This is a genomic window from Pseudomonas sp. USHLN015, assembly GCF_037153275.1.
Lineage (GTDB): Bacteria > Pseudomonadota > Gammaproteobacteria > Pseudomonadales > Pseudomonadaceae > Metapseudomonas > Metapseudomonas tohonis.
The window spans coordinates 112,793-168,467 of the sequence record NZ_JBBCKP010000005.1 but is presented as its reverse complement, the minus strand read 5'-3'; the positions used below and the strand labels follow the sequence as shown (position 1 = coordinate 168,467).

The following is a 55,675-nucleotide window of genomic DNA, read 5'->3' as shown; positions in this document are numbered from 1 at the left end:
CGACCTGCTGTGCGACTCGCCCCTGGGCAAGCAGCCCGCCCTGCTCGGCCTGATCCTCTTCGTGCTGGTGATCGGCGCGGCCTGGGGCTTCACCCAGGTGTTCAGCGGCCGTGGCGCCTACATCCATGTCGGCGCGCTGATCGGCACCATCATGGTCGGCAACGTGTTCCGCATCATCATGCCGGCACAGCGTGCACTGGTTAAGGCCATCGAAGAGAACCGCACCCCGGACCCGGCGCTGCCGGCCAAGGGCCTGCTGCGCTCGCGCCACAACAACTACTTCACCCTGCCGGTGCTGTTCATCATGATCAGCAACCATTTCCCGAGCACCTACGGCAGCCAGTACAACTGGCTGATCCTGGCCGGGATCGCGGTGATCGCCGTTCTGGTACGCCACTACTTCAACACCCGCCACGACAGCAACAAGTTCGCCTGGACCCTCCCGGCCGGCGCACTGGGCATGATCTGCCTGGCCTTCGTCACCTCGCCGAACTACAAGGCCGCCACCGCGCCCGTCGCCAACGTCGCCCCGGCCACCGCACCGGCCAAGACCGAGGCCGCAGCGCCGGCAGCCACCAGTGAAGGCAGCAAGCCCGCCGAGCAGGCCCAGGCTCCGGCCCAGCCCGCCAACGCCCAGGCCAACGCCGGCGGCGCGGACTTCGACAAGGTCCACAGCGTGATCCAGGAACGTTGCTCCGTCTGCCATTCCGCCAAGCCCACCAGCCCGATGTTCACCGCGGCACCGGGTGGCGTGATGTTCGACACCCCGCAGCAGATCCAGGCCCTCGCACCGAAGATCCAGGCACAGGCCGTCGCCACCCAGATCATGCCGCTGGGCAACATCACCCAGATGACCCAGGCCGAACGCGACCTGATCGGTTCCTGGATCGCCGAAGGCGCCAAGACCAACTGATCTCGACCACGACGGGCCGCATCCCCAAGCTGCGGCCCGTGTTTCAAGCCTGCCCCAGGCAGGCTTTTTTTATCCTCTTCCGGCACGGCGTTCCGGTGCATGTCCCGCACCAGGCCCTGCCCTTTGTTCCGCGTGCCCCATCCACCGCCCACAGCAGGGCCTGGATGGCAGAAACATGAATACCAGGATAGCCGCCGGCCTTTGCCGGCTGCGGCCTAGACGGCTCAACAAAAACAAAAGCGCCAGAGGTGTTGCATGACCAAGCTGACCGAGCCCGAGCTCGCCATTCCGCCCGCCGATCAACGCCTGCCTTTGTTGCAACTCCTGCTCGTGGGCATCCAGCACGTGCTGCTGATGTACGGCGGCGCCGTGGCCGTGCCGCTGATCGTCGGCCAGGCGGCCGGTCTGTCCCGCGAGGAAATCGCCTTCCTGATCAACGCGGACCTGCTGGTGGCCGGTATCGCCACCCTGGTGCAATCGATCGGCATCGGCCCGGTGGGTATCCGCATGCCGGTGATGATGGGCGCGAGCTTCGCCGCCGTCGGCAGCATGGTGGTGATGGCCGGGATGCCCGGCGTGGGCCTGCAAGGCATCTTCGGCGCCACCATCGCCGCCGGCTTCTTCGGCCTGCTGCTGGCCCCCTTCATGGCGCGCATCGTGCGGTTCTTCCCACCGCTGGTCACCGGCACGGTGATCACTTCCATCGGCCTCACCCTGTTCCCCGTGGCCGTGAACTGGGCGGGTGGCGGCAGCAAGGCGGTGCAGTTCGGCGCCCTGGAGTACCTCGCCGTGGCCGCCCTGGTGCTGGGCATCATCCTGTTGGTCAATCGTTTCATGCGCGGCTTCTGGGTCAATGTCTCGGTGCTGATCGGCATGGCGGTCGGCTACGTCGTCGCAGGCGGCATGGGCATGGTCGACCTCACCGGCCTGGAGCAGGCGCACTGGTTCCAGGTGGTCACCCCGCTGCATTTCGGCATGCCCAGGTTCGAGCTGGCGCCGGTGCTGTCGATGTGCCTGGTGGTGGTGATCATCTTCGTCGAGTCCACCGGCATGTTCCTCGCCCTGGGCAAGATCACCGGCCGGGAGGTCTGCCCCAAGGCCCTGCGCCGCGGCCTGCTGTGCGACGCCGGCGCCTCCTTCTTCGCCGGTTTCTTCAACACCTTTACCCACTCCTCCTTCGCCCAGAACATCGGCCTGGTGCAGATGACCGGCGTACGCAGCCGCTACGTCACCGCCGTGGCCGGCCTGTTCCTGATCACCCTGAGCCTGCTGCCCAAGGCCGCCTTCCTGGTCGCCTCCATTCCGCCCGCCGTACTCGGTGGCGCAGGGCTGGCGATGTTCGGCATGGTCGCCGCCACGGGCATCAAGATCCTCCACGAAGCCGACATTACCGACCGCCGCAACCAGTTGCTGGTCGCCGTGAGCATGGGGATGGGCATGGCGCCGGTGGTGCGCCCCGAGTTCTTCGCCCACCTGCCCCACTGGATGGAGCCCATCACCCACAGCGGCATCGCCATGGCCACCGTCAGCGCGCTGGTGCTCAACATCCTGTTCAACATCCTGGGCGAGAAGGAGCGCAGCCGACACTGCGCCGCCCACTGAGCCTTGCTCCCACCTGGATGCACCGACCCGGTGAGGACAGGACTTCCCGCCCGCCTACAAGGCGGGCTTTTTTATGGGCATCCGCTTCCAAACGAGATGGCAAGGCACGTAACCGTAGGTTGGGCCGAGGCACGAAGCCCAACGTAGCCGAGCTCGATTCCGCTCCGTTGGGCCTCGCTGCGCTCGGCGCCAACCTACGGCTTCGTCCAGGGATTACGGGCTTTACAGGTCATCAGGGTAATCGCGTGGCGAGTCGATGGGTCGCAGCCAAAACGCACGATTTTCTGTACACAATTCTGATTTATTTTGTTACTCAGCCTGTAAACAGAATGCTATAGTCGCAAAACCTGACCCGCAGTTCAGTTTCCGAACGCGAGGCGGCCAGCGGGACGGCAGTCACCCGCAAGCCCACGACCTACAAAAACAACAGGCAGGCTTTGAACGATGAACACATCCGCACAGACCGGAACCTACGGCGCCGTCCGCAGCCCGGCGCACCCAATCCCCACTGCCCTGCCCGCCCCGCTCACGACACTCTCCACCGAGGCCTGCCCCCACGCGGCCCGGCGCACATCGCACGACGCAGCCGAACAGCCCAGCGCTGAAGATCGCCCGTCGCCGCCCCGGAATCCGAAGACCGACCGCGTCGTCATGACGAGCTGACGCCAGGACGGCCAACCCGGAATCCCTCCATGCATCCAGCAAGACCGCCCCGCTCCGCCGGGCGGCTCCCTGCCGGCTGCGTAGAGGCCAACCTGAAGCCCTGAAAATAAGGAAAACCGCATGAACCTGAAGCATCTGCCTCACTGCATCGCCCTTACCGCCGGCCTCCTGGCGGGAGGGCAGGCCCTGGCCGACGGCCCGCTGCTGTGGCAGAACAACAGCATCACCTACCTCTACGGCCAGGATTTCAAGGTCAACCCGGAAATCCAGCAGACCTTCACCTTCGAGCACGCCAGTGGCTGGACCTGGGGCGACCTGTTCATCTTCGCCGACCAGATCAACTACAACGGCAAGGCCGATGCCAACGCGGGCAACAACACCTACTACGGCGAGATCCAGCCGCGCCTGTCCTTCGGCAAGCTGCTCGACCAGAAGATCGCCTTCGGCCCGGTGACCGACGTGCTGCTGGCCGCCACCTACGAGCGTGGCGAGAACCGCACCCAGAACTACCTGCTCGGCCCGGGCTTCGACCTGGCCATCCCCGGCTTCGACTACTTCCAGCTGAACTTCTACTACCGCAAGCCCGACGGCATCACCAACAACCCGGCTGGACAGTGGCAGGTCACCCCGGTGTGGTCCTACACCATCCCGGTGGGCAACTCCGACATCCTCATCGACGGCTTCATGGACTGGGTGTGGAACAACAAGGACGGCACCAGCAGCCGTCCGAACGACCTGCACGCCAACCTGCACTTCAACCCGCAGATCAAGTACGACCTGGGCAAGGCCCTTAACCTGGGCGCCAAGCAGCTCTACGTCGGTGTCGAGTACGACTACTGGAGCAACAAGTACGGTATCGACGACGACAGCTTCCTCGGCGACGAGATCCTCGGCGGCACCGACCAGAACACCGCCAGCCTGCTGGTCAAGGTGCACTTCTGATCGCACCTGCTGCATGAAAAAAGGGATGGCGCGAAACGCCATCCCTTTTTCGTTGGCGGCAATGCCGCCGATACCCGCCGTCAGCTGGCGCGGGCCAGGTTGCGCAGGGCCTTGATCTGGTCATGGTTGCGCTGCACGCCGAGCAGTTGTTTCTCGACGATGGAGCGAGCCGGCGGCGGCAGCTCCTTGCCCAGCGCATCCTTGTAGGCCTTCAGCGCGACATCTTCACCGCGCTCGCATTCGTTGAGGATGGCGGCATCGTCCTTGCCGGTCACCAGGGCCTTGAGGTCAACCCAGCGACGGTGCAGGGCGCCGGCCACGCTGGAGGAGGTCTCCGGGTCACCGCCCATGGAACGCACCACCTGCTGCAGCTCGGCAGCGGCGCGGGCGCACTCCTGGGCGCGCTGGGTGAAGGTGGCTTTCAGCTGGGGGTTCTTCACATCCTCGGCGCATTCGAGAAACCCCTTTTCGCCATCCTTGCTGGTTTCGATCAGGTCGTTGAGAACGGAAATAGCCTTGTGGTTATCCATCGTGCTTTCCTCTTTTCCGGTAGGGATTCCAGCCGAGTTCTTCCTCAGCCACTCAGAGAAATGGACCGGGGCGGTTTTCCGATGGTTCAAGGTTTCGGCCACGAGCAATGCCGGAGCGACACCTGCGCGATGCGGTGAAGCGCGAAGAGCGGGCCTCGCAGACAGGAAGACCCGCTCATCGACCAGATGACGTACAGCAGGGGTCAGGGTCTGCCGGACTCACCTTTGCGCTTCTGCCGCTCCAGGTAGTCCACCTTCCACTGCTCCAGCCCCATGTACTCGGTATCGAGGTTGGCCTCGACGCGATAGCGCGCCTTGAGCGCGTCCACTTCGGCCTTGTGCGACACCAGGAAGCGGTCGAAGCGCTGCACCAGCTCCGGGTGCCGGGAGCTGGAGAGGTGGAAAGTGCCACGGGTGTGCGGCAGCGACGGGTCGAACACCAGCGCACCGGGGCGGGCGCGGATGTTGTCCAGGTAATAGGTGGCGACCACCACGTTGAAGTAGGCGCCGTCAGCCTGCTTCTTCAGGGCCTGGCGGATCATCTGCCGCAGGTCGCTGCCCTGCACCGGCTGTACCTTGCCCTCGTCGATCCGCGACTGGTAGCCACGGGGCGTCCAGCCCTGCACCAGGGCCAGGCGCCGCAGGCCGTCGATGCCCTGCCCGACCCGCTTCGGGTCCACCAGCACGCCATCCACGTAGCCCACCACCGGCGCGCTGTAGGCCATGGGCTTGCCGGCCTTGACCTCATCCGCCCATTCGGGGCTATCCGGGTATTTCAGGTCCACCTCGCCCTTGACCAGGCGCCCGGCCAGCTCGGTGACCGGCAGCGCGCGGTAGCTCAGTTCGATGTGCTCGGCCTGCGCGAACAGGTCCAGCACCTCGCGGGCGAAGCCGCGGTATTCACCCTGTTCGTCGACCCAGTAATGCGGCTGGAAGGACAGGCGCTCGACGCCCACGACATAGCTTTCCCCATGGGCCGCGCCCAGGGGCAGCAGGCCGGCCAGCAGCCAGCCCAGATAGCTCGCTCTCAAAGGACTCTCCTCGTCTTCGGGTAGGTGCCGGCCGCGACACGAGCCGCGGCCGGCGCGCCATCACTCGCCCAGCACCAACTGATGAGCGAGGCGGTTGTGGCGCTCGATCACGCGTGGCAGGTCGACGGTCATCAACTGGCCATCCTTCACCACCAGGCGACCGTTGATCACGCTGTGGGAGACCTGGGCCGGGGCGCAGAACACCAGGGCCGCCAGCGGATCGTGGAGGGCGCCGGCGAAGGCGATCTGGTTCAGGTCGAAGGCGACGAAGTCCGCCGCCATGCCCGGGGCCAGGGCACCGATGTCGTCACGGTTGAGCACCTTGGCGCCGCCCAGGGTGGCGATCTCCAGCGCCTCCCGCGCGGTCATGGCATCGGGGCCGAAACCGACGCGCTGCAGCAGCAGGGCCTGGCGCACCTCGCCGATCATGGTGGCGCCATCGTTGGAGGCCGAGCCGTCGACACCCAGGCCGACCGGGACGCCGGCATCGCGCATGCGGCGGATCGGCGCGATGCCCGAGGCCAGGCGCATGTTCGAGCAGGGGCAGTGGGCGACACCGGTGCCGGTGCGGGCGAACAGGTCGATGCCGTGCTGGTCGAGCTGGACGCAGTGGGCATGCCACACGTCATGGCCGACCCAGCCCAGGTCTTCGGCGTATTCGGCGGGGGTCATGCCGAACTTCTCGCGGCTGTAGGCGATGTCGTTGACGTTCTCCGCCAGGTGGGTGTGCAGCGACACGCCATACTGGCGCGCGAGCACCGCCGCCTCGCGCATCAGGTCCTGGCTCACCGAGAAGGGTGAGCACGGCGCCACCACCACCCGCAGCATCGAGCCATGGGACGCGTCGTGGTAGTCCTCGATCAGGCGTTGGGACTCCTTGAGGATGTCCGCCTCCTTCTCCACCACCGAGTCCGGCGGCAGGCCGCCCTGGCTGCGGCCGACGCTCATGCTGCCGCGCGCGGCGTGGAAGCGCATGCCGATCTCGCCGGCGGCGTGGATGCTGTCGTCCAGCTTGCAGCCGTTGGGGTAGATGTAGAGGTGGTCGCTGGAGGTGGTGCAGCCGGAAAGGATCAGCTCGGCCATCGCCGTCTGGGTGGAGACCTGGATCATCTCGGGGGTCAGGCGTGCCCAGATCGGGTAGAGGTTGGTCAGCCAGTTGAACAGCTCGCCGTCCTGGGCGGCCGGCACCACGCGGGTGAGGCTCTGGTACATGTGGTGGTGGGTGTTGACCAGGCCGGGGATGACGATGTGGCCCTTGAGGTCCAGCACCTCGTCCGCGCTCTGCGGCAACTCGGCGCTCGGCCCCACCTGGCGGATGACGTTGTCCTCGATGAACAGGCCGCCCTGCCTGATCTCGCGGCGCTCGCCATCCATCGTGACCAGCAGGTCAGCGTTCTTCACCAGCAATGTCTTGCCCATGCGTATTCTCCTCAGCCCTTCAGGGCGCTTTTGTTCTTGAAAAGGAATGCAGCAACGGATCGGGTTGCTGGGAGACGGACCGGCAAGGCGCGCCCTCGAAGACAGTACGGTTCGTACGGCAAGAGGGCGCAACGCAGCCGGGCCTAAGCCCAGCAGCCCGATCAGCCGCCGGTGGTGCTCATGAAGCGGACTACCTGTACCTGGGAATCCGCATCGAAATGGTGCCGCTCCGGCTTCAGCCTCAGGGCATCCACCAGGGCCGCGCGCAGCCGCTCGCCGTCACCGGGGTGACGACGGATCAGTGCCTTGAGGTCCAGTGCACCTTCATGGCCGAGGCACAGCACCAGCTTGCCTTCGGCGGTGACGCGCACACGGTTGCAGTCGCCGCAGAAGTTGCGGCTGTGGGGGGAAATGAAGCCGACCTGGGTGTCGCTGCCGATCACCTGCCAGTAGCGCGACGGACCACCGGTGCGATGGCTGCTGGGCAGGAGCTGGAAGCGTCGCCCGACCCGCTCGCGCACCTCTTCGGAGGTGCAGAGGGTGACCTTGCGTTCGTGGCTGGAGATGCTGCCCAGGGGCATCTCCTCGATGAAGCTGATGTCCAGGCCATGCTCGACGGCGAACGCCACCAAGTCCTCGACCTCATCGTCGTTACGGCCTTTCTGCACCACGGTATTGAGCTTGATGCGCTGGAAGCCGGCGTCGCGCGCGGCGTCGATGCCGGCCAGCACCTGGTCGAGGCAATCACGACGGGTGAAGGCGGCGAAGCGCTCGCGCTGCAGGGAATCGAGGCTGATGTTGAGACGGGTGACGCCGGCGGCGCGCAGGTCGCGCGCCATGTGGGCGAGCTGCGAACCGTTGCTGGTGATGGCCAGGTCTTCCAGCTCGCGGCGGGCACCGAGCCGCGCCAGCAGGCCGGTGAGGCCCTTGCGCACCAGCGGCTCGCCACCGGTCACGCGGATGCGCCTGACCCCGAGCCCGATGAAGGCATCGGCCACGGCATAGAGCTCTTCGAGGCTGAGTATCTGCGCCCGCGGGGCGAAGACCATGTCTTCGCTCATGCAGTAGGTGCAACGGAAGTCGCAACGGTCCGTGACCGAGAGACGCAGGTAGGTGATCCGGCGACCGAAGGGGTCGCGCAATGTGCTGTCTTGCATGGTGCAGCCTGCCGCAACACGCGCCGGTCGGGACCCCGGCGGCATGGACGGATGCGGAATAAAAACAGAAATCCAAAATCTTGTATACAGAAACCTGTCGGACCGTCCCCTCGCCACCCCTCCCCCGCTTGCTTGAGAGGCCCGGGAGGCCGGTGCTACCATGCCCGACCGCTCGCCAGCCGACCCGTGACGGCCACATGGCGAGTGAACAGAGGAGCAGATGTGAGCAGCATTCGCGAGCGCAATAAAGAGCTGATCCTGCGGGCAGCCAGTGAAGAGTTCGCCGACAAGGGTTTCGCCGCCACCAAGACCAGCGACATCGCAGCCAAGGCCGGCCTGCCAAAGCCCAACGTCTACTACTACTTCAAGTCCAAGGAGAACCTCTACCGCGAGGTGCTCGAAAGCATCGTCGAGCCGCTGCTGGCCGCCTCCCACCCCTTCAATGCGGGCGGACACCCGGGCGATGTGCTCAAGGCCTACATCCGCTCGAAGATTCGCATCTCCCGCGAGCTGCCCCACGCCTCGAAGGTGTTCGCCAGCGAGATCATGCACGGTGCGCCGCACCTGTCCGCCGAGCAGACCGCCCACCTCAACGAGCAGGCCCGCCACAACATCGCCTGCATCCAGGGCTGGATCGACCAGGGGCTGATGGCCAGGATCGACCCCAGCCACCTGCTGTTCAGCATCTGGGCCGCGACCCAGACCTACGCCGACTTCGACTGGCAGATCTCCGTCGTCACCGGCAAGGCCTCGCTCAGCGACGCCGACTACGAAGCCGCCGCCGACACCATCATCCGCCTCGTGCTCAAAGGCTGCGAAGTGCAGGAAGCCCCCCAGGCGCAGAGCGCCTGAGGGAACCCCTTCAGGCCTTGAAGGTGAGCACCGGGCTGAACCGGGCAATCACCGCCACCGTCTCCTCCTCCACCTGCGAGCGCACCACCTCGCCGATCTCCTTGTAGGCGCCGGGCGCCTCCTCGATCATCCGCTCCTCGCGCGTGGTGATGCACTGCACCCGCTCCAGGCCGAGGATGCCCGGGTCCTTGCGCCCCTTGAAGAGGATCTCGCTGCGCGACATGGAGCGCCCCGCCCCATGGCTGGCGGAGCTCAGCCAGCGCGGGTTGCCGAGCCCGGTGAGCAGGTAGGAGTCGTGCCCCATGCTCCCGGGGATCAGCAGGTCCTGCCCCGCATAGGCCGGCGTCGCCCCCTTGCGGTGGACGTTGCCCTGCGGCTCCTGCAGCACGATGTTGTGCGGCACATCCACCAGCAGCGGTGCCTCGGTGTCGGGGCCGAACAGTTCGCGGGTCCGCTGGCGCACCATCTCGGCGATCAGCGCCCGGTTGGCGTCGGCGTAGTGAGCCGCGCTGTGCATGGCCAGCAGGTAGTGCCCGGCCATCTCGCCCACCAGGGCGAAGACCTTCGACTCGGGATGCTTCATGCCCTTGGGCCAGAGCTCCCGGGCCTTGTCCATCCAGCGCCGGCCGACATGAAAGCCCACGTCCCGGGAGCCAGTGTGGATCATCACAACCACCTGCCCCACGGTCAGCCCGCGCTCGAAACAGGCGCGCCGATCGACCAGCTCGGTGACGACCTGCACCTCGACGAAGTGGTTGCCGCCACCGATGGTGCCCAGCCCCGGATCCCGCAGCACGGCACGACCCGTGTTCTGCAACGCCTCCGGGGCGTAGGCCGCCGAGCCACGGACGAAGGACGAGGGGTGCAGCCCCGCCAGTTCGCGTGTGACCTGCTCCAGGTCGAGCCGCGCCAGGAGACCGTCGCGAGCGGAGCGACGTCCCACGGCGTCCCAGAAATCACCGAGCCCGCCTTCGAACAGCGCCGTCATCTCGCCTGGCGCCGTGGGGATGTTGCGGGTGCCGCCCAGCAGGTCGCCCCGCACGCGCTCCACCCACTCGGCCTTGCGTGCAAGGAAAGCATCGTAGTGGATGCCCAGCCGATGCAGGCGCATGCCGCAGTTGATATCGGTGCCGATGCTCTGGGGAATCACCATCTCGGGGCTGGTGACGATGACCGCGCCCACCGGGATGCCGGAGCCGGCGTGGAAGTCCGGCGTCGCGCAGGCGCAACGCACCTCGCCGCCGTCGGGGTGGGAGACACCGGCGAAATCCAGCAACTGCAACACCGCCTTCTCCTCGATGGGAAAGGATTCGGGCAGCAGGATGCTGGCGCCCAGGCCGGCGCGGTTGAGCGAGGAAACGGACAGGGTATTGCCGTTGACGCGGCTGATGGACACGCCGGCTCGGGCCAGCTTCTGCTGGACCCGCTTGAAGGGAGTCTTCTTCATGGAATGCTGCTTTTTCGACAGACGAAAAAAGACATCGCCGCAATGGCGATGTGGTTGTCCGTCAGCAGCAGAAAGGGACGGCGCGGATGTTAGCGGCATCGCCAGGGCGATTCAACACCTGCGCCAGAGTGCCTCCCGGGGGGCGGGAGGCACGGGAGGGTCAGGCCGCCGCGATGCCGGCGTCGGCCTTGAGGCCCACCGATTCCACGCCGCTGATGGCGCACTGCTCGTCGATATCGGAGGTGTCGCCGCTGATGCCGATGGCGCCGATCACCTCCCCCGCCAGATTGCGGATCAGCACGCCACCCGGCGCAGGCACGAGGTTGCCGTCGGCCAGGTTGTTCACCGCGCCGATGAAGGCCGGGCGCTGCTGCGCGTCGGCGGCGATCAGGCGCGAGCCCTTGCCGAGGGCGACGGCGCCCCAGGCCTTGCCGATGGCGATCTGCGGGCGAAGCATGCTGGCGCCATCTTCACGCTGCAGGGTGATCAGGTGGCCGCCGGCATCCAGCACGGCAATGGTCAGGGGCGCGGTTCGCAGTTCGCGGCCGATGGCCAGGGCGCGGTTGGAGATGCTGACAGCGGTTTCCAGGGACAGGGTGCTCATCGTGAGGCTTCCTCGGGTAGTGGTTGAAGCGGACGCACGTCGCCGGGTTGCTGTGGCCATCACGGAGCCGGTTGCACGAATGGCGGCGCTTTTCTCAACTATCTCACCGAACACAAAAAAATCAATATTGATATACAATTAATTTCTTCTTTGTATACATTTATTCGCCATCCGCTCCAGATAGGCGCTGAAAGCCGCGTCAAACGGGCGTTTTAAAGAAACCCTGACCTGCGACATTTCGCCCGACAAATCTCCTTGACCCTTCAGTCGGCACCTGAATAGAATCCGCCACAAGCACCTTGTATACAATTTTCACAAGAAAAGAGGCACAAAACATGGCCAAAATGAGAGCAATCGAGGCCGCCGTCCTGGTGATGCGCCGCGAAGGCATCGACACCGCGTTCGGCATCCCCGGCGCCGCCATCAACCCGCTGTACGCCGCACTGAACAAGATCGGCGGCATTGACCATGTCCTGGCCCGCCACGTCGAGGGCGCCTCGCACATGGCCGAGGGCTACACCCGCACCAACCCGGGCAACATCGGCCTGTGCATCGGTACGTCCGGCCCTGCCGGCACCGACATGGTCACCGGCCTGTACTCGGCCTCCGCCGACTCCATCCCGATCCTCTGCATCACCGGCCAGGCCCCTCGTGCCCGCCTGCACAAGGAAGACTTCCAGGCCGTCGACATCACCAGCATCGTCAAGCCGGTGACCAAGTGGGCGACCACCGTCCTCGAGCCGGGCCAGGTGCCCTACGCCTTCCAGAAGGCCTTCTTCGAAATGCGCAGCGGCCGTCCCGGCCCGGTGCTGATCGACCTGCCCTTCGACGTGCAGATGGCCGAGATCGAGTTCGACATCGACGCCTACGAGCCGCTGTCGGTGAACAAGCCGTCCGCCACCCGCATCCAGGCCGAGAAGGCCCTGGCCATGCTCAATGAGGCCGAGCGCCCGCTGATCGTTTCCGGCGGCGGCGTGATCAACGCCAACGCCTCCGACAAGCTGGTCGAATTCGCCGAACTGACCGGCGTACCGGTGATCCCGACCCTGATGGGCTGGGGCACCATCCCCGACGACCACGCCCTGATGGCCGGCATGTGCGGCCTGCAGACCTCGCACCGCTACGGCAACGCCACGCTGCTGGAATCGGACCTGGTGTTCGGCATCGGCAACCGCTGGGCCAACCGCCACACCGGCTCCGTCGACGTCTACACCCAGGGCCGCCGCTTCATCCACGTGGACATCGAGCCCACCCAGATCGGCCGCGTGTTCACCCCGGACCTGGGCATCGTCTCCGACGCCGGCTCTGCGCTGGACGCCTTCCTCGAAGTCGCCCGCGAGTGGAAAGCCGCCGGCAAGCTGAAGGACCGCAGCGCCTGGGTCGAATCCTGCCGCGAGCGCAAGCGCACCCTGCAGCGCAAGACCCACTTCGACAACGTGCCGGTCAAGCCGCAGCGCGTGTACGAGGAAATGAACGAGTTCTTCGGCAAGGACACCTGCTACGTCAGCACCATCGGCCTGTCGCAGATCGCCGGTGCCCAGTTCCTGCACGTGTACAAGCCCCGCCACTGGATCAACTGCGGCCAGGCCGGCCCGCTGGGCTGGACCGTTCCCGCCGCCCTCGGCGTGGTCAAGGCCGATCCGAGCCGGCCGGTGGTGGCGCTCTCGGGTGACTACGACTTCCAGTTCATGATCGAGGAACTGGCCGTGGGCGCGCAGTTCAACCTGCCCTACATCCACGTGCTGGTGAACAACTCCTACCTGGGCCTGATCCGCCAGGCGCAGCGCGGCTTCGAGATCGACTACTGCGTGCAGCTGTCCTTCGACAACGTCAACGCACCGGAGCTCAACGGCTACGGCGTGGACCACGTCGCGGTGGTCGAGGGCCTGGGCTGCAAGGCCATCCGCGTGTTCGACGCCAACGAACTGCAGGGCGCCTTCGCCAAGGCCCGCAAGCTGATGGAAGAGTTCCGCGTACCGGTCGTGGTCGAGGTCATCCTGGAGCGTGTCACCAACATCTCCATGGGCACCGAGATCAACGCGATCAACGAGTTCGAGGAGCTGGCCCAACGCGGCGCCGACGCCCCGACCGCCATCTCGCTGCTGGACTGACGAGCAACGCCCCCTCTCCCGTTCGTGGCGGGAGAGGGAGGTCTACCGAGGAGAATCTTCATGCCCCGTTTTGCCGCCAACCTGTCCATGCTGTTCACCGAAGTGGACTTCCTGGACCGTTTCGCCGCCGCTGCCGACGCCGGTTTCACCGGTGTCGAGTACCTCTTCCCCTACGACTTCCCGGCCGAGGAGATCAAGGCCCGCCTGGACGCCAACAAGCTGGAACAGGTGCTGTTCAACCTGCCCGCCGGCGACTGGGGCAAGGGTGAGCGCGGCATCGCCTGCCACCCGGACCGCGTCGAGGAATTCCGCGCCGGCGTCGACAAGGCCATCGCCTACGCCAAGGTGCTCGGCAACCAGCAGGTCAACTGCCTGGCCGGCATCCGCCCCCAGGGCCCGGACTGCGCCACCGTCGAGAAGACCTTCGTCGACAACCTGAAGTACGCCGCCGAGAAGCTGCAAGCCGCAGGCATCCGCCTGGTCATGGAAATGATCAACACCCGCGACATCCCCGGCTTCTACCTGAACACCACCCGGCAGGCCCTGGCGATCCGCGAGAAGGTCGGCAGCGCCAACCTGTTCCTGCAGTACGACATCTATCACATGCAGATCATGGAAGGTGACCTGGCGCGCACCGTGGAAGGCAACCTCGCCGTGATCAACCACGTGCAGCTGGCCGACAACCCGGGCCGCAACGAGCCGGGCACCGGCGAGATCAACTACCGCTTCCTCTTCGAGCACCTGGACCGCATCGGCTACCAGGGCTGGGTCGGCTGCGAGTACAAGCCCGCCACCACCACCGCCGCCGGCCTTGGCTGGCTGAAAACCCATAACGCCATCTAAGAAAGAGGTAATCCACATGGCCAAGATCGGATTCATCGGCACCGGCATCATGGGCAAGCCCATGGCTCAGAACCTGCAGAAAGCCGGCCACACCCTGTTCTTCTCCGAGCACTTCGACAAGGCGCCCGCCGACCTGCTCGGCGACAACGGCATCGCCCTGGCCAACCCGCGCGAAGTGGCCCAGGAAGCCGAGTTCATCGTCATCATGGTTCCGGACACCCCCCAGGTCGACGACGTACTGTTCCGCAAGGACGGCGTGGTCGAGGGCGTCGGCGCCGGCAAGGTGGTGATCGACATGAGCTCCATCTCCCCTTCCGCCACCAAGGTCTTCGCCGAGAAGGTCAAGGCCACCGGCGCCTCCTACCTGGACGCCCCGGTGTCCGGCGGGGAAGTCGGCGCCAAGGCCGCGACCCTGAGCATCATGGTCGGTGGCTGCCCGAACGCCTTCGAACGCGCCCTGCCGCTGTTCCAGGCCATGGGCAAGAACATCACCCGCGTGGGTGGCAACGGTGACGGCCAGACCGCCAAGGTCGCCAACCAGATCATCGTCGCCCTGAACATCCAGGCCGTCGCCGAAGCCCTGCTGTTCGCCGCCAAGAACGGCGCCGACCCGGCCAAGGTGCGTGAAGCGCTGATGGGCGGCTTCGCCGGCTCGAAGATCCTCGAAGTGCACGGCGAGCGCATGATCAAGGGCACCTTCGACCCGGGCTTCCGCATCAGCCTGCACCAGAAGGACCTCAACCTGGCCCTGTCCGGCGCCCGCGAGCTGGGCCTGAACCTGCCCAACACCGCCAACGCCCAGCAGGTCTTCAGCACCTGCGCCGCCATCGGCGGCAGCAACTGGGACCACTCCGCGCTGGTGAAGGGCCTGGAGCACATGGCCAACTTCTCCATCCGCAAAGAGTAAGCCGCTTTCGCCAGGCACCCGCCCGGCACCCCTTTCGACCTTCCTGGCCGGCGGAGTCACGGCCCAATGGCCAGGTGGGTCGATTCCAGTCCTGAAGGGTCGTGTACGACCCTTCAGGACTGCAATCGGCCTAGAAAGCCCCTCAGAACAAGAATTCAGCGCCCCTCCGGAGTCTGTCATGTCATTCGATCCGCAAAGCCTGCTGCGCGACCTCTTCGCTACCGCCATCGCCGCCGCCCACCCGCGCCAGGTCCTGGCCGACCACCTGCCCGCCGACCGCAGCGGCCGCCTCATCGTCATCGGTGCCGGCAAGGCCGCGGCCGCCATGGCCGAGGTGATCGAGCAGGAATGGCAGGGCGAGATCACAGGCCTGGTGGTAACCCGCTACGGGCATGGCGCCAATTGCCGCCGCATCGAGGTGGTGGAAGCAGCGCACCCGGTACCGGATGCTGCCGGCCTGGAGACCGCCCGGCGCGTGCTGGAGCTGGTGAGCGGCCTGAGCGAAAGCGACCGGGTGATCTTCCTCCTCTCCGGCGGCGGCTCCTCGCTGCTGGCCCTCCCCGCCGAGGGCATCAGCCTCAAGGACAAGCAGGCGATCAACAAGGCGCTGCTGAAGTCCGGCGCCGCCATCTCCGAGATGAACTGCGTGCGCAAGCACCTCTCCGCGATCAAGGGCGGTCGCCTGGCCAAGGCCTGCTGGCCGGCCAGCGTCTACACCTACGCCATCTCCGACGTGCCCGGCGACGAAGCCACGGTCATCGCCTCCGGCCCCACCGTCGCCGACCCGACCACCTCGGCGGAGGCCCTGGCAATCCTCGTGCGCTACCAGATCGAGGTGCCGGCCAACGTCCGCGCCTGGCTGCAGGACCCGCGCTCGGAGACCGTGAAGCCCGGTGACCCGGTGCTCTCGCGCAGCCACTTCCAATTGATCGCCACGCCCCAGCAATCCCTCGATGCCGCTGCCGAGAAGGCCCGCGCCGCCGGCTTCACCCCGCTGATCCTCGGCGATCTGGAAGGCGAGTCCCGCGAGGTGGCCAAGGTCCACGCCGGCATCGCCCGGCAGATCGTCCTCCATGGCCAGCCGATCAAGCCGCCCTGCGTGATCCTCTCCGGCGGCGAGACCACCGTCACCGTGCGCGGCAACGGCCGTGGCGGGCGCAACGCCGAGTTCCTGCTGAGCCTCACCCACACCCTCAAGGGCTTGCCCGGCGTCTACGCCCTGGCCGGCGACACCGACGGCATCGACGGCTCCGAGGACAACGCCGGCGCCATCATGACCCCGACCAGCCACGCCCGCGCCGCGGAGCTCGGGTTGTCCGCCAGCGACGAGCTCGACAACAACAATGGCTACGGCTACTTCGCCGCCCTCGACAGCCTGATCGTCACCGAGCCGACCCGTACCAACGTCAACGACTTCCGCGCCATCCTGATTCTCGAGAGCCCCGCACAATGACCTCCGACAAGAAAGTCAAAATCCTCGCCACCCTCGGCCCGGCCATCAAGGGCGTCGACGACATCCGCCAGCTGGTGGAGGCCGGGGTCAACCTGTTCCGCCTGAACTTCAGCCACGGCGAACATGCCGACCACGCCCAGCGCTACCAATGGGTGCGCGAGGTCGAGCGCCAGCTGGCCCGCCCGATCGGCATCCTCATGGACCTCCAGGGGCCCAAGCTGCGGGTCGGCCGTTTCGCCGAAGGCAAGGTCCACCTGGAGCGCGGCCAGGCCCTGCGCCTGGACCTGGACACGACCCCGGGCGACGCCAGCCGGGTCAACCTGCCCCACCCCGAGATCATCGAAGCCCTGCAGCCGGGCATGAACCTGCTGCTGGACGACGGCCGCCTGCGCCTGCAGGTGACCGCCAAGCACGCCGATGCCATCGACACGCGGGTGATCGCCGGCGGTGAGCTGTCCGACCGCAAGGGCGTCAATGTCCCCGAGGCCGTGCTGCAGCTGTCCCCGCTGACCGCCAAGGACCGCCGCGACCTCGATTTCGGCCTCGAGCTGGGCGTCGACTGGGTCGCCCTCTCCTTCGTCCAGCGCCCCGAGGACATAGTCGAGGCCCGGGGCCTGATCCAGGGCCGCGCCGCGCTGATGGCCAAGATCGAGAAGCCCTCCGCCGTGCAACACCTGGAAGAAATCGCCCGCCTCTGCGACGCCATCATGGTCGCCCGTGGCGACCTGGGCGTCGAAGTGCCGGCCGAGAACGTGCCGCGCATCCAGAAGGACATCATCCGCACCTGCCGCCAGCTCGGCCGCCCGGTGGTGGTCGCCACCCAGATGCTGGAATCCATGCGCTTCTCCCCGGCGCCGACCCGCGCCGAGGTGACCGATGTCGCCAATGCCGTGGCCGAAGGCACCGACGCCGTGATGCTCTCGGCCGAGACCGCCTCCGGTGACTACCCGCTGGAAACCGTGCAGATGATGAGCAAGATCATCCGCCAGGTGGAACAGGGCCCGGACTTCCAGTCCCAGCTCGACGTCAGCCGCCCGCAGGCCGAAGCCACCGCCTCGGACGCCATCAGCTGCGCCATCCGCCGCATCAGCAGCATCCTCCCGGTGGCGACCCTGGTGAACTACACCGAGTCCGGCAGCTCCAGCCTGCGCGCCTCCCGCGAGCGCCCCAAGGCACCGATCCTCAGCCTCACCCCGAGCCTGGAGACCGCCCGCCGCCTGACCGTGGCCTGGGGCGTCTACTCGGTGGTCAACCAGCGCCTGGACAAGGTCGAGGACGTCACCGGCACCGCGCTGGAGATCGCCCGCGCCCAGGGCATGGCCCGCACCGGCGACACCCTGGTGATCACCGCCGGCGTGCCCCTGGGCCAGCCCGGCTCCACCAACATGCTGCGTATCGCCCACCTGGACTGATCCAGCCGCGGCCACGGCGCGCGCAGACGCACCGGGCCGCCCTGCTCCGGCAGGTCGAATGCCATCCGCAGGCGCCACGTCCCAGGGACGGGCGCCTTTTCCCTTTCAACCGGCCACACCATGCGACACCTTCCTCTGCCTTGCGATGCCCGTTCCTGGGCCAGTGCCCAGCTCAACGGTTTCAGCCAGATCTTCCTGCAGCGCCACCCCGGCTGCGGCGCCCTGCTGCTCTGCGCCATCCTCGTCGGCGCGCCGCAGTTGCTCGGCGGTGCCCTGCTCGGCGGTTTCGCCAGCTGGCTCACCGCCCTGCGCCGGGGCTACCCGCGCGAGGACGTGGAAGCCGGCCTCTACGGCTACAACGGCGTGCTTCTGGGCATGTTGCTGGGTGCGCGCTTCGAGTGGACGCTGCACCTGCCGCTGCTGATCGTCTGTTGCGCCGGCCTTTCCACCCTGCTGCTGCACCGCCTGTTGCGCAACGCGCGGGAGCGCGAGTGGCTGCCCGCCTTCACCAGCCCCTTCGTCGGCTTCGGCTGGGTGCTGCTGTGGCTGGCCCATGGGCTGCAGCTGACCGCTCCAGCGGCGGCGCCGGCGGTCGTTCTCGACGCCGATAGCATCGGCCTGCTCCTCGCCCTGCTGCGCGGCTTCGGCCAGGTGATCTTCCTCGCCGACCCGCTGGCCGGGGCCTGCGTGCTCCTCGCCCTGCTCCTGGCCTCCTGGCGGGTGGCGCTCTGGGCGGCGTTCGGCAGCGCCCTGGCGCTGGCATTGGGCCTCTGCCTGAAGCTGCCCACCGACACGCTGCTGGCCGGCCTGTTCAGCCTCAACGGCGTGCTCATCGGCATCGCCCTGGGCAAGCGCCTGGCCAGCCTGCCGGTGGTCGTCATCGGCGTCGCCCTCGGCGTGCTGCTGCAACCCGGCTTCGCCACCTTCGGGCTGCCCGCCATGACCGCGCCATTCATCCTCGCCTGCTGGCTGGTGATCGCCGGCGGCCGCCTGCTGCGCCAGAACGGCACGCGGCAGCGCCCCACCCATATGCGCCACTGAAAGGGCGGCTCTGCTAAGGTTCGTTTCCTGAGGAGGACTCCATGGCCGAGGCACACAGCAGGCGCGAGCGTCTGTACAGCATCATCTTCCAGGCCGACACCCCGGCCGGGCGGCGCTTCGACACCTGGCTCATCTGGCTGATCCTGGCCAGCCTGGCCATCGTGCTGCTGGACAGCGTCGAGCACATCCACCGTCGCCACGCCGGCCTGCTGTCCGGGCTCGAGTGGGCGATCACCGCGCTGTTCATCGCGGAATACCTGCTGCGCCTGTACAGCGCGCCGAAGCCGCTGCGCTACGTCTTCAGCTTCTTCGGCCTGGTGGACCTGATGGCGATCATCCCCGGGGTGGTCGCGCTCTTCTACCCGGATGCCCAGTACCTGTTGATCGTCCGCGCCCTGCGCCTGGTGCGGGTGTTCCGCATCTTCAAGCTGCGCCACTACCTGGTGCAGGCGAACTTCCTGCTCAGCGCGCTGCGCGGCAGCCGGCAGAAGATCGCGGTGTTCCTGCTCAGCGTCTCGACATTGGTGGTGGTGTTCGGCGCGTTGATGTACGTGATCGAAGGCCCGGAGAACGGTTTCACCAGCATTCCCACCAGCATCTATTGGGCGGTGGTGACCCTGACCACCGTCGGCTTCGGCGACATCACCCCGAAAACGCCACTGGGCCAGGCAGTGGCCAGCCTGGTGATGATCACCGGCTACTCGATCATCGCCGTACCCACCGGTATCTTCAGCGCCGAGCTGGCCAACGCCATGCGCCAGGACGGACAGCTGGACCGGGAGTGCGCCACCTGCCGCAAGCGCACACACGAATCCGCCGCGAGCTTCTGCAGCCGCTGCGGCAACCCGCTTTTCCCGCGAGGAGGCGAACATGAAACACCTTGATCAGGCACGTTGGGACGCCCTCTGGCTGCGCCTGGGCGCGCCCGCACCCGAAGGCAGCTTCGATCAGCTGCGTGAGGCCTACGGTGCGCCCCAGCGCCAGTACCACAGCACCGCCCACATCAGCGCCTGCCTGGGCCACTTCGACGAATGGAGCCACTTGGCGGACCACCCCGACCGGGTCGAACTGGCGCTCTGGACCCACGACCTGGTGTACGACCCGCAGCGCCAGGACAACGAGGCCGCCAGTGCCGAACAGACGGTCGCCTGGCTGCTCCAGGCCGGGCTTGGCGAGCACGGCGAGGCGCTGCGCGGACTGATCCTCGCCACCCGCCACATGGAACCGCCGCGTGCCGGTGATGCCGAGCTGGTGGTGGACCTGGACCTGTCGATCCTGGCAGCACCGCCCTCGCTCTACGAGGCTTACGAAAAGGCCGTGCGCGCCGAGTACGAATGGGTGCCGGAACCGCTGTTCCGAGCCGGGCGCAGCAAGCTGCTGAAGCAGTTGCTGGACATGCCCCGCCTCTACCACAAGGCACCGCTGGCGCAGCGCTGGGAGCAGCCCGCGCGCAAGAATCTGCTTGGCGCCCTGCAGGCCTTGGCCTGAGAATAAGCAAATTCGTTTTCAGTATTTAAAAGAATATATGGCACACCGCTATATTCCCTTGCTCTCACCCCCTAGAAGGAACGATCCGTGAAACGTCTGTTCTCCGCTTCGCTGCTGGCAGCGGGCCTGGCACTGGCCAGCGCGGCCCAGGCCGCCCCTACCCTGCTCAACGTCTCCTATGACGTGATGCGCGACTTCTACAAGGACTACAACGCCGCCTTCCAGAAGCACTGGCAGCAGGAGAAAGGCGAGAACATCACCCTGCAGATGTCCCACGGCGGCTCCAGCAAGCAGGCCCGTGCCGTGATCGACGGGCTGCCCGCCGACGTCATCACCATGAACCAGGCCACCGACATCAACGCCCTGGCCGACAACGGCGGCCTGGTGCCGCAGAACTGGGCCGAGCGCCTGCCGAACAACAGCGCCCCCTTCACCTCCGCCACCGTGTTCATCGTGCGCAAGGGCAACCCCAAGGGTCTGAAGGACTGGCCGGACCTGCTCAAGGACGGCGTCCAGGTGGTGGTGCCCAACCCCAAGACCTCCGGCAACGGCCGCTACACCTACCTCTCCGCCTGGGGCTACGTGCTGAAGAACGGTGGTGACGAGAACAAGGCGAAGGAGTTCGTCGGCAAGCTGTTCAAGCAGGCGCCGGTGCTCGATACCGGTGGCCGCGCCGCCACCACCACCTTCATCCAGAACCAGATCGGCGACGTACTGGTGACCTTCGAGAACGAAGCCGAGATGATCGCCCGCGAATTCGGCCGTGGCGGCTTCGAGGTGGTCTACCCGAGCGTCTCCGCCGAAGCCGAGCCGCCGGTGGCCGTGGTCGACAAGGTGGTCGACAAGAAAGGCACCCGCGAGGCCGCCGAGGCGTACCTGAAGTACCTGTGGAGCGACGAGGGCCAGACCATCGCCGCCAACAACTACCTGCGCCCGCGCAACCCGGAGATCCTCGCCAAGTTCGCCGACCGCTTCCCCAAGGTCGAATTCCTCTCCGTGGAGAAGACCTTCGGCGACTGGCGTGACGTGCAGAAGACCCACTTCAACGACGGTGGCGTCTTCGACCAGGTCTACACCGGCCAGTAAGCCGGGCGGCAGACACGAAAACGGCGACCCTCGGGTCGCCGTTCTTCTTTGTGGATCAGGCCGGAACCGCCAGCCTCACTGCCCGAAGGTGCTGGCCCATTCGCCGAACTTCATGCACAGGCCGAAGCTCATCACGTCATCGGTATCGGCCAGGCAGTTGACCGCCAGGCGCGCCGTGCCCCCCTTGGCGTAGTCGCTCGCGCAGGCCTTCTCGTTGCGTTTCATCTCCTTGTAGGCCGTGTCCATCTTGTACATCGCGTCGTCCAGCTGCGCCTGGGTCGCGCGCTTCTGGCGCACGGCCTCGCGACCGATCTTCTGCGTCTCGGTGATCAGCGACGGCATGCGGCGGATGGCGGCGGCACATTGCACCATGCCTTTCTGGTGCAGTTGCCCGGGGTTCAGCTCTTCCTCGTCGTCCTCGAACAGGGTGCTGCGCGAGGAGGTGCGCTGGAGCTCGGAGTCGTCCAGGCCCTGGATGGTGTTCACCTGAAGCTTCTGCTCGGTGACATTGCGGCTTTCCGGTGGCGGGGTATCGGTGAAATGCACCTTCCCCTGTTCGTCGCGCCACTGGTAGACCTGGGCGAGAACCGGCTGGGCGATGAGCATGGCCAGAAAGGCCAGGGCGATGCGAGCGAACATCCTTGTGCTCCAAATGGCAGAACGCCAGCACAGTACACAAGGGCTGCCAGGCTGTCCACGCGCCGTGGTGACGGTGGTCGGAACGGCATGACCGCGCGTCAGGACGCGCGACCGGGCTCAGGGATGGCGGCGCCCGAGGCCGGCGGGCACGCCGCTGGAATCGGTGGGCTGCCAGGGGCCGTTGGGGCTGTTGGACCAGTGCCAGCCCTGGTCCCAGTGGTAGTAGGTGCGCTCGCGGTAGTAGAGGTCCTGCTCGCCCTCGAGTACGTACACCCCGAGCGCGGTGTCCCAGTAGCAGGCAACGCCGGGCGGCGGCGCGTAGCGCGGGTGGCTCTTCATGCGCGTGACCTTGGGCGGCAGCGGCTGGGACGGCGTCACTGGCGGGCGGTTCTGCTGGCCGGGCGGCGGCAGCTGTTGCGGCGCGGCAGGCCCGCCGCCGTGCTCGGGCGCCGGCGGCTGCAAGGAGCAGCCGGCGAGACCGAGGAGCAGGCAGGCAAGGGAAAGTCGAAGGGTCGAATTCATGGCTGCGTGCTCTCGGGTCGATGGATCAGGGCTGGTCCGGGCTGTCGATGGTCAGGCGCTGCTGCTCCTGCACAGCACTAGACAACGCCGGGCTGCGTCCGATCCATTCGCCTGCCTTGGCATTGCCCTCGCGGGAGATGCGCGCCACCAGCTGCACCTGGGCGAAGTTGGAGATCTTCAGCTGCGGCATCATCGCATCGGCGTCGCTGAGCACCACCTCGGCCGGCAGGTCCTTCACCGTCAGGCGCTTGACGGCCAGCGGCATGGGCGGGCCTTCGGCGGCGCGGGCGAAGATGAACACCGCATCCCCCGGCTGCACCCTGTCCTTGAGCGCGGCGGCCAGGTCGACACGGACCTTCAGCTGCGGCATGGACTTGGTGACGGTATCGCGCTCCGGCAGCGTTTCACCGCTCTCGGCGAGCTTCTCGCGGGCACGCTCGATGCCGCCCTGCAGGGCGCCGCGGGACGGATCGTCCTGCGGCAACACCGCGATCAGGCGCTCCCAGTAGCCGATGGCGTCCTTGAAGCGGCCCTCCTCGAAGCCGGCGATGCCCAGCAGGCCAAGGCTGGTGACTTCGTTGGCGTCGGCCTTCAAGGCCTCTTCGGTCAGCGCCTGCACCTCGGGGGTGAAGCGCTTCTGGCTGGCGAAATACAACGCCTGGGCCCACTGCCCCAGCAGCTCGGGCTGGCGGCCGGCGACCTGCACGGCGCGCTCGTAGGCCCTGGCGGCATCGCCGGCACGCTCCTGGGCCATGTAGGTACGGCCGAGGAAATACCAGCCTTCGGCGGAATCCGGCTGCGCCTGCACGACCTTTTCCAGGCGCGCGGTCATCTCTTCGATGGTGCGCGGTTGCTCGCGCATCTCACGGGCCAGCTCGACCTTGTCGCTGGCGCCCCAATGCAGGTAAAGGCCGATGCCCAGCAGCGGCACGGCCAGCGCGGCCGCGAGCGGCAAGGCCTTGCCCAGGCGCGAGCTGCGGCCGGTGTCGGCGCCCTCGGTGTCGGCCAGCAGCTCACGCGCGGCTTCGGCACGGCCGGCCTCGAGCTGCTCCTCGGTGAGGGTGCCGGCGGAGCGCTGGCCCTGGAGTTCGGCCAGGCGCTCCTGGTACAGGGCGACGTTGAGAGCGGTGCGATCCTCTTCGGCCTGGGCCTTGCGGCCACGCAACACGGGGATCAGCAGGAATGCGAGGGCGACCAGCAGGAGCAGGCCGGCGGCGAGCCAGAAATCGATCATCAGTGGTTCTTGTCCTGAGTCTCTTGGTTGAGCAGCGCATCCAGGCGGGCGCGCTCATCGCTGGAAAGCAGTGCATCACCCGGCGCGTTCTCGACACGACGGCGGCGCAGCACGATCACCCCGAGCACCAGCAGGCCGCCCACCAGCAGGCCCGCCGGGCCGTACCAGAGCAGCAGGGTGCGGCCGTTGACCGGCGGCTTGTAGCGCACGAAGTCGCCGTAGCGGGCGACCAGGTAGTCGACGATCTCGTCGTCGCCCTTGCCCTCTTCCAGCATGCGGAAGATCTCGCGGCGCAGGTCGGTGGCGATGGGGGCGTTGGAGTCGGCGATGTTCTGGTTCTGGCACTTGGGGCAGCGCAGTTCCTCGGTGAGCACGCGGAAACGCTCGCGCTCGGCCTCGTCCTTGAACTCGTAGGTGTCGATGGCCGCGCGGGCCACGCCGATGAGGGCGAGGCCGAGAGCCAGGGTGGCGAGCAGGCGCTTCATTGCCCGGCCTCGTCGACCAGGGCCTGGTACAGCGGCGCCAGCTGCTCGCGCCAGACGACTTCGTCGATCACGCCGACGAACTTGTGGCGGATGATGCCGTCCTTGTCGATCAGGAAGGTCTCGGGGGCACCGTAGACGCCCAGGTCCAGCCCGAGGCTGCCCTTCTCGTCACGAATGTCCAGCTGGTAGGGGTTGTGGAACTCCTTCAGCCATTTCAGCGCGGCAGCGTTGTCGTCCTTGTAGTTGACGCCGTGGATGACCACGCCCATCTGCGACAGCTTGTTCAGCACCGGGTGCTCGACCCGGCAGGAGATGCACCAGGTGCCCCAGACGTTGACCAGCGCCGGCTTGCCCTTGAGGTCGGCCTCGCTGAGGGTGCGCGAGCCGTCCACGGACGGCAGGGAGAAGGCCGGGACGGGCTTGCCGATCAGCGCCGAAGGCAGCTCGGCCGGGTCGAGGAACAGGCCGCGATAGAGGAATACCGCCACACCCAGGAAGATCACCAGGGGCAGCAACAGGATCAGGCGCTTCATGCTTGCGCTCCAGCCATGCCCAGTGCGTCACGCACGCGGGTCTTCACCTTGACCCGGTAGCGCGGGTCGAACGCTGCCAGCACGCCACCCAGGCCCATCAGCAGGCCGCCGAGCCAGATCCAGCGGACGAAGGGCTTGACGTGCACGCGCACGGCCCAGGCGCCGTCGCCCAGGGGTTCGCCCAGGGCCACGTAGAGGTCGCGGGTCAGGCCTGCATCGATGCCCGCCTCGGTCATCATCGATTGCTGCACGGTGTACAGGCGCTTCTCCGGGTGCAGAACGGAAATCTCGCGGTCGCCATCGAGCACGCGCACGGTGCCCTTGTCGGAGGTGAAGTTGGGGCCCTCGTGGTGGGCGGCGCCCTCGAACACGAAGCGATAACCACCCAGTTCCACGGACTCGCCCGGAGCGAGGCGCAGGTCGCGCTCGGCGCTGTACTGGCTGGAAAGCACCACGCCCAGGGCGCACACGGCGATACCGGCGTGGGCCAGTTGCATGCCCCAGTAGCTGCGGGTCAGGCTGCGGGCGCCCTTGATCAGGCCCTTGTGGCGGGTCTTGTCGAGCAGGTCGCGCACGCCGGCCAATACCACCCAGGCGGCCAGGGCGAACACCGCCAGCACCGCCCAGTGGAAGTCGCCATAGATGAACGCGCCGAGCATGCCGAGCACCAGGCTGCCGATCAGCACCGGCCCGAGCATGCCCAGCAGCCACTTCATCGGGGTGTCTTTCCAGCGCACCAGCACGCCGACCGCCATGACCACCATCAGCAGCGCCATCAGCGGCACGAACAGGGCGTTGAAGTACGGCGGGCCCACCGACAGCTTGGCGCCGGAGATGGCGTCCAGCACCAGGGGGTAGAGGGTGCCGAGGAGGATCATCGAGGCGGCCACCACCAGCACCAGGTTGTTCACCAGCAGCAGGGTTTCGCGGGACCACAGGGCGAAGCCCACCTGGCTCTTGACCACCGGCGCGCGGACGGCGAACAGGGCCAGCGAGCCGCCCACCACCATCAGCAGGAAGATCAGGATGAACACGCCGCGCTCCGGGTCCGAGGCGAAGGCGTGCACGGAGGTCAGCACGCCGGAACGGACCAGGAAGGTACCCAGCAGGCTGAGGGAGAAGGCGGCGATGGCCAGCAGCACCGTCCAGCTCTTGAACACGCCGCGCTTCTCGGTCACCGCGAGGGAGTGGATCAGCGCGGTGCCCACCAGCCAGGGCATGAAGGAGGCGTTTTCCACCGGGTCCCAGAACCACCAGCCGCCCCAGCCGAGCTCGTAGTAGGCCCACCAGGAGCCGAGCACGATACCGACGCTGAGGAAGGCCCAGGCGATGATGGTCCACGGGCGCGACCAGCGCGCCCAGGCGGCGTCGAGGCGGCCGCCGAGCAGTGCGGCGATGGCGAAGGCGAAGGCGACCGAGAAGCCCACGTAGCCCATGTAGAGCATCGGCGGGTGGACGATCAGGCCGAAGTCCTGCAGCAGCGGGTTGAGGTCGTTGCCGTCGGCCGGCATGTTCGGCAGCAGGCGGTTGAAGGGGTTGGAGGTGATGATCAGGAACGACAGGAAGCCGATGCTGATCATGCCCATCACCGCGAGCACGCGGGCCAGCATCACCTCCGGCAACTGCCGGGAGAACACCGACACGGCGAAGGTCCAGCCGCCGAGGATCAGCGCCCAGAGCAGCAGCGAGCCCTCGTGGGCGCCCCACACGGCACTGAACTTGTAGTACCAGGGCAGCGCGCTGTTGGAGTTGCTGGCGACGTAGGAGACGGAGAAGTCGTCGACCATGAAGGCGTAGGTGAGGCAGCCGAAGGCGAACGCCAGGAAGGCGAACTGCCCCCAGGCGGCGGGCTGGGCCAGGCTCATCCACTGGCGATCACCGCGCCAGGCGCCGATCAGCGGCAGGGTCGCCTGCACGGCGGCCATGCACAGGGCGAGGATCAGGGCCAGGTGGCCGAGTTCGGGAATCATGGAATCAGCCCTCTTTCTTCGCAGGGGCCATCTGGCCGCTTTCTTTCAACGCCTTGGTCACTTCCGGCGGCATGTACTTCTCGTCGTGCTTGGCCAGCACTTCATCGGCCACCAGCACGCCATCGGCGTCGAGCTTGCCCAGGGCGACGATGCCCTGCCCTTCGCGGAACAGGTCGGGGAGGATGCCGTGGTAGCGGATGGTCACGTCCTTGGCGAAGTCGGTGACCACGAACTGCACCTCGAGCGAATCCTGCGAGCGCCGCACCGAGCCATCACGCACCATGCCGCCCGCGCGGATGCGGGTGTCCTTCGGCGCTTCGCCGTTGGCGATCTGCGTGGGGGTGTAGAACAGGTTGATGTTCTGTTGCAACGCCGATAACGCCAGCGCCACGGCGATTCCCACACCGGCCAGGATGGCCAGGATGATGAACAGGCGCTTCTTGCGGACCGGATTCACTTCGACTCCTCCCGGCGCAAACGGCGCGCCTCGTCTTGCAGGTAGCGACGGCGCGCCATCAGCGGCAGCGCGACGTTGAGGATCAGGATCGCCAGGCTGATGCCGTAGGCGGTCCAGACATAGAGGCCGTGATGGCCCATGGCGAGGAACTCGCCGAACGTTGCGAAATTCACGATGCCTTCTCCACCAGCGCCTTCACTTCGGCCTTGACCCAGCTGGCCCGCGCTTCGCGGCGCAACACGTCCAGGCGCATGCGCACCATCAGCACGGCGGCGAAGAAGCAGTAGAAGCCCAGCACCATGATCAGCAGCGGCACCCACATCTCGGCGGGCATGGCCGGTTTCTCGGTGACGGTGAAGGTGGCCGGCTGGTGCAGGGTGTTCCACCACTCCACCGAGTACTTGATGATCGGGATGTTGATCACGCCGACGATGGCCAGCACCGCGCAGGCCTTGGCGGCGCTGTCACGATTGCTGATCGCCTGGCCCAGGGCAATGACACCGAAGTAGAGGAAAAGGAGGATGAGCATCGACGTCAGTCGGGCATCCCACACCCACCATGCGCCCCATGTCGGGCGGCCCCAGATGGCCCCGGTGAGCAGCGCGATGGCGGTCATCCAGGCGCCGATGGGCGCGGCGGCCTGCAGGGCGACGTCGGCGAGCTTCATCTTCCACACCAGGCCGACCACGCCGCACACCGCCAGCATCACGTAGCAGGACTGCGCCAGGAAGGCGGCCGGCACGTGGATGTAGATGATGCGGAAGCTGTTGCCCTGCTGGTAGTCCGGCGGCGCGAAGGCCAGGCCCCAGACCAGGCCGACGAGGATCAGGATGCCCGCAGCCCAGGCGAACCAGGGCAGCCAGCGACCGCTGATCTCGTAGAACCATTTGGGCGAGCCCAGCTTGTGGAACCAGGTCCAGTTCATGAAGGCTGCCTCAAAACTACTGCGCTTGCCGTTACTGCGTTGAAAGCAGGCTCGGGCTGCTCATTCAGGGCGACTAAGCTCAGCGCCCTCGCCTGCTTTCGCCTTGTCTCGGCTGCGCTCGCTAGGTTTTTCAACAGCTTTCTCATGGTCAGGCAACTCTGTTTCTTATTCGCCGACGCTGATGGTCAGGCCGGCGGCTATGGCAAAGGGAGTCAGGGTCACCGCCAGGGCGGTGAGGCAGGCCAGCCACAACAGGTGGCCCACCGCCGGCAGTCCTTGCAGGGCCGCCTGTAGCGCCCCGCTGCCAAGGATCAGCACCGGGATGTACAGGGGCAGGATCAACAGCGCCAGCAACAGCCCGCCGCGCTTGAGACCAACGGTCAGGGCAGCGCCGACCGCGCCGAGCAGGCTCAGCACCGGCGTACCCAACAGCAACGAACCGAGCAGCACCGGCAAACAGCGCGCAGGCAGGCCCAGCATCAGCGCCAGCAAGGGCGCCAGCAGCACCAGTGCCAGCCCGGAAAAAAGCCAGTGTGCCAGTACCTTGGCCAAAACCAGAAGCGGCAGGGGGTGCGGCGAAACGACCCACTGTTCCAGCGATCCATCCTCGAAATCACTGCGGAAAAGCCCGTCCAGCGAGAGCAGGACGGCCAACAGGGCCGCCACCCAGACCAGCCCCGGAGAAAGGCTTTGCAACAATTGCGTCTCCGGTCCGACGGCCAGGGGGAACAAGGCGATGACGATAGCGAAGAACACCAGGGGGTTGGCCAGCTCCGCCGGTCGGCGGAACAGCAGGCGCGCTTCGCGGGCGACCACCAGGCCGAATACACGGATCATGCGGCGCGCCGTCCGAGGTCGAGTTCGCGGTAGCCGGCGGGGACACGGGCCATGCTGTGGTGGGTGGTGAAGACCACCAGGCCGCCCGCATCGCAATGCTGGGCCAGGTGTTCCTCAAGTTGCGCCACGCCCTGCTTGTCGAGGGCGGTGAAGGGTTCGTCGAGGATCCACAGCGGCGGCGCGTCGAGGTACAGGCGCGCCAGGGCCACGCGGCGCTGCTGGCCGGCGGACAGGGTATGGCAGGGAACGTCCTCGAAGCCGCGCAGGCCCACCGCCTCCAGCGCCTGCCAGATGGCATCGCGGCTGGCCGGCTGGTGCAGGGCGCAGAGCCAGGCGAGGTTCTCCTCGGGGCTGAGCAGGCCCTTGATGCCGGCGGCGTGGCCGATCCACAGCAGTTCGCGGGCGAGTTCGCCGCGCTGCCCGGCGAGGGCCACGCCTTTCAGGCGCACCTCGCCGGCGGTCGGCTGCATGAGCCCGCAGAGCAGGCGCAACAGGCTGGTCTTGCCACTGCCGTTGGGGCCGGCGACCTGCAGCATCTCGCCGTGACCCAGGCGCAGGTCGAGCCGCTCGAACAGCATCCGCCAGTCGCGCTCGCAGGCGAGGTCGTGGGTCTCGAGATAAGGACTGGTCACGGCAACGGATACCCTGGGGGAACTCAAGTCATGGAGGTGTCGGCCGCTATACTCAGGTGCGCGCGAGTTCGGCGCCCGGCCCGGACGGAGCGGCATTATACATGTCCACCACGGCCCCCGAAGGGGGCTTTTCAACAGGTTGTTACCCTTGATGACCGAGATCAGTTCCTCGCGCCCCATCAGTGCCACCCCGGCGGCCAGCCGCCCCGTGCAGACGGTTGCGGAAGCCGCCGTGAAGCTGCTGCAGCCGATCGGCGGGCTGCTCGCAGCGGGTGACAGCGCGGACGCCGAAGTGGTCAGCGTCAAGGAAAACGCACAGAACAGTTTCCAGGTGCTGCTCAAGCTCACCCTGAACGGTGGCCAGCAGGCCACGGTGGAAGCCAGCAGCAACCGCCCCCTGGCCCAGGGCAGCCTGCTCAACGTCACCGCCGTCTCGGAAACCCGACTGATGGTGGCCCTGCAGCCCGGCGGCACCGCCGTACTGGACAGCATCGATCTGGACCAGTTGCCGGTGGGCACCCTGGTGCAGGGCAAGGTGGTCTCCAGCGAGCAACTGGCCGAGGCCCGCAGCACCGTCTACCGCTCCCTGATCAACCTGATCAACACACCGCTGGCCGGTCGCCAGATGGCGGTGGAAGGCCCGCTGCCGCTGCCCCTCGGCAGCCTGCTCAGCGCCCAGGTGCAGAGCAGCCAGTCCCTGCAGTTCCTGCCCCTGTCCGCCCAGCTCGACCAGCTCGCCCTCACCCAGCAGCTCGCGACCCAGCAGAGCCGCCAGGGTTCGCTGGAGGGCCTGGTGCAGGCGCTCAAGGGCATGGGCGACGAGTTCCCAACCAACCTGCGCGGCACCGTCGACCGCCTGCTGGCGAGCCTGCCCGACGTCTCCCAGCTCAGTGACGCCAAGCTGCTGGCCAAGGCCATGGAGAACAGCGGCGCCCTGCTGGAGGCGCGCCTGCTGGCTGGCCATGGGGCAGCCCTGGGCCAGGACATCAAGGGCAACCTGCTGCGCCTGATCGCCCAACTACTGCCCAATCTGCCCAACGGCCCAGCCGCGCTGCCCACCGCCGGCGCCAGCAACGCCATGGCCCAGGCCCTGCCGGCCTTCATCCGCAGTGCCCTGGGCTCCCTGGGCCAGGCCAGCGCCCGGCAACAGGCCCTGAGCTTCCCCCTGCCCTCGCGCCTGGCGCAGCAGGCCGAGGGCGAAGGCGACCTGGAGCTGCTGCTGAAGATGGCGGCGGCCGCGGTCTCGCGCCTGCAGACCCACCAGTTGTCGAGCCTCGCCCAGTCGCAGATGACACCCGAGGGCAACCTGCTCACCACCTGGCAGCTGGAACTGCCCATGCGCAACAACCAGGACATCGTGCCCCTGCAGGTGAAGGTGCAGCAGGAGCAGACCCCGCAGAAGCGCAAGGAAGAACAGAAGGAGACCCTGTGGCGCATCGAGCTGGCCTTCGATATGGAGCCCCTTGGGCCGCTGCAGGTGCAGGCGCAACTGATACGCGGCGCCATCTCCAGCCAGCTCTGGGCCGAGCGTGCGCGCACCGCGAGCCTGATCGATGGTGAATTGCCCAACCTGCGTGAGCGCCTGGTGTCCGCCGGCCTCGAAGTCAGCGAACTGGCCTGCCGCCAGGGCATACCGCCGCAAGGCCCGCGCACCAACCTGCAACAGCGCTGGGTGGACGAGACCGCATGAACGCCCTGCCCTTCCCGCGCAGCCGGAGCACACCGCAATGACCCAGGCCAAGCAGCCACGCCAGGCCATCGCCCTCTCCTACGACGGCGCCACCGCCCCCAGCCTGACCGCCAAGGGCGACGACGAACTGGCGGAAGCGATCCTTGCCATCGCGCGAGAGTACGAAGTGCCGATCTACGAGAACGCCGAGCTGGTGCGCCTGTTGGCGCGCATGGAGTTGGGCGAGGCCATCCCCGAGGCGCTCTATCGCACCATCGCCGAGATCATCGCCTTCGCCTGGTACCTCAAGGGCAAGTGCCCGGCAGGCTTCGTCGCCGATGGCGAGCGCGACGTCACCCCAGCGGTGCCGTTGCTGGGCGGCCCTAAGGGCTGAAGGCCAGCACCTCGCCCTCGACGCCCTTGCCCAGCGGGAAGTCGAGCAACTGCCAGGCGAAGTAGCCATCACGGAAATAGAACACCTGCTTGTAGCCCCAGCTCACCGCGAGCTGCGCCGCCAAGGCGCCTCTGGGGCAGACGTCGCTGTCGCAATAGATCACCAGCGGCACATGCCGGGGCCAGTGGGGCATCGCCAGGCCGGCGAAGCGATCGGCCAGGTCCAGGTGCACGGCGCCATGCACATGGCCCCAGCTCCATTCCGCCAAAGGCCGCACATCGATGAACAGGGCGCCGTAGTCGTACAGCCGCTTGGCCTGGAGCACATTCACCGTGGTCGCCCCCTTGACGCTCAGGGGCGCTTCCTCGGCCAAGGCCAACGGCAGGACGCACAACAGCAGGAGCGGCAGAAGTCGCATGGCGGACCTCGTGGAATCGATACCCGAGCCTTGAGCTTAGGCAGCGACCGGAGCAGGCCTTGGAACTATTGGTTCAGAGGGAATGGGGTGGTTAGAGCGGGAGGGAGTTAGCGGGGCTCAGCCCTGCTTCTGCTTGCGGGCGAGTTGCAGCTTGCTGACCAGCTCGGCCTCGGCCTGGGTGAGGCCGCAGGAATGGGTGAGGTCGTCGACGCTGGCGCCCATGCCGGCAAGCCGCGCGGCCTGGGTGAAGGACAGGCTGCTGGGATCGCGCTGCTCGATCTGGCTGACCTTGTCGGGCAGCGGCGCCACCACCCGGCGCAGCTCGTGCAACTCCTCCCCCATGCGGATGCTGCCGCTGAGGTAGGCGTCGAGCCGCCGGGCGAGCTCCTTGATCCGCTGATCGCGCACGGCGTCCCGCCTGGCCTGCTCCTCGACGGCCAGGCGCTGCCCTTTCTGCAGCCGCACGCAGGTGACTGCGAGGGCTGCACAGGCGACCGCCAGGACCGCCAGCGCGATCTCGATCAGCACGTCAGATGCTCTCCAGCTCCGACCACTCTTCTTCGCTCATCATCTTGTCCAGCTCGACCAGGATCAGCAGCTCGCCGTTCTTGTTGCAGACGCCCTGGATGAACTTGGCCGATTCCTCGTTGCCCACGTTGGGCGCGGTCTCGACCTCGGACTGACGCAGGTAGACCACTTCGGCGACGCTGTCGACGAGGATGCCCACCACCTGCTTGTCCGCCTCGATGATGACGATGCGGGTGTTGTCGGTGACCGAGGCCGAATCCAGGCCGAAGCGCTGGCGGGTGTCGATCACGGTGACGACGTTACCGCGCAGGTTGATGATGCCCAGCACGTAGCTCGGGGCACCCGGGACCGGCGCGATCTCGGTGTAGCGCAGCACTTCCTGGACCTGCATCACGTTGATGCCGTAGGTCTCGTTGTCCAGGCGGAAAGTCACCCATTGCAGGATGGGATCTTCGGAACCTTGCCCTGACGATTTCTTCATGTTCCCTAGCCTCTTCTAGAACCGCCCGGGGCGGCGTTCGCGGGTTCTGCCCGCTTTTTTACAAACCTGGGCGCCACGCTCGTGCGAGGCGCCGGCATTCAGTTGAGCGACATCTTCTTGACGGCGCCGCTGGCGATGAGTTCGGCCAGCGCGGAGACATCCAGCAGCGCGCACATGTGTTCGATCACGGTACCGGCGAGCCAGGGACGCTGGGTGCGCTGGGTGCGCCACTTGATCTCGCTCGGGTCCAGGCGGATGGAGCGGCTCACCTGGTGGACGGCCAGGCCCCATTCGTAGCCCTGGACGGAGATAACGTACTGCAAGCCTTCGCGGAAATCATCGCGGTACCGGTCCGGCATGACCCAGCGCGCGGTGTCGAGTACCTTCAGGTTGCCGGCCTGGCTCGGCAGGATGCCGAGGAACCAGTCGGGCTGGCCGAACAGCGGGGTCAGCTCCTGGCCGGCCAGGGGGTAGATGGAGCCCAGGCAGACCAACGGGACCGCGAGCGTGAGGCCGGCCACGTCGAACAGCAGGCACTCGAACGGCTCTTCGGCCCAGCTCGGACGCTCGTCGAAGGACATCGGCTCGCTGTCGAGCAGCGGCGCGTTGACAGCCTTGAGCTCGGCAACCGGCTCGACCAGGCTGGGGCGGGCAACGGGAGCGACGGGAGCGGCCGGCGCCACGGGGGCGGCGGGCACGGCCTCGGTACGCAGCTCGGTTGGCGCGGCGACCAGCGTACGCAACGGCGCGGCCTCGATCACCGGCCTGGCAACGGGTGCCGGCGCCGCGACCGCAGCGGCGACCACCGAAGGAGCCGCCACGGGCGCAGGCGATGGCACAGCCGCGATCACCGGCTTGGCGGTCATCAGGCGGGCATCGCGGACCTGCTCTTCCAGCACCGCTGCCTCGAACTCGTCCAGGGTGATGCTGTCGGCGAGTTCGATCGTCGCTTCCTGCAACAGGGAATCGAGGTAGGACTGCAAGGCCAGCTGCGGCCTTGTGGCGGTGGCGACGGTACGGCTCATTGATGGGACCTGCAGGAGTGGACTCCAGAGTCTATCGGCAGCAAGGCCGCGCGACTTGAGGGATGCAATTCAGCATAGACGCTCATTTCAGGCTACCTGGGCGGCCAGTTGCTGGCTGAGCAGATGCTTGAGCAGCGCACGGTAGGCGATCACCCCACGGCTGTTGGAATCGTACTGCGAAGGCGTGACCCCGGCGCGGCTGGCATCACGCAGGCGGGTGTCCACCGGGATATAGGCCGGCCACAGGTGCTCGGGATAGGAGTTGCGCAGCACCCGCAGGGTATTCAGGGAGGCCTGGGTGCGGCGGTCGAACAGGGTCGGGACGATGGTGTACGGCAGCGCCTGCTTGCGCGAGCGGTTGATCATGGCCAGCGTGCTGACCATGCGCTCCAGGCCTTTCACCGCGAGGAATTCGGTCTGCACCGGGATCACCAGTTGCTGGCTGGCAGCCAGGGCGTTGACCATCAGCACGCCCAGCAGCGGCGGGCTGTCGATGATGGCGTGGTCGAACTCCTGCCACAGCTGCGCCAGGCTCTTGGCGACCACCAGGCCCAGGCCGTTCTGCCCCGGAGACTGGCGCTCCAGGGTCGCCAGCGCGGTACTGGAAGGCAGCAGGGAGATGCGCTCGTGGCTGGTCTGCAGCAACAATTGGCGCGGCAGGCCATCCGGCACGTTGCCCTGGTGCAGGAACAGGTCGAAGCAGCTGTGCTCCAGGGTATCCGGGTCATGCCCGAAGTAACTGGTCATCGAACCGTGGGGGTCGAGGTCGACCACGACCACGCGCTTGCCGGCGTCGGCCAGCAGGCCCGCCAGTGCGATCGACGAGGTGGTCTTGCCTACACCACCCTTTTGATTGGCTACCGCCCAAACTCTCATCTTCTTCATCCTCCCGGCAGAAACGCCGCCTTGCCGAGAATCATTGTCCGCCTGCGGGGGCCGGCGACGGGGAATTGACGCCCCCCTCTGCAGAGGGGCTCGCTGCGGGCAACGGTGCAGGTTGCGTGCCAGCACGCTGCAAGGCGCCATCAGGTTTCGCATTGGCACTGCCGACGCCGCTCACCGCGCGACGCACGTCCAGATTGCGGGAGATCACCAATACCACGCGGCGGTTACGCCCGCGCCCTTCCGCCGTCGCGTTGTCGGCTACCGGCTGGAACTCGCCATAGCCGACCGCCGCCAGCCGCGCCGGGTTCACACCGTCCATCGACAACATCCGCACGATGCTCGCAGCCCGCGCCGTAGACAATTCCCAGTTGGAAGGATAGTTCGCCGTGCTGATCGGCAGGTTATCGGTGAAACCTTCCACGTGCACCGGGTTTTCGTAGGGGGCGAGGATCTTCGCGACCTTTTCGATGATGGTGAAGGCTTCGTTGGCCGGAATGGCGTCGCCGCTGGGGAACAGCAGGCTGGAGTTCAACTCGATCTCCACCCACAGCTCGTTGCCGCGAACCGTCATCTGCTCGTCCTTGATCAGGTCGCCGAACGCATCGCTGATGTTGCGGGTGATTTCCCGCAACGGATCGCTGGCGTCGCCGTCGCTGCTGCCGGAGTCCTGGGTCATGGACTTGTCGGACTCGGTGGTGCGCGGGCGCTCCTCGCCCACGGGTATCGGCTTGATCGAACGGTCCGGCTGGTTGAAGACCCCGGTCAGGCTCTCCGAGAGGATCTTGTACTTGCCTTCGTTGATCGAGGAGATGGAATACATCACCACGAAGAAGGCGAACAACAGGGTGATGAAGTCGGCGTAGGAGACCAGCCAACGCTCGTGATTCTCGTGTTCTTCCTGATGACGTCTGCGGGCCATGTCGCCTCCATCAGTCCATGAAGCCTTGCAGCTTCAACTCGATGGAGCGCGGGTTCTCGCCCTCGCCGATGGAAAGGATGCCTTCGAGCAGCATTTCCCGGTAGCGCGACTGGCGCATGGCAATGGACTTGAGCTTGTTGCCGATGGGCAGCAGCAGCAGGTTGGCGAAGCCGACGCCGTAGATGGTGGCGACGAAGGCCACCGCGATACCGCCGCCCAGCTGGCTGGGATCGGCCAGGTTGCCCATCACGTGGATCAGGCCCATCACCGCGCCGATGATGCCGATGGTCGGAGCGTAGCCGCCCATGCTCTCGAACACCTTGGCGGCCTGGAAGTCGCGGGCTTCCTGGGTGTAGAGGTCCACTTCGAGGATGCTGCGGATGGCCTCCGGCTCGGCGCCGTCCACCAGCAGCTGGAGGCCCTTACGGGCATAGGCGTCGGGCTCGGAATCGGCGATGGGCTCCAGTCCCAGGAGGCCTTCCTTGCGCGCCGCCATGCTCCAGCCGACCACGCGGTTGATGCCGCCGGCGAGGTCGATCTGCGGCGGGAAGATGATCCAGCGGATGACGACCAGGGAGCGCTTGAACACGCTCATGGGGGTCTGCAGGAACGCCGCGCCGAGGGTACCGCCGATGACGATCAGCGCCGCAGGGCCGTTGAGCAAGGCCCCAGCGTGCCCACCTTCCAGGTAGTTGCCACCGATGATCGCGACGAGCGCGAGAATGACCCCGACGAGACTCAGTACATCCATTGAAGCGTGCTCTCCATTACAGGCACGCCTCGGCGATGTGCCTGCCGATATCGTCGAGCCCGTAAACGGCATCGGCCAGGTTGGCTTTCACTATGGCCATGGGCATGCCGTAGATCACGCAGCTGGCCTCATCCTGCGCCCACACCTGGCTGCCGCCCTGCTTGAGCAGGCGCGCGCCCTCACGGCCATCGGCGCCCATGCCGGTCAGCACCACCGCCAGGACCTTGTCGTTATAGGCCTTGGCCGCGGAACCGAAGGTGATGTCCACGCAGGGTTTGTAGTTCAGGCGTTCATCGCCGGGGAGGATGCGCACGGTGCCGCGCGCGTCCACCATCATCTGCTTGCCACCGGGCGCCAGCAGCGCCAGGCCGGGGCGCAGCACGTCACCGTCCTCGGCCTCCTTGACGGATATCCGGCAGAGCTTGTCGAGGCGCTCGGCAAAGGCCTTGGTGAAGGCGGCCGGCATGTGCTGGATCAGGACGATGGGCGCCGGAAAGTTGCCGGGCAGCTGGGTCAGCACCCGCTGCAGGGCCACCGGGCCGCCAGTCGAGGTACCGATGGCCACCAGCTTGTAGGACTTGCGCTTGGGGCTCGGGCTGGAGGAGCCGCCGGCGCTTGAGGCAGGTGCAGGCGCAGCGCCGGCACTGGGGCGCGAGGGGGCCGGAGCGGGCGCGGCGTGGCTCGGCGACGGCGTCGGGGCCGCCGGAGCCGGGCTGTAGCTGCTGTAGCGACGGTTGCTGCGTGCGATGCTGTGGACCTTCTCGCAGAGCAACTGCTTGACCTTGTCGGGGTTGCGCGAGATGTCCTCGAAATTCTTCGGCAGGAAATCCACCGCACCCGCGTCCAGGGCGTCCAGGGTCACCCGGGCGCCTTCGTGGGTCAGGGAGGAGAACATCAGCACGGGGGTCGGGCAGCGCTGCATGATGTGCCGCACTGCAGTGATGCCGTCCATCATCGGCATCTCGTAGTCCATGGTGATCACGTCCGGCTTGAGCGCCAGCGCCTGGTCGATGGCCTCGCGGCCATTGGTGGCGGTACCGATCACCTGGATATTGGGGTCGGCGGACAGAATCTCCGAAACGCGACGACGGAAGAACCCGGAGTCATCAACCACCAGAACCTTGACTGCCATAAACACTCCTAACAGGCGGCCCGAGGGGCCGCCTAATCGATCAACCGCGGCGCGCGTAGCGCTTGAGCATGCTCGGCACGTCGAGAATCAGGGCGATGCGCCCATCACCGGTGATGGTCGCGCCGGACATGCCGGGCGTGCCCTGGAGCATCTTGCCCAGGGGCTTGATCACCACCTCTTCCTGGCCGACCAGTTGGTCCACCACGAAGCCGATGCGCTGGGTGCCCACGGAGAGGATCACCACATGGCCTTCGCCCTGTTCCTCGTGGGCGGCATCGCGAACCAGCCAGCGCTTGAGGTAGAACAGCGGCAGTGCCTTGTCGCGGACGATCACCACCTCCTGGCCATCCACCACGTTGGTGCGCGACAGGTCGAGGTGGAATATCTCGTTGACGTTGACCAGCGGGAAGGCGAAGGCCTGGTTGGCCAGCATAACCATCAGGGTCGGCATGATCGCCAGGGTCAGCGGCACCTTGATGACGATCTTCGAGCCCTGCCCCTTCTGCGAGAACACGTTGACCGTGCCGTTGAGCTGGGAAATCTTGGTCTTCACCACGTCCATGCCGACACCACGGCCGGAGACATCGGAGATCTCGGTCTTGGTCGAGAAGCCCGGGGCGAAGATCAGGTTGTAGCACTCCAGGTCGGTCAGGCGGTCGGCGGCGTCCTTGTCCAGCAACCCCTTCTCCACCGCCTTGGCGCGGAGGATGTTGGCATCCATGCCCTTGCCGTCGTCGGTGATCATCAGGAGGATGTGGTCGCCTTCCTGCTCGGCGGAGAGCACCACGCGGCCTGTGCGCGGCTTGCCGGCGGCCTCGCGCTCCTCGGGCGTCTCGACGCCGTGGTCGACGGCGTTGCGCACCAGGTGGACCAGCGGGTCGGCCAGGGCTTCGACCAGGTTCTTGTCGAGGTCGGTCTCCTCGCCCACCAGCTCGAGGTTGATCTCTTTCTTCAGGTTGCGCGCCAGGTCGCGGACCAAGCGCGGGAAGCGGCCGAAGACCTTCTTGATCGGCTGCATGCGCGTCTTCATGACGGCGGTCTGCAGGTCGGCGGTGACCACGTCGAGGTTGGACACGGCCTTGGCCATGGACTCGTCGCCGCTGTTCAGGCCGAGGCGCACCAGGCGGTTACGCACCAGCACCAGCTCGCCGACCATGTTCATGATCTCGTCCAGGCGCGCAGTGTCCACGCGCACCGTGGTCTCGGCTTCGCTGGCGGGGGACGCGGCCTTGTCGGCCGCCGCCGGTGCAGGCGCCGCAGCGGGCTTGGCAGCAGGCTTGGGCGGCTCGGCGGCCTTCGGAGCCGCGGGCTTCGCGGCGGCAGCAGGCTTGGCGGCCGGCGCGGCAGCGGGCTTGGCCGGTGCCGCGGGTTTGGCGGGCGCGACCTCGGCAGCCTCGGCAACGAACTTGCCCTTGCCGTGCAACTGGTCGAGCAGCGCTTCGAATTCGTCGTCGGTGATGTTGTCGCCGGCGCCGGGTGCAGCCGCCTGCAGGGCGGGGGCGGCAGCAGCCGGTGCGGCGGCTTCCGTCGCGGCGAACTTGCCCTTGCCGTGCAACTGGTCGAGAAGCGCTTCGAACTCGTCGTCACTGATCTCGTCGCCCCCACCGGCAGCCGGTGCGGCAGGCGCGGGTGCGGCTGCGGTCGGCTTCGCCGATGCGGCGGCCTCGGTCGGCTCGGCAACGAACTTGCCCTTGCCATGCAGCTGGTCGAGCAAGGCTTCGAATTCGTCGTCGCTGATCTCGTCGCTGCCGGCAGCGGCCGCCGCGGGAGATGCAGGACTTTCGGCAGCAGGCGCGTCGAGCACGTTCAGCAGTTGCTCGAACTCGCTGTCGGTGATGTCGCCGGATGCGGCGGGAGCGGCCTCGGCGACCGGTTCAGGCTCGGGCTCGTACTCCGGCTCGGCGGCAGGCGCTTCCTCGTCGTCGCCACCCGGCTCGGCCAGCCGCGCCAGGGCGGCGAGCAGCTCGGGAGTGGCCGGCGTCGGCTCGGCACGCTCACGCACCTGGCTGAACATCTCGTTGACCGTATCCAGCGCCTGCAGGACCACGTCCATGAGCTCCGCCGTCACGCGGCGTTCGCCCTTGCGCAAGATGTCGAACACGTTCTCGGCGATGTGGCAGCACTCCACCAGCGCATTCAGCTGGAGGAAACCGGCACCGCCCTTGACCGTGTGGAAGCCGCGGAAAATGGCATTGAGCAGATCCATATCGTCCGGACGGCTCTCGAGCTCGACCAGCTGTTCGGACAATTGCTCCAATATTTCGCCGGCCTCAACCAGGAAGTCCTGGAGGATTTCTTCATCGGCGTCGAAGCTCATTCGGTTGCTCCCTAGAATCCAAGGCTGGATAACAGATCATCGACATCGACCTGACCGGACACGACATCATCACGCTTATCGGCATTGATCTGCGGACCTTCACCCCTGGAAGGCTCTTTTTGTTTTTCTTTTTCAGCCACGAGCTCCGCACGGTCGTGCTGGATGCCGGCGAAACGATCAACGTCGCTGGCCATCAGTACCAGTTTCACCAGATTGCTCTCGACTTCGGTGACCAGCTGGGTAACGCGCTTGATCACCTGGCCGGTCAGGTCCTGATAGTCCTGAGCGAGAAGGATGTCGTTCATTCTGGACGAAAGCTGCTCGGTGTCGCGTTGACTGCGAGCAAGGAAGGTCTCGATACGCTTGGCCAGGTCGCGGAACGCATCCGCGCCAATTTCCCGACGCATGAAGCGGCCCCACTCCTCACCCAGGCTCTGGGCTTCGTCGCCCAGCCCGTTGAGCAGCGGCGCGCTCTCTTCCACCAGGTCCATGGTCCGGTTGGCGGCCTTCTCCGTCATCTTCACTACGTAGGAGAGACGATCGGTGGCATCGGCGATCTGCGAGACCTCGGTGGCGTGAGGCAGGTGCGGGTCGATCTGGAAGTTGACGATCGCAGTGTGCAGCTCGCGCGTCAGCTTGCCGACCTCCTGGTAGAGCCCACGGTCACGGACCTTGTTGAGTTCATGGATGAGTTGCACGGCATCGCCGAAATTGCCTTTTTCAAGGGTCTCGACCAGCTCGCGCGCATGGTTTTTCAGGGTCGACTCTAGGTCTCCCGATTGGGAATCTTTCTGGTCCATGGCGTCCTCGCGACTGGCATCAGCCGTTGACCCGTTCGAAGATCTTCTCGATCTTCTCTTTGAGCACCTGGGCGGTGAAAGGCTTGACCACATAGCCATTCACACCGGCCTGGGCCGCTTCGATGATCTGGTCACGCTTGGCCTCGGCCGTCACCATCAGCACCGGCAGGTGCTTGAGGCGCTCGTCGGCACGCACGGCGCGCAACAGATCGATCCCGGTCATGCCGGGCATGTTCCAGTCGGTGACCAGGAAATCGAAATTGCCACTGTGCAGCATGGGTAGAGCGGTGGTGCCATCATCGGCCTCTGCGGTATTGGTGAAACCCAAGTCACGCAGGAGGTTCTTGATGATGCGTCTCATCGTCGAGAAATCGTCCACGATGAGGATTTTCATGTTCTTGTCCAAATCGACCTCCGTACAGTCCTAAACGCCCCCGAATAACGGGGGCGTCGATCAATCGAAAAACCGGCGTGCCGATCAGTGTGCTCGCCACTCGCCCAGCCGCGACCGCAAACGCGCGGCACATTGGCTGTGCAACTGGCTCACACGCGATTCACTGACCCCCAGCACTTCGCCGATTTCCTTCAAATTCAGCTCTTCGTCGTAATACAGCGCCAGTACCAGGCGCTCTCGTTCCGGCAGATTGGCGATGGCGTCAGCCAGCGCCGCCTGGAAGCGCTCGTCTTCCAGATCATTCGAAGGTTCGAGATGGGTGACTCCGGTATCTTCGTGCGTCGCGCCATGCTCACCGTCCTGCAACAGGTCGTCGAAGCTGAACAGGCGACTGCCCAAAGTGTCGCTCAGGATGCCGTAGTAATCTTCGAGACTCAATCCAAGTTCGGCCGCAACTTCCTGATCTTTAGCGTCTCGCCCGGTTCTCGCCTCAATTTTCCGGATGGCATCGCTCACCATCCGGGTGTTGCGGTGGACCGAACGTGGTGCCCAGTCCCCCTTCCTCACTTCGTCAAGCATGGCACCGCGGATGCGGATGCCGGCGTAGGTCTCGAAACTGGCGCCCTTGCTGGAATCGTATTTCTTCGAGGCTTCGAGCAGGCCGATCATGCCGGCCTGCATCAGGTCCTCCACCTGCACGTTGGCCGGCAGGCGGCCCAGCAGGTGGTAGGCGATACGTTTGACCAGCGGCGCGTAGCGCTCGATCAGCTGGTGCTGGGAATCCCTAGCCTGTGCCTTGTTGTACATACGAAGTCCACTAGCGGGTGTCATATGGCCGAATCCGCGATCGGTTGCTGCACCAGGCGCTCGACGAAGAACTCCAGATGACCGCGTGGGTTCGCCGGCAGGGGCCAGCTATCCACCTTCTGGGCAATCGCCTTGAACGCCAGGGCGCACTTCGAGCGCGGGAAGGCTTCGTAAACCGCGCGCTGCTTCTGCACGGCCTTGCGTACGGATTCGTCATAGGGCACCGCACCGACGTACTGCAAGGCCACATCCAGGAAGCGATCAGTCACTTTTGTCAGCTTAGCAAAGAGGTTGCGACCCTCCTGTGGACTGTGTGCCATGTTGGCCAATACGCGGAAACGGCTCATGCCGTAGTCGCGGTTGAGGAGCTTGATCAAAGCATAGGCATCGGTGATGGAAGTGGGTTCGTCACAGACGACCACTATCACTTCCTGTGCCGCACGCACGAAGCTGACCACCGCATCGCCGATACCGGCGGCGGTGTCGATCACCAGCACATCGAGGTTGTCGCTGATCTCGCTGAAGGCCTGGATCAGGCCGGCGTGCTGCATGGGCGAGAGCTGCACCATGCTCTGGGTACCGGACGCTGCAGGAACGATGCGCACACCCCCGGGCCCTTGCAGCAGCACGTCTCGCAGGTCGCACTCGCCGGCGATCACGTCGGCCAGGGTGCGCTTGGCGGTGAGGCCGAGCAACACGTCGACGTTGGCCAGGCCGAGGTCGGCGTCCAGCAGCATGACCCGGCGACCGAGATCGGCGAGGGCCAGCGAGAGGTTCACCGACACGTTGGTCTTGCCGACGCCACCCTTGCCGCCGGTCACAGCAATCACCTGTACGGGATGCAAACTACCCATTTATCACACCTTGTCTCACGTCGACTGGGCCACTTGGCGGGCTCGGGCCACTCATCCGGAGTGGCTTGGGGTTCTAACCGACTCGGCGGGCCGGATTCTGGTACAGGCCGGCGAAAAGGTCGGCCATGGCTTCTTCGCTGGGGTCTTCCGGGGTCTGCAGGCTGACCGCACGACTCACCAGCTGGTGGCTGCGGGGCACCTGCAGGTCATCCGGAATCCTAGGCCCATCAGCGAGATAGGCTACCGGGAGATGCTGGCCGATAGCCAGTCCTAAAACCTCTCCCAGGCTCGCCGCTTCGTCGAGCTTGGTCAGGATGCAGCCGGAAAGACCGCAGCGCTTGTAACTATGGTAGGCCGCCTTTAGCACTTGGCTCTGACTGGTTGCGGCCAGCACCAGATAATTCCTGGCTTTGACTCCTCTGCTGGCCAACGTTTCCAACTGCATTTTAAGCGCAGGATCGGCTGCCGGCAGGCCCGCCGTATCGATCAGCACCACGCGCTTGCGCGCCAGGGGCGCCAGGGCCTGGGTCAGGGACTGGCCCGGGTCGACGTGGGTCACGGAGACGTTGAGGATGCGCCCGAGGGTCTTGAGTTGCTCCTGGGCGCCGATGCGATAGCTGTCCATGCTCACCAGGGCGATCTGCTGGGCGCCGTACTTGAGCACGTAGCGCGCAGCCAGCTTGGCCAGGGTGGTGGTCTTGCCCATGCCGGCAGGGCCGACCAGGGCGATCACTCCACCCTCCTCCAGCGGCTCCTGCTGCGGGGTGCGGATGGCATGGGCCAGGTGGGCCAGGACCATGCGCCAGGCCTGGCGCGGGTCCTTGACCGAAGCGACGCGCTCCATCAGCGCCCGCGAAAGTTCAGCAGACAGGCCCATGCGCTGCAGGCGACGCCAGAGGCCGGCCTGCTGCGGGCGGCGGCTCTGCATCTGGCCCCAGGCGATGGAGCCGAGTTGTACTTCGATCAGCTCACGCAGGCCGTTGAGCTCGAAACGCATGGCGTCCAGGCTGCGCTGGTCGGCGGCGGCCGGCGCGGCGGGCCTGGCCGGAGCGGCGGCGGGAGACGGGGCCACCGGCGCGGCGGACGGGCGCTCCAGGCGCGACGAACGCATGGCGGCGGCGAGGCTTTCCGGGGACAGCTCCGAGCGGTCGGCGATCAGCTGGCGGTTCTTGCCGGCATCGGCCTGGCCACCGCGGTTGCTCAGCTCCGCGTGGGCCTCGGCGATGCGGGCCTGGGTGCGGCGCAGCTCGGCTTCGAGGGCCGGGTTGGGCTTGCTCGGCGCGGGAGCCGGCATGGGATAGTCGAGCGCGGCGGTGATCTCCACGCCACCTGCGACCCGACGGGTGCCGATGATGGAGGCATCCGCGCCCAGTTCGTCCCGCACCAGTTTCATGGCCTGGCGCATATCCGCAGCGAAGAAGCGTTTGACCTGCATGGCCTGTGACCTCGGTTAGTTCTGCCCCACAGTCGCGACTATGGTGACCTGCTTGTTGTCCGGTATTTCCTGGTAGGCCAGCACGTGCATGGTTGGCACGGCGAGCCTTGCGAAGCGCGACAGCATCGCCCGGATCGGCCCGGCCACCAGCAGGATGGCCTGCTTGCCGAGCATCTCCTGGCGCTGCGCCGCTTCCACCAGGGAACGTTGCAGCTTCTCGGCCATGCCAGGCTCCAGGAGGATGCCATCCTCGGAGCCTTGCCCGGCCTTCTGCATGCTACTGAGCAATATCTGTTCCAACCTGGGTTCCAGGGTGATCACAGGCAGCTCCGGCTCTAGTCCCACAATGCTTTGCACGATTGCGCGGGCGAGCGCCACGCGAACCGCCGCCACCATAGCGGCGGGATCTTGACTCTTCGGGGCGACGTTGGCGATCGCCTCGGCGATGGTGCGGATGTCGCGCACCGGTACCTGCTCCTGCAGCAGCGCCTGCAGCACCTTGAGCAGGGTCGAGAGCGACACCAGGCCCGGCACCAGTTCCTCGGCCAGCTTCGGCGAGCTCTTGGCCAGCAATTGCATGAGCTGCTGCACCTCCTCGTGCCCGAGCAACTCGTGGGCGTGCTTGTGCAGGATCTGGTTGAGGTGGGTGGCGACCACGGTGCTGGCGTCCACCACCGTGTAGCCGAGGGACTGCGCCTGGTCGCGCTGGCTGCCATCGATCCATACGGCTTCCAGGCCGAACGCCGGATCCTTGGCGGCGATGCCATTGAGGGTGCCGAATACCTGGCCCGGGTTGATCGCCAGCTCGCGATCCGGGTAGACCTCCGCCTCGGCCACGCTGACGCCCATCAGGGTCAGGCGATAGGCGTTGGGCAGCAGGTCGAGGTTGTCGCGGATGTGCACCGAGGGCATGAGGAAGCCCATTTCCTGGGACAGCTTCTTGCGCACGCCCTTGATCCGGGTGAGCAGTTGCCCCCCCTGGTTGCGGTCCACCAGGGGGATCAGCCGGTAGCCGACCTCGAGGCCGACCATGTCCACCGGGGTGACGTCGTCCCAGCCCAGCTCCTTGGTCTCCGGGGTGCGCTGGGCGGGCAGCAGTTCCTGCTGGCGCTGCGCTTCCTGGACGGCCACCTCCTTCTCCTTCTGGCCCTTGCGCCAGATCCACCAGGCACCACCGGCGGCGATCAGGCCGAGGCCGAGGAAGGACACGTGGGGCATGCCCGGGACCAGGCCCATGGCGATGAGGATGGCGGCGGAGACGGCCAGGGCCTTGGGCGAGGCGAACATCTGGCGGTTGACCTGCTGGCCCATGTCCTCGGAGCTGGAGACGCGAGTCACCATGATCGCGGCGGCGGTGGACAGCAGCAGCGAGGGGATCTGCGCCACCAGGCCGTCACCGATGGTCAGCAGGGAATAGATGCGCCCGGCGTCGCCGAAGGTCAGGCCATGCTGGATGATGCCGATGGCCATGCCGCCGATCAGGTTGATGAACAGGATCAGCAGGCCGGCGATGGCGTCACCGCGGACGAATTTGCTGGCACCGTCCATGGAGCCGTAGAAGTCGGCTTCCTGGGAGACTTCGGCGCGGCGCTTCTTGGCCTCGACCTGATCGATGATGCCGGCGTTGAGGTCGGCGTCGATCGCCATCTGCTTGCCGGGCATGGCGTCCAGGGTGAAACGCGCGCTCACCTCGGAGATACGCCCGGCACCCTTGGTGACCACGACGAAGTTGATGATCATCAAGATCGCGAAGATCACCGCACCGACCACGTAGTTGCCGCCGATGACCACCTCACCGAAGGCCTGGATCACCTTGCCCGCGGCATCGTGGCCGTCCTGGCCGTGGAGCAGCACCACGCGGCTGGACGCCACGTTCAGTGCCAGGCGCAGCAGGGTCGAGACCAGCAGGATGGTGGGGAAGACCGCGAAGTCCAGCGGGCGCAGGGCGTAGACGCTGACCAGCAGGACCACGATGGAGAGGGCGATGTTGAAGGTGAAGAACACGTCCAGAAGGAACGGCGGCACCGGCAACGTCATCATGCCGAGCATGATCAGCACCAGCAGCGGCACCCCCAGGTTGCCCCTGGAAAGGCTGGCGAAGTTGCCGCGCACGTTGCCGATCAGTTGCGAACGATCCAAATCTCTACCCTCACGCAATGGCGAAACACAGCCCTCGCCCATTCAATCTTTTGACGCGCGGATGCGCGCTGGAGGGCTTGTGCAAGAAGCTCACCAACTTCGCCGGAATCGGCTTTTCAGAGGGGTTGCAGGGGCAGTGGCCGACCGCCCGCGGGTCAGTCGTCGCGGCGCAGGTCGGCAGGGATCGGCGGCTCCGCCAGGGGCGCGGGGCGCTTGCCCTTGCCGGCGCGGAACTGCTTGAGCTGGTAGACGTAGGCCAGCACCTGGGCGACCGCCAGGTACAGGCCGGCGGGGATTTCCTGGTCCAGTTCGGTGGAGTAGAACACCGCCCGCGCCAGGGCCGGGGACTCCAGCACGGTGATCTTGTGCTCCTGGGCGATCTCGCGAATCTTCAGGGCGGTGAAGTCGTTGCCCTTGGCCAGCAGCAACGGCGCCGTGCCCTTGGCCGGGTCGTACTTCAGGGCCACGGCGAAGTGGGTCGGGTTGGTGATCACCACGTCGGCCTGGGGCACGGCGGACATCATGCGGCGCTCAGCCATCTCGCGCTGCATGCGCCGGATGCGCGACTTGACCTCGGGCTTGCCCTCGCTGTCCTTGTACTCGTCGCGCACTTCCTGCTTGGTCATCATCAGCTTCTGCTTGTTGTCCCAGAGCTGGTAGGGCACGTCGATGGCGGCGATCAGGATCAGGCCGCAGGCCAGCCAGACCGCACTCCAGCCCACCACCTGGACACTGTGCAGGATGGCCTGCTCCAGCGGCTCGTGGGCGATGGCCAGGAGATCGTCGGCATCCGAGGACAGCACCATCAGCGCCACCATCAGGATCAGCCCGAACTTACCCAGCGCCTTGAGCAGCTCCACCACCGCGTGCATGGAGAACATGCGCTTGAGGCCGGACAGCGGGTTCATGCGGCTGAACTTGGGTGCCAGCGCCTCGAAGGAGAACAGCCAGCCACCCAGGGAGATGGGCGCCACCAGGGAGACGATGAGCAGGGTCACCAGCAGCGGCGTGATGGCCGAGAGCGCCATCTGACCAGACTGCAACAGCCACAACGCCATGCTGCGCTCATCCATCAGCACCTCGCGCGGCAGGGTGAAGTTGGACTGCATCATGCGCATCATCATGTCCGCCAGGCCGCCGCCGGAGGCCAGCACGCCCCCTGCGCCGCCCAGGGTGATGGCGAGGGTGTTGAGCTCCCTGGAACGGGCGATCTGCCCTTTCTCGCGCGCCTCCTGCTGGCGTTTCGCCGTGGGTTCTTCGCTCTTGTCCGCCCCGCTCTCACTCTCCGCCATGGCGCACCTCGGCAGCAGGCCCGGCTAACCGGCCGGGACGGGCAATGGGCTGCGCACAGCCAAGCTGGACGATCATCAGCGCGCCCTCGCCAGCTCGCGCAGGAGCTGCAAGGCGTCGGAGGCGAGGATCTGGTACTGGGCGAGGATGTCGGCCATGCCGATCCAGATGATCACCAGGCCCAGGGCCACCGTCAGCGGGAAGCCGATGGAGAAGATGTTCAGTTGCGGCGCCGCGCGGGTCATCACGCCGAAGGCGATGTTGACCACCAGCAGCGCGGTGATCGCCGGCAGCGCCAGCAGCAGGCCGGCGCCGAGCACCCAGCCGAGCTTGGTGGCCAGCTCCCAGTAATGCGCGGCCATCAGGCCGCCTCCCACCGGCAGGGTGACGAAGCTCTCGGCGAGCACCTCGAACACCACCAGGTGGCCGTTCATGGCCAGGAACAGCAGGGTCACCAGCATGGTGAAGAACTGCCCGATCACCGGCACCGAGACGCCGTTGGTGGGGTCGACCATCGAGGCGAAACCCAGGCCCATCTGCACCGCGAGGATCTGCCCGGCGACGACGAAGGCGTGGAAGAACAGTTGCAGGGCGAAGCCCATCACCGCGCCGACCAGGATCTGTTCGGCGATCAGCAGGAAGGATTGCAGGCTGATGGCATCCACCACCGGCATCGGCGGCAGCGAAGGCGCCAGCACCGTGGTGACGCCGAGGGCCAGGTACAGCCGCACCCGGGTCGGCACCAGCTGGGTGCCGATCAGCGGCATGGTCATCAGCAGGGAGGCGATGCGGAACAGCGGCAACAGGTAGCCGCCGAGCATCCCGCCGATCTGCGCCGCACTCAGCTCGAACATGTCAGCCGATCAGCATGGGGATGTTGTGGTAGAGGTTGGTCATGTACTCCATCAGCTCGCGGGTCAGCCAGGGCCCGGCCCACATGAGCGAGATCAGCATCACCAACAGGCGCGGCAGGAAGCTCAGGGTCTGCTCGTTGATCTGCGTGGCGGCCTGGAACATGGCGACGATGAGGCCCACCACCAGGCTGGGCACCACGAGGATGCCGACGATCACGCAGGTCAGCCACAGCGCTTCGCGGAACAGGTCGACAGCGACTTCGGGCGTCATGGCTAAACCCCTCCAAAGCTTCCGGCGAGCGTGCCGATGATCAGCGCCCAGCCATCCACGAGCACGAACAGCATGATCTTGAACGGCAGCGAGATGATCAGCGGCGACAGCATCATCATGCCCATCGCCATCAGCACGCTGGCCACCACCAGGTCGATGATCAGGAACGGGATGAAGATCATGAAGCCGATCTGGAATGCGGTCTTCAGCTCGGACGTGATGAAGGCCGGTATCAGGATGGTCAGCGGCGCGGCGTCGGGCGACTGGATGTCGGTGCGCTTGGACAGGCGCACGAACAGCTCCAGGTCGCTGGAGCGGGTCTGCGCCAGCATGAAGTTCTTCACCGGCACCTCGGCGCGCTTGATCGCCTCCTGCGCCGGCAACTGCTCGTTGAGGTAGGGCTGCAGGGCGTCGCGGTTCACCTGGTCGAACACTGGCCCCATGATGAACATCGTCAGGAACAGCGCCATGCCGGTGAGGATCTGGTTCGACGGCGTCTGCTGCAGGCCCAGCGCCTGGCGCAGGATGGAGAAGACGATGATGATCCGGGTGAAGCTGGTCATCAGCATGACGAACGCCGGGATGAAGCTCAGCGCCGTCATGATCAGCAGGATCTGCAGGCTGACCGAGTATTCCTGCTGGCCTTCGGCGTTGGTCGACAGCGTGATGGCGGAGATCGACAGCGGGTCGTCGGCGCCCAGCGCCAGAGGTGCCGCCAGTGCCAGCAGCAGGGCGATCAGGATGCGCCAGTAACCCATCAGCTCTTGTCCTTGTCCTTGCCCAGCAGCTCCATCAGGCGCTGGGCGAATTCCGGGGTTGCGGGCTCGGCGTCGGGCATGTGCACCGGCTCCTTGAGCACATGCAGCGGGGTGATGCGCCCGGCGGTCAGGCCGAGCAGTATCTGTTCGCCACCCACCTGCACCAGCACCAGCCGATCACGCGGCCCCAGCGCCTGGCTTGCGATCAGCTTGATCACCTGGCCGCCTCGGGGGCTCATCTGCTGGACCCGGCGCAGCAGCCAGGCGAGCAGGAAGATCACGCCCACCACCAGCAGCAGGCCAATAGTGAGCTGCCCGAGCTGTGCGGCAACACCGCCGCCGGCATTGACCACCGGAGCCGCTGCAGAAGGGGCCGCCATCGTCATCGGGGTGGCGGAGGCCGCCGGTGCGACCGGCTCGGCGGCGAAGGCCACCAGGGGCAGGCAGAGCAATGCGAACAGGAGTCGGCGCATGGTGTCAGCGCAGCTTCTTGATGCGTTCGCTGGGGCTGATCACGTCGGTCAGGCGGATGCCGAACTTCTCGTTGACCACAACGACCTCGCCATGGGCGATCAGGGTGCCGTTGACCAGCACGTCCAGCGGCTCGCCAGCCAGGCGGTCCAGCTCGATCACCGACCCCTGGTTCAACTGCAGCAGGTTGCGGATGGTGATGTCGGTGTTGCCCACTTCCATGGAGATCGACACCGGGATGTCGAGGATCACGTCGAGGTTGGGACCATCCAGGCTCACCGGCGCGTTGGAGCGCGGCATGCTGCCGAACTCTTCCATCGGCGCACGCGGATTGGACGGTGCCGCAGCGGCAGCCCCCTGGTTCATCAGCGCGTCGATATCGTCCTGGCTGGCCTCGTCGCCGGCCTCGGCCAGGGCCGCCGCCCACTCGTCGGCGAGCGCCTGTTCCTCGGGGGTGGTGTTTTCTTCGTCTGCCATCGGTTGACCTCGGCTGGCTCAAATGGGGTGTGGAGCGACCGTCAGCGCTGGCGGTCGATCGGATCGAGAATCTGCAGGGCCAGGTTGCCCTTGTGGGCCCCCAGCTTGGCCTTGAAGGCCGGCACGCCGTTGGCGCGCATGATCATGTGCTCGGGCATCTCCACCGGGATCACGTCGCCCGGCTGCATGTGCAGGATGTCGCGCAGGCGTAGCTGGCGGCGGACCACGGTGGCGCCGACCGGCACGCTGACGTCGAGGATGTCCTCGCGCAGGGCCTTGATCCAGCGCTCGTCCTGGTCATCGACATCGGACTGGAAGCCGGCGTCGAGCATCTCGCGGATCGGCTCGATCATCGAGTAGGGCATGGTGATGTGCAGGTCGCCGCCGCCGCCATCGAGCTCGATGTGGAAGGTGGAGACCACGATCACCTCGCTGGGGCTGACGATGTTGGCCAGTGCCGGGTTCACTTCGGAGTTGATGTACTCGAAGTTCACGTCCATCACCGCGTGCCAGGCTTCCTTCAGGTCGACGAAGGCCTGGTCCAGCACCATGCGCACCACGCGCAGCTCGGTGGGGGTGAATTCCCGGCCCTCGATCTTGGCGTGACGGCCGTCACCGCCGAAGAAGTTGTCCACCAGCTTGAACACCAGCTTGGCGTCGAGGATGAACAGGCCGGTGCCGCGCAGCGGCTTCATCTTCACCAGGTTGAGGCTGGTGGGCACGTACAGCGAATGCACGTATTCACCGAACTTCATCACCTGCACGCCGCCCACCGCCACGTCCGCCGAGCGGCGCAGCAGGTTGAACATGCTGATGCGGGTGTAACGGGCAAAGCGCTCGTTGATCATCTCCAGGGTCGGCATGCGTCCGCGGACGATGCGATCCTGGCTGGTCAGGTCGTAGCTCTTGACGCTCCCGGGTTCCGCGTCGTTCTCGGTCTCGACCAGGCCGTCGTCGACGCCGTGGAGCAGCGCGTCGATCTCGTCCTGGGAAAGCAGGTCTTGGACTGCCATCGGTCTCCCCTGCTACTGCAATACGAAATTGGTGAACAGCACTTGTTCGATCGCCACCTTGCCGGTCTGCGCCTTGGCCACTTCCTGGATGGTCGCGGTCGCCTGCTGGCGCAGCATCTCCTTGCCAACCGGCGTGACCAGAGTGTCAAAGGTCTGGCTGGAAAAGAGCATCACCAGCTTGTTGCGCACCACCGGCATATGCACCTTCAGCGCGTCCATCTCGGCCTTGTCGCGGCCCATCAGCGCGACGGTCACCTGCATGTAGCGCTGATGGCCGTTCTGGTTGAAGTTGACCACGAAGGCCGGGGCCAGGGGTTCGTACAAGGCGATCTGCTTGACCGGAGCGGCATGCTCGGCAGCTGCCTCGGCGTCCTTGGCATCATCTTTCTTGGCATCGCCACGACCGAGCAGGAACCAGGTCGCTCCGACCGAGGCGCCAACCACCAGCAGCAGCACGACGACCAGCAGGATGATCAGTTTGAGCTTGCTCTTGCCAGCCGGCTTCTCGTCGCTGCCCGCGTCTGCCTTCGCTTCTTTCTTCGCCATGCCAAAATTCCGTCGCTGATTCGGGTTCACACCCGCATTCAATGGGTTGAGAGCAAGTGTTATGCCAGCTTCTCAACAAAACGCCGCAGCGGATATACCAGTGTCCTCGGCGCCTGTCACCCACGAAAAAGGCGCCCGGTGGCTTTTCGTTCAGCCACCGGGCGCCTTCAGTCTAGAACATGGCGATTGCCGGGAGACGGATCAGGCGTAGTAGTCCACCAGGCCGCGCCCACCGCTCGCCGTGGGGCTGCGGATCTCGCTGATGCCGACGGCGATCTCCTCATCGCCGCCCCCGCCCAGGTGCGAGGTGCCGCCATTGCCACGGCCGCCGCCACCGTCGTTGCTCTGCTGGCCCTGCCAGCCACGGTTCAGAGACTGGTCGGAGACGTTGACATCCAACTGGTTCATGCCCTGCTGCGAGAACATGTCGCGCAGCCGGTGCATCTGCCCTTCCAGTGCGTCGCGCACCCCGGCGTTGGGGCTGGCGAAGGTCACCTGGGTCTGGTCCTGGTTCATGTGGATGCGCACTTCCAGGCGCCCCAGTTCCTGCGGGTCAAGCTGGATCTCCGCCGACTTGAGGTTCTGGCTGGACAGCCACATGACCCGGTCGACCACCGCCTCGCTCCACCCCCCCTGGTTCATCGCCACCGGCTGGCCGGGGACCAGCGCGGGTGTGCGCTGGGCCATGGCCGACTGCTGGCTGATGGCCTGGCCGAGGGCGTTGAGGCGGCTGTCGAGGACTTCACTGCGGATTTCCGACTTGCTCTCGCCCAGGCCCTGGGTCAGTTGCTCGGAGAGTTCGGCCACCGGCAGCTCGACATCCACCGGGGCCTCGGTCGTCTCCGCTGGCTTGTCGGAGAACGCGGCCATGGCGCTGGCGAAACTCTGCCCGGCACTGGCCGAGTTCTGCGTGGTGACGGTGGTGGTGGTGGCGACCTGGACCTGGTCGCCCTCGCCGGTGGCCTGCAGGCCGACCTGCATGCCGGCGAAGCCCTGCAGCGGGTCCGCCTGCGCGTCGACCTCCAGGGTGGAGGTGCCGGGGGTGGTCGCGGCGACGCCGGGCAGCCCGGTGGGCAGGGTGATTTCCGGCGCCGGTGGCTCGACCACCGGCGGTGCGATCTGGCCGCTCATGGCCATCAGCAGCAGCGGGTCGATCACCGGGTCCTCGGGCTGGGTGCCGTCGCTGGCGGTGACGGTGTCGTCGCCGGCATCGCTCCCCCCACCGCTTCCCTTTCCGCTGTCGCGGTCGGCCGGCAAGTCGTTGCCGCTATCGGCAACCGTCGACGGCTTGCCGGTGCTGTCGTTGGCCGGCCGATCCGCCGAATCGTCCGCCTTGCGGGTGTCATCGGGCTTGTCGCGGGCGGGCTTGGCCGCCGGCTCGTTTCGTTCTACAGGCTTGGCCTGCTGCTCCTTCGCATACACCTGGGCAAAGCTGGGAGCCGCATTCCTGCTGGGCTCCGGGGCTTTCACCTGGGCTTTTGCCGCCTGCACTTTCGGCTTCACATCAGGGCTGGCCTGCAGAAGCATATCGGTGGCAACGGGCATGGGCACTCTCCGCTGAGGGGTTGGTTCGTGCCAGGGGGATTGCAAGGGGCGGGCCAAGTTCCAGCCGCGCAGGGAAACGGTGCTTCAGAAGCTGTGGCGCTGGCGCTCGGAGCGGAACAGGATGCGCACGATGGCGAACTCGCGCTCGATGCGCTCGACCAGGTCCGGCGCATCTTCCAGGCGCTCGCGGCGAGCGCTCTCCTCCAGCTGCTTGCACAGGCTCGCCAGCAACGGCGCGCCCATGTTGCTGCAACTGCCCTTGAAACTGTGCGCGGCAAGGCGCAAGGCCTGTGCGTCCTGCTGGTCGCAGGCCTGGTGGAGCAGGCGCACGCGCTCTTCCGAGTCGACCAGGAAGGTGTCCAGCAACACCGGGTACTCGTCTTCCATGACTTCCTGCAAAGCGGCCAGTACGCCATTGTCGATATGCAGATCGGACAACCGGATCACTCCTTGAACGACACGATGGGAATCAGGATGGGCGCGGCCAGACGAACTCCACGCGGATGCCCTTGCCATCCTCCGGCAAGTCGCAGCGCGCGGCAAGCTGTCTGACCAGGGTCAGGCCACGGCCGCTGAGGCGGGAAGTATCCGCTGTGCGCGCCAACACCGCACGCGCATCGAAGCCCTTGCCGCTGTCCTCGACCCGCATCGATAGGCGGCCACCCTCTTCACCCTCGGGAAGCAGTTCGAGGTGGACGCGCACATGGCCGTCCTCCAGGCATGCAAGGCGCAAGGCACGCTCGCGATAGTACTCGGCGAACCCGCGCGCATCGCGCTTGAGCGATGAGTCCAGGCCCAGCACGCCGTGCTCCAGTGCGTTGGAGTAGAGCTCGGCGAGCACAGTGTAGAGCGCCCCGCCCTGGTCGCGCAGGCCCTGCACCTCCAGCAGCAGTTGCAGGAGTAGCGGCAGGGGGTTGAAGCGCTTGAGGGTCTGGGCGCGGAACTCGAAGCAGGCGGACCAGTCCAGCGGGCTCAGTTGGCCGCTGTCGGTGAAGGCCAGTTGCGGACGCTGCTGGAGGTCCTCGACGAGCGACACCTCGATCATGCTGACGTCGTCCTGCGCCTCGCCACGGAATGCGGCCAGGGTGCGCTGGATCTCGTCGAACAGCTGCTCGGGGCGGGTGTTGCCGGCGAACACCTGCTGCAGGCGTTCGTCACCGAACAGCTCGCCGGCTTCGTTGCGGGTCTCCAGCACGCCGTCGGACCATAGGAACACGCGATCACCGACTTCTATCGGGTAGACCTCGTACTTGGCATCGAACACCGCAGGGTCGAGCACCCCGAGCGGCAGGTGCCGCGACACCAGCGGTACCACCGGGCTGCCGTCGGCACAGCGCAGGTAACCGTCGGGCAGGCCACCGTTCCAAACCTCCAGCACGCGGCGCTGGAAGCTGAGGTTGAGCAGGGTCGCACAGCAAAACACTCCCACCGGCAGGATGCGCTTCAGCTTGGCGTTCATCTCTCGGAGGATGTCGGCCATGGCGTAGCCCTTGGCAGTCATCCCATAGAACACCTCGGCCAGCGGCATTGCGCCGATGGCAGCCGGCAAGCCATGGCCGGTGAAGTCGCCAAGCAGCACGTGCATGCCGCCTGAGGGCTTGAACGCAGCCAGCAGGAGGTCGCCGTTGAACAGCGCGTAGGGCGATTGCAGGTAGCGGATGTTGGAGGCGTTGAGGCAGCCGGAGTGGGCCACCTTGTCGAACACCGCCTTGGCCACACGCTGCTCGGTGAGCAAGTGCTCGTTGTGCTTGGCGATCAGGTCGCGCT

The 55,675-nt window shown here is 66.4% G+C and carries 58 protein-coding genes (2 of these 58 cut by a window edge); 15 read left to right on the top strand and 43 right to left on the bottom strand.

Annotated elements, in window-relative coordinates:
* From WFQ67_RS11850 to WFQ67_RS11840, 3 genes are all read left to right on the top strand, one after another.
* A protein-coding gene (locus tag WFQ67_RS11850) for a urate hydroxylase PuuD (RefSeq protein ID WP_337056968.1) crosses the window boundary here: on the top strand, positions 1 to 913 show its 3' portion. Its footprint begins 398 nt before the window's first position; only the last 913 of its 1,311 coding nucleotides appear in the window; the start codon falls outside the window, past its left edge; the stop codon is at positions 911 to 913.
* Positions 914 to 1,168: 255 nt separating this feature from the next.
* Positions 1,169 to 2,515 carry a nucleobase:cation symporter-2 family protein gene (locus WFQ67_RS11845; RefSeq protein WP_337056967.1) on the top strand — a complete coding sequence of 449 codons (1,347 nt, stop codon included), beginning with the start codon at positions 1,169 to 1,171 and terminating at the stop codon, positions 2,513 to 2,515.
* Positions 2,516 to 3,298: 783 nt separating this feature from the next.
* Positions 3,299 to 4,120: an outer membrane protein OmpK gene (locus tag WFQ67_RS11840; protein ID WP_213625426.1), complete on the top strand. Its 822-nt coding sequence runs from the start codon at positions 3,299 to 3,301 to the stop codon at positions 4,118 to 4,120.
* Between the two features lie 80 nt (positions 4,121 to 4,200).
* Here WFQ67_RS11840 and WFQ67_RS11835 read toward each other — a convergent pair whose 3' ends face one another.
* The 4 genes from WFQ67_RS11835 to moaA form a co-directional block, all read right to left on the bottom strand.
* A complete protein-coding gene (locus tag WFQ67_RS11835; protein WP_213625427.1) occupies positions 4,201 to 4,650 on the bottom strand; it encodes a PA2169 family four-helix-bundle protein in 450 nt (149 codons plus the stop codon).
* A gap of 203 nt (positions 4,651 to 4,853) precedes the next feature.
* Positions 4,854 to 5,666: a substrate-binding periplasmic protein gene (locus tag WFQ67_RS11830; protein WP_213630625.1), complete on the bottom strand. Its 813-nt coding sequence runs from the start codon at positions 5,664 to 5,666 to the stop codon at positions 4,854 to 4,856.
* 75 nt (positions 5,667 to 5,741) lie between these two features.
* Positions 5,742 to 7,100, bottom strand: a complete 1,359-nt coding sequence (locus WFQ67_RS11825; RefSeq protein WP_263150222.1) for an 8-oxoguanine deaminase — start codon at positions 7,098 to 7,100, stop codon at positions 5,742 to 5,744.
* Positions 7,101 to 7,261: 161 nt separating this feature from the next.
* Positions 7,262 to 8,257: a GTP 3',8-cyclase MoaA gene (gene moaA, locus WFQ67_RS11820; protein ID WP_213625429.1), complete on the bottom strand. Its 996-nt coding sequence runs from the start codon at positions 8,255 to 8,257 to the stop codon at positions 7,262 to 7,264.
* A gap of 222 nt (positions 8,258 to 8,479) precedes the next feature.
* Here moaA and WFQ67_RS11815 point away from each other — a divergent pair, with 222 nt between their 5' ends.
* On the top strand, positions 8,480 to 9,109 hold the full coding sequence (locus WFQ67_RS11815; protein WP_111260842.1) for a TetR/AcrR family transcriptional regulator: 630 nt from the start codon (positions 8,480 to 8,482) through the stop codon (positions 9,107 to 9,109).
* Positions 9,110 to 9,119: 10 nt separating this feature from the next.
* Here the strand turns inward: WFQ67_RS11815 and WFQ67_RS11810 are convergent, their stop codons facing one another.
* Together WFQ67_RS11810 and WFQ67_RS11805 are read right to left on the bottom strand one after the other, a co-directional pair.
* Positions 9,120 to 10,556, bottom strand: a complete 1,437-nt coding sequence (locus WFQ67_RS11810; RefSeq protein WP_337056965.1) for an RtcB family protein — start codon at positions 10,554 to 10,556, stop codon at positions 9,120 to 9,122.
* A 160-nt stretch (positions 10,557 to 10,716) separates the two neighbouring features.
* Entirely contained in the window at positions 10,717 to 11,160 is a 444-nt protein-coding gene (locus WFQ67_RS11805) for a GlcG/HbpS family heme-binding protein (RefSeq protein WP_337056963.1), read from the bottom strand.
* Between the two features lie 335 nt (positions 11,161 to 11,495).
* Between WFQ67_RS11805 and gcl the strand changes: the two genes are divergently transcribed.
* The 9 genes from gcl (at position 11,496) to WFQ67_RS11760 (ending at position 21,501) form a co-directional block, all read left to right on the top strand.
* The gene (gene gcl, locus WFQ67_RS11800; protein WP_263150227.1) at positions 11,496 to 13,271 is read left to right on the top strand and encodes a glyoxylate carboligase; all 1,776 of its coding nucleotides are present in this window, start codon (positions 11,496 to 11,498) and stop codon (positions 13,269 to 13,271) included.
* Positions 13,272 to 13,331: 60 nt separating this feature from the next.
* Complete coding sequence (hyi, locus tag WFQ67_RS11795; RefSeq protein ID WP_173177864.1) at positions 13,332 to 14,114, top strand: hydroxypyruvate isomerase; 783 nt, start codon at positions 13,332 to 13,334, stop codon at positions 14,112 to 14,114.
* A 16-nt stretch (positions 14,115 to 14,130) separates the two neighbouring features.
* A complete protein-coding gene (locus WFQ67_RS11790) occupies positions 14,131 to 15,021 on the top strand; it encodes a 2-hydroxy-3-oxopropionate reductase (protein WP_337056962.1) in 891 nt (296 codons plus the stop codon).
* A 178-nt stretch (positions 15,022 to 15,199) separates the two neighbouring features.
* Entirely contained in the window at positions 15,200 to 16,474 is a 1,275-nt protein-coding gene (locus WFQ67_RS11785) for a glycerate kinase type-2 family protein (protein WP_337056961.1), read from the top strand.
* A complete protein-coding gene (gene pyk / locus WFQ67_RS11780; protein WP_213625433.1) occupies positions 16,471 to 17,886 on the top strand; it encodes a pyruvate kinase in 1,416 nt (471 codons plus the stop codon). Before WFQ67_RS11785 ends, pyk begins: the two co-directional genes overlap by 4 nt.
* A gap of 120 nt (positions 17,887 to 18,006) precedes the next feature.
* Positions 18,007 to 18,927 carry an urea transporter gene (locus WFQ67_RS11775; RefSeq protein WP_337056960.1) on the top strand — a complete coding sequence of 307 codons (921 nt, stop codon included), beginning with the start codon at positions 18,007 to 18,009 and terminating at the stop codon, positions 18,925 to 18,927.
* Between the two features lie 41 nt (positions 18,928 to 18,968).
* Positions 18,969 to 19,811, top strand: coding sequence for an ion transporter (locus WFQ67_RS11770; RefSeq protein WP_337056959.1), 843 nt, complete (start codon positions 18,969 to 18,971; stop codon positions 19,809 to 19,811).
* Positions 19,798 to 20,415 carry an HD domain-containing protein gene (locus WFQ67_RS11765; protein ID WP_213625436.1) on the top strand — a complete coding sequence of 206 codons (618 nt, stop codon included), beginning with the start codon at positions 19,798 to 19,800 and terminating at the stop codon, positions 20,413 to 20,415. The genes WFQ67_RS11770 and WFQ67_RS11765 overlap by 14 nt, the downstream gene beginning before the upstream one ends.
* A gap of 87 nt (positions 20,416 to 20,502) precedes the next feature.
* Entirely contained in the window at positions 20,503 to 21,501 is a 999-nt protein-coding gene (locus WFQ67_RS11760) for a sulfate ABC transporter substrate-binding protein (RefSeq protein WP_271103350.1), read from the top strand.
* 75 nt (positions 21,502 to 21,576) lie between these two features.
* Here WFQ67_RS11760 and WFQ67_RS11755 read toward each other — a convergent pair whose 3' ends face one another.
* The 11 genes from WFQ67_RS11755 to ccmA form a co-directional block, all read right to left on the bottom strand.
* Positions 21,577 to 22,140, bottom strand: coding sequence for a DUF4124 domain-containing protein (locus WFQ67_RS11755; RefSeq protein ID WP_213625438.1), 564 nt, complete (start codon positions 22,138 to 22,140; stop codon positions 21,577 to 21,579).
* Positions 22,141 to 22,257: 117 nt separating this feature from the next.
* Positions 22,258 to 22,662, bottom strand: a complete 405-nt coding sequence (locus WFQ67_RS11750) for a hypothetical protein (protein WP_337056957.1) — start codon at positions 22,660 to 22,662, stop codon at positions 22,258 to 22,260.
* A gap of 25 nt (positions 22,663 to 22,687) precedes the next feature.
* On the bottom strand, positions 22,688 to 23,896 hold the full coding sequence (gene ccmI / locus WFQ67_RS11745; protein ID WP_337056955.1) for a c-type cytochrome biogenesis protein CcmI: 1,209 nt from the start codon (positions 23,894 to 23,896) through the stop codon (positions 22,688 to 22,690).
* Positions 23,896 to 24,381 (bottom strand): cytochrome c-type biogenesis protein, encoded by a 486-nt coding sequence (locus WFQ67_RS11740; RefSeq protein ID WP_337056954.1) that lies wholly within the window; start codon positions 24,379 to 24,381, stop codon positions 23,896 to 23,898. Before WFQ67_RS11740 ends, ccmI begins: the two co-directional genes overlap by 1 nt.
* Positions 24,378 to 24,914, bottom strand: a complete 537-nt coding sequence (locus tag WFQ67_RS11735; RefSeq protein WP_337056953.1) for a DsbE family thiol:disulfide interchange protein — start codon at positions 24,912 to 24,914, stop codon at positions 24,378 to 24,380. The genes WFQ67_RS11740 and WFQ67_RS11735 overlap by 4 nt, the downstream gene beginning before the upstream one ends.
* A complete protein-coding gene (locus tag WFQ67_RS11730; protein ID WP_263150244.1) occupies positions 24,911 to 26,884 on the bottom strand; it encodes a heme lyase CcmF/NrfE family subunit in 1,974 nt (657 codons plus the stop codon). The genes WFQ67_RS11735 and WFQ67_RS11730 overlap by 4 nt, the downstream gene beginning before the upstream one ends.
* 4 nt (positions 26,885 to 26,888) lie before the next feature.
* Positions 26,889 to 27,341 (bottom strand): cytochrome c maturation protein CcmE, encoded by a 453-nt coding sequence (gene ccmE / locus WFQ67_RS11725; protein WP_213625443.1) that lies wholly within the window; start codon positions 27,339 to 27,341, stop codon positions 26,889 to 26,891.
* Complete coding sequence (ccmD, locus tag WFQ67_RS11720) at positions 27,338 to 27,514, bottom strand: heme exporter protein CcmD (RefSeq protein ID WP_111260860.1); 177 nt, start codon at positions 27,512 to 27,514, stop codon at positions 27,338 to 27,340. Before ccmD ends, ccmE begins: the two co-directional genes overlap by 4 nt.
* Complete coding sequence (locus WFQ67_RS11715; RefSeq protein ID WP_173177828.1) at positions 27,511 to 28,266, bottom strand: heme ABC transporter permease; 756 nt, start codon at positions 28,264 to 28,266, stop codon at positions 27,511 to 27,513. The genes ccmD and WFQ67_RS11715 overlap by 4 nt, the downstream gene beginning before the upstream one ends.
* Positions 28,267 to 28,431: 165 nt before the next feature.
* The gene (gene ccmB, locus WFQ67_RS11710; protein ID WP_173177826.1) at positions 28,432 to 29,103 is read right to left on the bottom strand and encodes a heme exporter protein CcmB; all 672 of its coding nucleotides are present in this window, start codon (positions 29,101 to 29,103) and stop codon (positions 28,432 to 28,434) included.
* Complete coding sequence (gene ccmA, locus WFQ67_RS11705) at positions 29,100 to 29,735, bottom strand: cytochrome c biogenesis heme-transporting ATPase CcmA (RefSeq protein ID WP_213625444.1); 636 nt, start codon at positions 29,733 to 29,735, stop codon at positions 29,100 to 29,102. The genes ccmB and ccmA overlap by 4 nt, the downstream gene beginning before the upstream one ends.
* 151 nt (positions 29,736 to 29,886) lie before the next feature.
* Between ccmA and fliK the strand changes: the two genes are divergently transcribed.
* Together fliK and WFQ67_RS11695 are read left to right on the top strand one after the other, a co-directional pair.
* Entirely contained in the window at positions 29,887 to 31,425 is a 1,539-nt protein-coding gene (gene fliK, locus WFQ67_RS11700; protein WP_337056949.1) for a flagellar hook-length control protein FliK, read from the top strand.
* A gap of 37 nt (positions 31,426 to 31,462) precedes the next feature.
* The gene (locus tag WFQ67_RS11695) at positions 31,463 to 31,798 is read left to right on the top strand and encodes an EscU/YscU/HrcU family type III secretion system export apparatus switch protein (RefSeq protein ID WP_213625446.1); all 336 of its coding nucleotides are present in this window, start codon (positions 31,463 to 31,465) and stop codon (positions 31,796 to 31,798) included.
* Here WFQ67_RS11695 and WFQ67_RS11690 read toward each other — a convergent pair.
* The 26 genes from WFQ67_RS11690 to WFQ67_RS11565 all read right to left on the bottom strand — a co-directional run.
* Positions 31,788 to 32,216: a rhodanese-like domain-containing protein gene (locus WFQ67_RS11690; RefSeq protein WP_213625447.1), complete on the bottom strand. Its 429-nt coding sequence runs from the start codon at positions 32,214 to 32,216 to the stop codon at positions 31,788 to 31,790. The two genes, WFQ67_RS11695 and WFQ67_RS11690, sit on opposite strands and share 11 nt — an antisense overlap.
* Positions 32,217 to 32,333: 117 nt before the next feature.
* Entirely contained in the window at positions 32,334 to 32,741 is a 408-nt protein-coding gene (locus WFQ67_RS11685) for a DUF2802 domain-containing protein (protein ID WP_213630627.1), read from the bottom strand.
* A 4-nt stretch (positions 32,742 to 32,745) separates the two neighbouring features.
* Positions 32,746 to 33,225 (bottom strand): chemotaxis protein CheW, encoded by a 480-nt coding sequence (locus WFQ67_RS11680; protein ID WP_021220567.1) that lies wholly within the window; start codon positions 33,223 to 33,225, stop codon positions 32,746 to 32,748.
* 98 nt (positions 33,226 to 33,323) lie between these two features.
* Positions 33,324 to 34,250, bottom strand: a complete 927-nt coding sequence (locus tag WFQ67_RS11675; protein WP_173177818.1) for a CheW domain-containing protein — start codon at positions 34,248 to 34,250, stop codon at positions 33,324 to 33,326.
* 87 nt (positions 34,251 to 34,337) lie between these two features.
* A complete protein-coding gene (locus tag WFQ67_RS11670; RefSeq protein WP_111260938.1) occupies positions 34,338 to 35,126 on the bottom strand; it encodes a ParA family protein in 789 nt (262 codons plus the stop codon).
* 40 nt (positions 35,127 to 35,166) lie between these two features.
* A complete protein-coding gene (gene motD, locus WFQ67_RS11665; RefSeq protein ID WP_337056948.1) occupies positions 35,167 to 36,054 on the bottom strand; it encodes a flagellar motor protein MotD in 888 nt (295 codons plus the stop codon).
* Between the two features lie 10 nt (positions 36,055 to 36,064).
* Entirely contained in the window at positions 36,065 to 36,805 is a 741-nt protein-coding gene (locus WFQ67_RS11660) for a flagellar motor protein (protein WP_111260869.1), read from the bottom strand.
* Positions 36,806 to 36,821: 16 nt separating this feature from the next.
* The gene (locus tag WFQ67_RS11655; protein WP_173177814.1) at positions 36,822 to 37,937 is read right to left on the bottom strand and encodes a protein-glutamate methylesterase/protein-glutamine glutaminase; all 1,116 of its coding nucleotides are present in this window, start codon (positions 37,935 to 37,937) and stop codon (positions 36,822 to 36,824) included.
* Positions 37,938 to 37,977: 40 nt separating this feature from the next.
* On the bottom strand, positions 37,978 to 40,254 hold the full coding sequence (locus WFQ67_RS11650; RefSeq protein WP_337056947.1) for a chemotaxis protein CheA: 2,277 nt from the start codon (positions 40,252 to 40,254) through the stop codon (positions 37,978 to 37,980).
* 11 nt (positions 40,255 to 40,265) lie between these two features.
* Positions 40,266 to 41,054, bottom strand: coding sequence for a protein phosphatase CheZ (locus tag WFQ67_RS11645; protein WP_111260872.1), 789 nt, complete (start codon positions 41,052 to 41,054; stop codon positions 40,266 to 40,268).
* 19 nt (positions 41,055 to 41,073) lie between these two features.
* Positions 41,074 to 41,448, bottom strand: a complete 375-nt coding sequence (locus WFQ67_RS11640; protein ID WP_003083073.1) for a chemotaxis response regulator CheY — start codon at positions 41,446 to 41,448, stop codon at positions 41,074 to 41,076.
* Between the two features lie 84 nt (positions 41,449 to 41,532).
* Entirely contained in the window at positions 41,533 to 42,279 is a 747-nt protein-coding gene (gene fliA / locus WFQ67_RS11635; protein WP_031288164.1) for an RNA polymerase sigma factor FliA, read from the bottom strand.
* The gene (gene fleN, locus WFQ67_RS11630) at positions 42,276 to 43,109 is read right to left on the bottom strand and encodes a flagellar synthesis regulator FleN (RefSeq protein ID WP_021220576.1); all 834 of its coding nucleotides are present in this window, start codon (positions 43,107 to 43,109) and stop codon (positions 42,276 to 42,278) included. Before fleN ends, fliA begins: the two co-directional genes overlap by 4 nt.
* A gap of 73 nt (positions 43,110 to 43,182) precedes the next feature.
* A complete protein-coding gene (gene flhF / locus WFQ67_RS11625) occupies positions 43,183 to 44,544 on the bottom strand; it encodes a flagellar biosynthesis protein FlhF (RefSeq protein WP_173177808.1) in 1,362 nt (453 codons plus the stop codon).
* A 15-nt stretch (positions 44,545 to 44,559) separates the two neighbouring features.
* Complete coding sequence (flhA, locus tag WFQ67_RS11620; protein WP_337056946.1) at positions 44,560 to 46,683, bottom strand: flagellar biosynthesis protein FlhA; 2,124 nt, start codon at positions 46,681 to 46,683, stop codon at positions 44,560 to 44,562.
* A 155-nt stretch (positions 46,684 to 46,838) separates the two neighbouring features.
* Positions 46,839 to 47,975, bottom strand: coding sequence for a flagellar biosynthesis protein FlhB (flhB, locus tag WFQ67_RS11615; RefSeq protein ID WP_213625450.1), 1,137 nt, complete (start codon positions 47,973 to 47,975; stop codon positions 46,839 to 46,841).
* Between the two features lie 75 nt (positions 47,976 to 48,050).
* Complete coding sequence (gene fliR / locus WFQ67_RS11610; RefSeq protein ID WP_337056945.1) at positions 48,051 to 48,827, bottom strand: flagellar biosynthetic protein FliR; 777 nt, start codon at positions 48,825 to 48,827, stop codon at positions 48,051 to 48,053.
* 1 nt (position 48,828) lies between these two features.
* A complete protein-coding gene (gene fliQ / locus WFQ67_RS11605; protein WP_021220581.1) occupies positions 48,829 to 49,098 on the bottom strand; it encodes a flagellar biosynthesis protein FliQ in 270 nt (89 codons plus the stop codon).
* 2 nt (positions 49,099 to 49,100) lie between these two features.
* Positions 49,101 to 49,856, bottom strand: a complete 756-nt coding sequence (gene fliP / locus WFQ67_RS11600; RefSeq protein WP_173177800.1) for a flagellar type III secretion system pore protein FliP — start codon at positions 49,854 to 49,856, stop codon at positions 49,101 to 49,103.
* Positions 49,856 to 50,329, bottom strand: coding sequence for a flagellar biosynthetic protein FliO (fliO, locus tag WFQ67_RS11595; RefSeq protein ID WP_337056944.1), 474 nt, complete (start codon positions 50,327 to 50,329; stop codon positions 49,856 to 49,858). Before fliO ends, fliP begins: the two co-directional genes overlap by 1 nt.
* Before the next feature lie 4 nt (positions 50,330 to 50,333).
* Positions 50,334 to 50,804: a flagellar motor switch protein FliN gene (gene fliN, locus WFQ67_RS11590; protein WP_173177796.1), complete on the bottom strand. Its 471-nt coding sequence runs from the start codon at positions 50,802 to 50,804 to the stop codon at positions 50,334 to 50,336.
* A gap of 41 nt (positions 50,805 to 50,845) precedes the next feature.
* On the bottom strand, positions 50,846 to 51,817 hold the full coding sequence (gene fliM / locus WFQ67_RS11585) for a flagellar motor switch protein FliM (RefSeq protein ID WP_111260880.1): 972 nt from the start codon (positions 51,815 to 51,817) through the stop codon (positions 50,846 to 50,848).
* A gap of 12 nt (positions 51,818 to 51,829) precedes the next feature.
* Positions 51,830 to 52,363, bottom strand: coding sequence for a flagellar basal body-associated protein FliL (gene fliL, locus WFQ67_RS11580; protein WP_213625453.1), 534 nt, complete (start codon positions 52,361 to 52,363; stop codon positions 51,830 to 51,832).
* 201 nt (positions 52,364 to 52,564) lie between these two features.
* Positions 52,565 to 53,908, bottom strand: a complete 1,344-nt coding sequence (locus WFQ67_RS11575) for a flagellar hook-length control protein FliK (protein ID WP_337056942.1) — start codon at positions 53,906 to 53,908, stop codon at positions 52,565 to 52,567.
* A gap of 84 nt (positions 53,909 to 53,992) precedes the next feature.
* Positions 53,993 to 54,346 carry an Hpt domain-containing protein gene (locus WFQ67_RS11570; RefSeq protein ID WP_111260883.1) on the bottom strand — a complete coding sequence of 118 codons (354 nt, stop codon included), beginning with the start codon at positions 54,344 to 54,346 and terminating at the stop codon, positions 53,993 to 53,995.
* Between the two features lie 31 nt (positions 54,347 to 54,377).
* Positions 54,378 to 55,675: the 3' portion of a fused response regulator/phosphatase gene (locus tag WFQ67_RS11565; RefSeq protein ID WP_213625454.1), read on the bottom strand. 400 nt of this gene lie beyond the right edge of the window; only the last 1,298 of its 1,698 coding nucleotides appear in the window; its start codon lies beyond the right edge, outside the window; its stop codon occupies positions 54,378 to 54,380.

Coding starts and splice junctions, on each gene's coding strand:
- WFQ67_RS11845 (WP_337056967.1), top strand. CDS start 1,169: ATGACCAAGCTGACCGAGCCCGAGCTCGCCATTCCGCCCGCCGATCAA.
- WFQ67_RS11840 (WP_213625426.1), top strand. CDS start 3,299: ATGAACCTGAAGCATCTGCCTCACTGCATCGCCCTTACCGCCGGCCTC.
- WFQ67_RS11835 (WP_213625427.1), bottom strand. CDS start 4,650: ATGGATAACCACAAGGCTATTTCCGTTCTCAACGACCTGATCGAAACC.
- WFQ67_RS11825 (WP_263150222.1), bottom strand. CDS start 7,100: ATGGGCAAGACATTGCTGGTGAAGAACGCTGACCTGCTGGTCACGATG.
- moaA (WP_213625429.1), bottom strand. CDS start 8,257: ATGCAAGACAGCACATTGCGCGACCCCTTCGGTCGCCGGATCACCTAC.
- WFQ67_RS11810 (WP_337056965.1), bottom strand. CDS start 10,556: ATGAAGAAGACTCCCTTCAAGCGGGTCCAGCAGAAGCTGGCCCGAGCC.
- WFQ67_RS11805 (WP_337056963.1), bottom strand. CDS start 11,160: ATGAGCACCCTGTCCCTGGAAACCGCTGTCAGCATCTCCAACCGCGCC.
- gcl (WP_263150227.1), top strand. CDS start 11,496: ATGGCCAAAATGAGAGCAATCGAGGCCGCCGTCCTGGTGATGCGCCGC.
- hyi (WP_173177864.1), top strand. CDS start 13,332: ATGCCCCGTTTTGCCGCCAACCTGTCCATGCTGTTCACCGAAGTGGAC.
- WFQ67_RS11790 (WP_337056962.1), top strand. CDS start 14,131: ATGGCCAAGATCGGATTCATCGGCACCGGCATCATGGGCAAGCCCATG.
- WFQ67_RS11785 (WP_337056961.1), top strand. CDS start 15,200: ATGTCATTCGATCCGCAAAGCCTGCTGCGCGACCTCTTCGCTACCGCC.
- pyk (WP_213625433.1), top strand. CDS start 16,471: ATGACCTCCGACAAGAAAGTCAAAATCCTCGCCACCCTCGGCCCGGCC.
- WFQ67_RS11775 (WP_337056960.1), top strand. CDS start 18,007: ATGCGACACCTTCCTCTGCCTTGCGATGCCCGTTCCTGGGCCAGTGCC.
- WFQ67_RS11770 (WP_337056959.1), top strand. CDS start 18,969: ATGGCCGAGGCACACAGCAGGCGCGAGCGTCTGTACAGCATCATCTTC.
- WFQ67_RS11765 (WP_213625436.1), top strand. CDS start 19,798: ATGAAACACCTTGATCAGGCACGTTGGGACGCCCTCTGGCTGCGCCTG.
- WFQ67_RS11755 (WP_213625438.1), bottom strand. CDS start 22,140: ATGTTCGCTCGCATCGCCCTGGCCTTTCTGGCCATGCTCATCGCCCAG.
- WFQ67_RS11750 (WP_337056957.1), bottom strand. CDS start 22,662: ATGAATTCGACCCTTCGACTTTCCCTTGCCTGCCTGCTCCTCGGTCTC.
- ccmI (WP_337056955.1), bottom strand. CDS start 23,896: ATGATCGATTTCTGGCTCGCCGCCGGCCTGCTCCTGCTGGTCGCCCTC.
- WFQ67_RS11740 (WP_337056954.1), bottom strand. CDS start 24,381: ATGAAGCGCCTGCTCGCCACCCTGGCTCTCGGCCTCGCCCTCATCGGC.
- WFQ67_RS11735 (WP_337056953.1), bottom strand. CDS start 24,914: ATGAAGCGCCTGATCCTGTTGCTGCCCCTGGTGATCTTCCTGGGTGTG.
- WFQ67_RS11730 (WP_263150244.1), bottom strand. CDS start 26,884: ATGATTCCCGAACTCGGCCACCTGGCCCTGATCCTCGCCCTGTGCATG.
- WFQ67_RS11715 (WP_173177828.1), bottom strand. CDS start 28,266: ATGAACTGGACCTGGTTCCACAAGCTGGGCTCGCCCAAATGGTTCTAC.
- ccmB (WP_173177826.1), bottom strand. CDS start 29,103: ATGATCCGTGTATTCGGCCTGGTGGTCGCCCGCGAAGCGCGCCTGCTG.
- fliK (WP_337056949.1), top strand. CDS start 29,887: ATGACCGAGATCAGTTCCTCGCGCCCCATCAGTGCCACCCCGGCGGCC.
- WFQ67_RS11695 (WP_213625446.1), top strand. CDS start 31,463: ATGACCCAGGCCAAGCAGCCACGCCAGGCCATCGCCCTCTCCTACGAC.
- WFQ67_RS11690 (WP_213625447.1), bottom strand. CDS start 32,216: ATGCGACTTCTGCCGCTCCTGCTGTTGTGCGTCCTGCCGTTGGCCTTG.
- WFQ67_RS11680 (WP_021220567.1), bottom strand. CDS start 33,225: ATGAAGAAATCGTCAGGGCAAGGTTCCGAAGATCCCATCCTGCAATGG.
- WFQ67_RS11675 (WP_173177818.1), bottom strand. CDS start 34,250: ATGAGCCGTACCGTCGCCACCGCCACAAGGCCGCAGCTGGCCTTGCAG.
- WFQ67_RS11670 (WP_111260938.1), bottom strand. CDS start 35,126: ATGAGAGTTTGGGCGGTAGCCAATCAAAAGGGTGGTGTAGGCAAGACC.
- motD (WP_337056948.1), bottom strand. CDS start 36,054: ATGGCCCGCAGACGTCATCAGGAAGAACACGAGAATCACGAGCGTTGG.
- WFQ67_RS11660 (WP_111260869.1), bottom strand. CDS start 36,805: ATGGATGTACTGAGTCTCGTCGGGGTCATTCTCGCGCTCGTCGCGATC.
- WFQ67_RS11655 (WP_173177814.1), bottom strand. CDS start 37,937: ATGGCAGTCAAGGTTCTGGTGGTTGATGACTCCGGGTTCTTCCGTCGT.
- WFQ67_RS11650 (WP_337056947.1), bottom strand. CDS start 40,254: ATGAGCTTCGACGCCGATGAAGAAATCCTCCAGGACTTCCTGGTTGAG.
- WFQ67_RS11645 (WP_111260872.1), bottom strand. CDS start 41,054: ATGGACCAGAAAGATTCCCAATCGGGAGACCTAGAGTCGACCCTGAAA.
- WFQ67_RS11640 (WP_003083073.1), bottom strand. CDS start 41,448: ATGAAAATCCTCATCGTGGACGATTTCTCGACGATGAGACGCATCATC.
- fliA (WP_031288164.1), bottom strand. CDS start 42,279: ATGACACCCGCTAGTGGACTTCGTATGTACAACAAGGCACAGGCTAGG.
- fleN (WP_021220576.1), bottom strand. CDS start 43,109: ATGGGTAGTTTGCATCCCGTACAGGTGATTGCTGTGACCGGCGGCAAG.
- flhF (WP_173177808.1), bottom strand. CDS start 44,544: ATGCAGGTCAAACGCTTCTTCGCTGCGGATATGCGCCAGGCCATGAAA.
- flhB (WP_213625450.1), bottom strand. CDS start 47,975: ATGGCGGAGAGTGAGAGCGGGGCGGACAAGAGCGAAGAACCCACGGCG.
- fliR (WP_337056945.1), bottom strand. CDS start 48,827: ATGTTCGAGCTGAGTGCGGCGCAGATCGGCGGGATGCTCGGCGGCTAC.
- fliQ (WP_021220581.1), bottom strand. CDS start 49,098: ATGACGCCCGAAGTCGCTGTCGACCTGTTCCGCGAAGCGCTGTGGCTG.
- fliP (WP_173177800.1), bottom strand. CDS start 49,856: ATGGGTTACTGGCGCATCCTGATCGCCCTGCTGCTGGCACTGGCGGCA.
- fliO (WP_337056944.1), bottom strand. CDS start 50,329: ATGCGCCGACTCCTGTTCGCATTGCTCTGCCTGCCCCTGGTGGCCTTC.
- fliN (WP_173177796.1), bottom strand. CDS start 50,804: ATGGCAGACGAAGAAAACACCACCCCCGAGGAACAGGCGCTCGCCGAC.
- fliM (WP_111260880.1), bottom strand. CDS start 51,817: ATGGCAGTCCAAGACCTGCTTTCCCAGGACGAGATCGACGCGCTGCTC.
- fliL (WP_213625453.1), bottom strand. CDS start 52,363: ATGGCGAAGAAAGAAGCGAAGGCAGACGCGGGCAGCGACGAGAAGCCG.
- WFQ67_RS11575 (WP_337056942.1), bottom strand. CDS start 53,908: ATGCCCGTTGCCACCGATATGCTTCTGCAGGCCAGCCCTGATGTGAAG.